59 protein-coding genes (2 of these 59 cut by a window edge) are annotated in these 57,671 nt (G+C 45.1%); all 59 read left to right on the top strand.

Annotated features, from left to right (window positions below):
- On the top strand, positions 1-981 hold the final stretch of the coding sequence (gene smc, locus ABHN01_RS15655) for a chromosome segregation protein SMC (protein ID WP_429876299.1). It extends 2,589 nt beyond the left edge of the window; only the last 981 of its 3,570 coding nucleotides appear in the window; the start codon falls outside the window, past its left edge; it ends in the stop codon at positions 979-981.
- A 36-nt stretch (positions 982-1,017) separates the two neighbouring features.
- Positions 1,018-2,004, top strand: coding sequence for a signal recognition particle-docking protein FtsY (gene ftsY, locus ABHN01_RS15650; RefSeq protein WP_429876298.1), 987 nt, complete (start codon positions 1,018-1,020; stop codon positions 2,002-2,004).
- 148 nt (positions 2,005-2,152) lie between these two features.
- On the top strand, positions 2,153-2,476 hold the full coding sequence (locus ABHN01_RS15645; RefSeq protein WP_290399589.1) for a putative DNA-binding protein: 324 nt from the start codon (positions 2,153-2,155) through the stop codon (positions 2,474-2,476).
- A gap of 14 nt (positions 2,477-2,490) precedes the next feature.
- Positions 2,491-3,834: a signal recognition particle protein gene (gene ffh / locus ABHN01_RS15640; RefSeq protein ID WP_429876297.1), complete on the top strand. Its 1,344-nt coding sequence runs from the start codon at positions 2,491-2,493 to the stop codon at positions 3,832-3,834.
- 88 nt (positions 3,835-3,922) lie between these two features.
- Entirely contained in the window at positions 3,923-4,195 is a 273-nt protein-coding gene (gene rpsP / locus ABHN01_RS15635; RefSeq protein WP_061969385.1) for a 30S ribosomal protein S16, read from the top strand.
- Between the two features lie 14 nt (positions 4,196-4,209).
- Entirely contained in the window at positions 4,210-4,437 is a 228-nt protein-coding gene (locus tag ABHN01_RS15630) for a KH domain-containing protein (protein WP_290400419.1), read from the top strand.
- 162 nt (positions 4,438-4,599) lie between these two features.
- The gene (gene rimM / locus ABHN01_RS15625) at positions 4,600-5,118 is read left to right on the top strand and encodes a ribosome maturation factor RimM (protein WP_429876296.1); all 519 of its coding nucleotides are present in this window, start codon (positions 4,600-4,602) and stop codon (positions 5,116-5,118) included.
- A 1-nt stretch (position 5,119) separates the two neighbouring features.
- Positions 5,120-5,854, top strand: coding sequence for a tRNA (guanosine(37)-N1)-methyltransferase TrmD (gene trmD / locus ABHN01_RS15620; RefSeq protein WP_429876295.1), 735 nt, complete (start codon positions 5,120-5,122; stop codon positions 5,852-5,854).
- A 128-nt stretch (positions 5,855-5,982) separates the two neighbouring features.
- On the top strand, positions 5,983-6,327 hold the full coding sequence (rplS, locus tag ABHN01_RS15615; protein WP_290399584.1) for a 50S ribosomal protein L19: 345 nt from the start codon (positions 5,983-5,985) through the stop codon (positions 6,325-6,327).
- 94 nt (positions 6,328-6,421) lie between these two features.
- On the top strand, positions 6,422-6,961 hold the full coding sequence (gene lepB, locus ABHN01_RS15610) for a signal peptidase I (RefSeq protein WP_290399583.1): 540 nt from the start codon (positions 6,422-6,424) through the stop codon (positions 6,959-6,961).
- An 8-nt stretch (positions 6,962-6,969) separates the two neighbouring features.
- A complete protein-coding gene (gene ylqF / locus ABHN01_RS15605; protein WP_290399582.1) occupies positions 6,970-7,830 on the top strand; it encodes a ribosome biogenesis GTPase YlqF in 861 nt (286 codons plus the stop codon).
- A gap of 97 nt (positions 7,831-7,927) precedes the next feature.
- On the top strand, positions 7,928-8,707 hold the full coding sequence (locus tag ABHN01_RS15600) for a ribonuclease HII (RefSeq protein WP_429876294.1): 780 nt from the start codon (positions 7,928-7,930) through the stop codon (positions 8,705-8,707).
- 21 nt (positions 8,708-8,728) lie between these two features.
- A complete protein-coding gene (locus ABHN01_RS15595) occupies positions 8,729-9,892 on the top strand; it encodes a hypothetical protein (protein ID WP_429876293.1) in 1,164 nt (387 codons plus the stop codon).
- 150 nt (positions 9,893-10,042) lie between these two features.
- Entirely contained in the window at positions 10,043-10,279 is a 237-nt protein-coding gene (locus tag ABHN01_RS15590; protein WP_429876292.1) for a hypothetical protein, read from the top strand.
- Entirely contained in the window at positions 10,186-10,491 is a 306-nt protein-coding gene (locus tag ABHN01_RS15585) for an EscU/YscU/HrcU family type III secretion system export apparatus switch protein (protein WP_429876347.1), read from the top strand. Before ABHN01_RS15590 ends, ABHN01_RS15585 begins: the two co-directional genes overlap by 94 nt.
- Before the next feature lie 118 nt (positions 10,492-10,609).
- The gene (locus ABHN01_RS15580) at positions 10,610-10,792 is read left to right on the top strand and encodes a hypothetical protein (protein ID WP_290399576.1); all 183 of its coding nucleotides are present in this window, start codon (positions 10,610-10,612) and stop codon (positions 10,790-10,792) included.
- Between the two features lie 200 nt (positions 10,793-10,992).
- The gene (gene sucC, locus ABHN01_RS15575; protein ID WP_290399575.1) at positions 10,993-12,153 is read left to right on the top strand and encodes an ADP-forming succinate--CoA ligase subunit beta; all 1,161 of its coding nucleotides are present in this window, start codon (positions 10,993-10,995) and stop codon (positions 12,151-12,153) included.
- Between the two features lie 37 nt (positions 12,154-12,190).
- The gene (gene sucD / locus ABHN01_RS15570) at positions 12,191-13,105 is read left to right on the top strand and encodes a succinate--CoA ligase subunit alpha (protein WP_429876291.1); all 915 of its coding nucleotides are present in this window, start codon (positions 12,191-12,193) and stop codon (positions 13,103-13,105) included.
- A 63-nt stretch (positions 13,106-13,168) separates the two neighbouring features.
- On the top strand, positions 13,169-14,044 hold the full coding sequence (gene dprA / locus ABHN01_RS15565; RefSeq protein ID WP_429876290.1) for a DNA-processing protein DprA: 876 nt from the start codon (positions 13,169-13,171) through the stop codon (positions 14,042-14,044).
- Between the two features lie 135 nt (positions 14,045-14,179).
- On the top strand, positions 14,180-16,255 hold the full coding sequence (gene topA, locus ABHN01_RS15560) for a type I DNA topoisomerase (RefSeq protein WP_290399572.1): 2,076 nt from the start codon (positions 14,180-14,182) through the stop codon (positions 16,253-16,255).
- A gap of 18 nt (positions 16,256-16,273) precedes the next feature.
- Entirely contained in the window at positions 16,274-17,578 is a 1,305-nt protein-coding gene (trmFO, locus tag ABHN01_RS15555) for an FADH(2)-oxidizing methylenetetrahydrofolate--tRNA-(uracil(54)-C(5))-methyltransferase TrmFO (protein ID WP_429876289.1), read from the top strand.
- Between the two features lie 60 nt (positions 17,579-17,638).
- Positions 17,639-18,541, top strand: a complete 903-nt coding sequence (xerC, locus tag ABHN01_RS15550) for a tyrosine recombinase XerC (RefSeq protein WP_290399570.1) — start codon at positions 17,639-17,641, stop codon at positions 18,539-18,541.
- Between the two features lie 24 nt (positions 18,542-18,565).
- Positions 18,566-19,108 (top strand): ATP-dependent protease subunit HslV, encoded by a 543-nt coding sequence (gene hslV, locus ABHN01_RS15545; RefSeq protein ID WP_062231737.1) that lies wholly within the window; start codon positions 18,566-18,568, stop codon positions 19,106-19,108.
- Between the two features lie 17 nt (positions 19,109-19,125).
- Positions 19,126-20,523 (top strand): HslU--HslV peptidase ATPase subunit, encoded by a 1,398-nt coding sequence (gene hslU / locus ABHN01_RS15540; protein WP_429876288.1) that lies wholly within the window; start codon positions 19,126-19,128, stop codon positions 20,521-20,523.
- A gap of 13 nt (positions 20,524-20,536) precedes the next feature.
- Positions 20,537-21,316 (top strand): GTP-sensing pleiotropic transcriptional regulator CodY, encoded by a 780-nt coding sequence (codY, locus tag ABHN01_RS15535; RefSeq protein WP_290399568.1) that lies wholly within the window; start codon positions 20,537-20,539, stop codon positions 21,314-21,316.
- Between the two features lie 296 nt (positions 21,317-21,612).
- Positions 21,613-21,996 carry a flagellar basal body rod protein FlgB gene (gene flgB / locus ABHN01_RS15530; RefSeq protein ID WP_429876346.1) on the top strand — a complete coding sequence of 128 codons (384 nt, stop codon included), beginning with the start codon at positions 21,613-21,615 and terminating at the stop codon, positions 21,994-21,996.
- A gap of 51 nt (positions 21,997-22,047) precedes the next feature.
- Positions 22,048-22,287 carry a DUF6115 domain-containing protein gene (locus ABHN01_RS15525; protein ID WP_429876345.1) on the top strand — a complete coding sequence of 80 codons (240 nt, stop codon included), beginning with the start codon at positions 22,048-22,050 and terminating at the stop codon, positions 22,285-22,287.
- Positions 22,288-22,461: 174 nt separating this feature from the next.
- Positions 22,462-23,187 (top strand): 30S ribosomal protein S2, encoded by a 726-nt coding sequence (rpsB, locus tag ABHN01_RS15520; protein ID WP_429876344.1) that lies wholly within the window; start codon positions 22,462-22,464, stop codon positions 23,185-23,187.
- A 102-nt stretch (positions 23,188-23,289) separates the two neighbouring features.
- Complete coding sequence (gene tsf, locus ABHN01_RS15515; protein WP_429876287.1) at positions 23,290-24,174, top strand: translation elongation factor Ts; 885 nt, start codon at positions 23,290-23,292, stop codon at positions 24,172-24,174.
- Between the two features lie 96 nt (positions 24,175-24,270).
- On the top strand, positions 24,271-24,996 hold the full coding sequence (pyrH, locus tag ABHN01_RS15510) for a UMP kinase (RefSeq protein ID WP_290399536.1): 726 nt from the start codon (positions 24,271-24,273) through the stop codon (positions 24,994-24,996).
- Positions 24,996-25,553 (top strand): ribosome recycling factor, encoded by a 558-nt coding sequence (gene frr, locus ABHN01_RS15505; protein WP_429876286.1) that lies wholly within the window; start codon positions 24,996-24,998, stop codon positions 25,551-25,553. The genes pyrH and frr overlap by 1 nt, the downstream gene beginning before the upstream one ends.
- An 86-nt stretch (positions 25,554-25,639) precedes the next feature.
- Positions 25,640-26,398, top strand: a complete 759-nt coding sequence (locus ABHN01_RS15500; RefSeq protein ID WP_429876285.1) for an isoprenyl transferase — start codon at positions 25,640-25,642, stop codon at positions 26,396-26,398.
- Between the two features lie 15 nt (positions 26,399-26,413).
- Positions 26,414-27,208 carry a phosphatidate cytidylyltransferase gene (locus tag ABHN01_RS15495; RefSeq protein WP_429876284.1) on the top strand — a complete coding sequence of 265 codons (795 nt, stop codon included), beginning with the start codon at positions 26,414-26,416 and terminating at the stop codon, positions 27,206-27,208.
- A 23-nt stretch (positions 27,209-27,231) separates the two neighbouring features.
- Positions 27,232-28,380, top strand: coding sequence for a 1-deoxy-D-xylulose-5-phosphate reductoisomerase (locus ABHN01_RS15490; protein WP_429876283.1), 1,149 nt, complete (start codon positions 27,232-27,234; stop codon positions 28,378-28,380).
- Between the two features lie 16 nt (positions 28,381-28,396).
- Positions 28,397-29,674, top strand: coding sequence for an RIP metalloprotease RseP (gene rseP, locus ABHN01_RS15485; protein WP_290399531.1), 1,278 nt, complete (start codon positions 28,397-28,399; stop codon positions 29,672-29,674).
- 21 nt (positions 29,675-29,695) lie between these two features.
- Complete coding sequence (locus ABHN01_RS15480) at positions 29,696-31,408, top strand: proline--tRNA ligase (RefSeq protein WP_429876282.1); 1,713 nt, start codon at positions 29,696-29,698, stop codon at positions 31,406-31,408.
- 101 nt (positions 31,409-31,509) lie between these two features.
- The gene (locus ABHN01_RS15475; RefSeq protein ID WP_429876281.1) at positions 31,510-35,805 is read left to right on the top strand and encodes a PolC-type DNA polymerase III; all 4,296 of its coding nucleotides are present in this window, start codon (positions 31,510-31,512) and stop codon (positions 35,803-35,805) included.
- Between the two features lie 162 nt (positions 35,806-35,967).
- Positions 35,968-36,441 (top strand): ribosome maturation factor RimP, encoded by a 474-nt coding sequence (rimP, locus tag ABHN01_RS15470; protein WP_429876280.1) that lies wholly within the window; start codon positions 35,968-35,970, stop codon positions 36,439-36,441.
- 17 nt (positions 36,442-36,458) lie between these two features.
- Positions 36,459-37,556, top strand: a complete 1,098-nt coding sequence (gene nusA / locus ABHN01_RS15465; RefSeq protein ID WP_429876279.1) for a transcription termination factor NusA — start codon at positions 36,459-36,461, stop codon at positions 37,554-37,556.
- A 20-nt stretch (positions 37,557-37,576) separates the two neighbouring features.
- Positions 37,577-37,837 carry an RNase P modulator RnpM gene (rnpM, locus tag ABHN01_RS15460; protein ID WP_290399526.1) on the top strand — a complete coding sequence of 87 codons (261 nt, stop codon included), beginning with the start codon at positions 37,577-37,579 and terminating at the stop codon, positions 37,835-37,837.
- The gene (locus tag ABHN01_RS15455) at positions 37,838-38,140 is read left to right on the top strand and encodes a YlxQ family RNA-binding protein (protein WP_290399525.1); all 303 of its coding nucleotides are present in this window, start codon (positions 37,838-37,840) and stop codon (positions 38,138-38,140) included.
- A 19-nt stretch (positions 38,141-38,159) separates the two neighbouring features.
- The gene (infB, locus tag ABHN01_RS15450) at positions 38,160-40,409 is read left to right on the top strand and encodes a translation initiation factor IF-2 (protein ID WP_290399524.1); all 2,250 of its coding nucleotides are present in this window, start codon (positions 38,160-38,162) and stop codon (positions 40,407-40,409) included.
- Positions 40,406-40,684, top strand: a complete 279-nt coding sequence (locus tag ABHN01_RS15445; RefSeq protein ID WP_290399523.1) for a DUF503 domain-containing protein — start codon at positions 40,406-40,408, stop codon at positions 40,682-40,684. Before infB ends, ABHN01_RS15445 begins: the two co-directional genes overlap by 4 nt.
- A 26-nt stretch (positions 40,685-40,710) precedes the next feature.
- Positions 40,711-41,082 (top strand): 30S ribosome-binding factor RbfA, encoded by a 372-nt coding sequence (rbfA, locus tag ABHN01_RS15440; protein ID WP_290399522.1) that lies wholly within the window; start codon positions 40,711-40,713, stop codon positions 41,080-41,082.
- A 71-nt stretch (positions 41,083-41,153) separates the two neighbouring features.
- Positions 41,154-42,077, top strand: a complete 924-nt coding sequence (gene truB / locus ABHN01_RS15435) for a tRNA pseudouridine(55) synthase TruB (RefSeq protein ID WP_429876278.1) — start codon at positions 41,154-41,156, stop codon at positions 42,075-42,077.
- Positions 42,078-42,101: 24 nt separating this feature from the next.
- Positions 42,102-43,040 carry a bifunctional riboflavin kinase/FAD synthetase gene (gene ribF / locus ABHN01_RS15430; RefSeq protein WP_429876277.1) on the top strand — a complete coding sequence of 313 codons (939 nt, stop codon included), beginning with the start codon at positions 42,102-42,104 and terminating at the stop codon, positions 43,038-43,040.
- Positions 43,041-43,178: 138 nt separating this feature from the next.
- Positions 43,179-43,448 carry a 30S ribosomal protein S15 gene (gene rpsO / locus ABHN01_RS15425; RefSeq protein WP_290399519.1) on the top strand — a complete coding sequence of 90 codons (270 nt, stop codon included), beginning with the start codon at positions 43,179-43,181 and terminating at the stop codon, positions 43,446-43,448.
- Positions 43,449-43,615: 167 nt separating this feature from the next.
- Positions 43,616-45,736 (top strand): polyribonucleotide nucleotidyltransferase, encoded by a 2,121-nt coding sequence (gene pnp / locus ABHN01_RS15420; RefSeq protein WP_429876276.1) that lies wholly within the window; start codon positions 43,616-43,618, stop codon positions 45,734-45,736.
- Between the two features lie 99 nt (positions 45,737-45,835).
- Entirely contained in the window at positions 45,836-46,819 is a 984-nt protein-coding gene (locus ABHN01_RS15415) for a polysaccharide deacetylase family protein (protein ID WP_429876275.1), read from the top strand.
- 86 nt (positions 46,820-46,905) lie between these two features.
- Complete coding sequence (locus tag ABHN01_RS15410; RefSeq protein WP_429876274.1) at positions 46,906-48,144, top strand: M16 family metallopeptidase; 1,239 nt, start codon at positions 46,906-46,908, stop codon at positions 48,142-48,144.
- A 286-nt stretch (positions 48,145-48,430) separates the two neighbouring features.
- A complete protein-coding gene (gene dpaA / locus ABHN01_RS15405; protein WP_429876273.1) occupies positions 48,431-49,330 on the top strand; it encodes a dipicolinic acid synthetase subunit A in 900 nt (299 codons plus the stop codon).
- Positions 49,330-49,917, top strand: a complete 588-nt coding sequence (gene dpaB / locus ABHN01_RS15400; protein ID WP_429876272.1) for a dipicolinate synthase subunit B — start codon at positions 49,330-49,332, stop codon at positions 49,915-49,917. The genes dpaA and dpaB overlap by 1 nt, the downstream gene beginning before the upstream one ends.
- A 194-nt stretch (positions 49,918-50,111) precedes the next feature.
- Positions 50,112-51,158 carry an aspartate-semialdehyde dehydrogenase gene (gene asd, locus ABHN01_RS15395; RefSeq protein ID WP_290399513.1) on the top strand — a complete coding sequence of 349 codons (1,047 nt, stop codon included), beginning with the start codon at positions 50,112-50,114 and terminating at the stop codon, positions 51,156-51,158.
- Between the two features lie 20 nt (positions 51,159-51,178).
- Complete coding sequence (dapG, locus tag ABHN01_RS15390) at positions 51,179-52,426, top strand: aspartate kinase (RefSeq protein WP_429876271.1); 1,248 nt, start codon at positions 51,179-51,181, stop codon at positions 52,424-52,426.
- A 53-nt stretch (positions 52,427-52,479) separates the two neighbouring features.
- Positions 52,480-53,352, top strand: coding sequence for a 4-hydroxy-tetrahydrodipicolinate synthase (gene dapA, locus ABHN01_RS15385; RefSeq protein WP_290399511.1), 873 nt, complete (start codon positions 52,480-52,482; stop codon positions 53,350-53,352).
- Between the two features lie 168 nt (positions 53,353-53,520).
- Positions 53,521-55,194 (top strand): ribonuclease J, encoded by a 1,674-nt coding sequence (locus ABHN01_RS15380; RefSeq protein WP_429876270.1) that lies wholly within the window; start codon positions 53,521-53,523, stop codon positions 55,192-55,194.
- A 195-nt stretch (positions 55,195-55,389) separates the two neighbouring features.
- Positions 55,390-56,136 carry a ClpP family protease gene (locus ABHN01_RS15375; protein ID WP_429876269.1) on the top strand — a complete coding sequence of 249 codons (747 nt, stop codon included), beginning with the start codon at positions 55,390-55,392 and terminating at the stop codon, positions 56,134-56,136.
- Positions 56,133-56,363 carry a YlzJ-like family protein gene (locus ABHN01_RS15370; RefSeq protein ID WP_429876268.1) on the top strand — a complete coding sequence of 77 codons (231 nt, stop codon included), beginning with the start codon at positions 56,133-56,135 and terminating at the stop codon, positions 56,361-56,363. Before ABHN01_RS15375 ends, ABHN01_RS15370 begins: the two co-directional genes overlap by 4 nt.
- Positions 56,364-56,458: 95 nt before the next feature.
- Positions 56,459-57,671 carry the 5' portion of a DNA translocase FtsK gene (locus tag ABHN01_RS15365; RefSeq protein WP_429876267.1) on the top strand. Its footprint extends 1,130 nt past the window's final position, so the window shows 1,213 of its 2,343 coding nt (coding positions 1-1,213); the start codon lies at positions 56,459-56,461; its stop codon lies beyond the right edge, outside the window.

Here is a 57,671-nt window from a genome sequence, read left to right as displayed (position 1 = left end):
AGCAATTCCTCCGGTGAAGAAGTACTTGACGGACATATTTCCAAACAACGAGAGGATAAGAATGCTGTTCTTCACCTGATCTCGCAGCGCAGACAGGATCGTCTGGCGGATTACCAGCAAGTGGAAGACCGGGACAGGGAACTGAAAGAGTCAAAACGCATTCTTAAACAGCTGAACGATGCCCTCCGTACGGAAGAGGTCAGCATCAACAGGCTCGATGTGGAGCTCGACAACCGGCTCACCCATCTGCGGGAGGAATATGAGCTTTCCTTTGAAGGGGCGAAGGAACAGTTCCAGCTGACGATGGACGCTGCTGATGCGAGGAAAAAGGTCAAGCTGATCAAACTTGCGATCGAAGAACTCGGATTGGTGAACCTTGGTGCCATCGAGGAGTATGAACGTGTATCCCAGCGTTTTGACTTCCTGACCGAACAAAGAGGAGACCTTGTTGAAGCAAAACAGACCCTGCACGGTGTCATCGATGAGATGGACGAAGAGATGAAGAGGAGGTTCGATGAAACGTTCGCGAACATCCGCTCCCATTTCGGCCAGATTTTCAAGGAACTGTTTGGCGGAGGAAGGGCCGATCTATCCTTGACTAACCCGGACGATCTTCTAACGACCGGTGTGGATATCCTCGCTCAGCCACCGGGGAAAAAGCTGCAGCATCTTGCGCTTTTGTCCGGAGGAGAACGGGCTCTAACCGCGATCGCCTTGTTGTTTGCCATCTTAAAGGTCCGTCCAGTTCCGTTCTGTATCCTTGATGAAGTAGAGGCAGCACTCGATGATGCGAATGTGAGCCGCTACGCCAGCTATTTGCGGACGTTCAGCAAAGAGACCCAGTTTATTGTGGTTACCCACCGGAAAGGAACGATGGAGGAAGCGGACGTGCTGTATGGTGTGACGATGCAGGAATCCGGCGTCTCCAAGCTGGTTTCCGTAAAGCTGGAGGAATCAAAGGAACTCGTCGGGGCAAAGTAATATTTATTTATCGCACACGATTTGAAGGAGGAACCTATGAGCTTCTTAAAACGATTAAAAGACAAATTTACTTCACAAACCGATTCTGTATCTGAAAAATTCAAGAGCGGCTTGGAAAAAACGAGATCCTCCTTTTCCACAAAGGTAAATGATCTCGTCAAACGCTACAGAAAAGTGGATGAAGAATTCTTTGAGGAACTTGAAGAAATCTTAATCAGTGCTGATGTCGGCGTGCATACCGTCATGGATCTGATCGACACGTTGAAGGATGTTGCGCGAACAAGGAATATCCAGGAGACAGAAGAATTAAAATCAGCGATCTCTGAAACTCTGGCTGGAATGCTCCATAAAGGAGAACAGGATGGAAGCCTCAACCTTCAATCAGAAGGGATGACCGTGATATTGTTCGTAGGGGTAAACGGAGTAGGGAAGACGACGACGATCGGAAAGCTCGCCCACCAGCTCAAACGGGAAGGGAAGTCGGTCATGCTCGCGGCAGGGGATACGTTTCGTGCAGGAGCGATCGAGCAGCTCGAAGTCTGGGGGCAGCGTGCAGGTGTGGATGTGATAAAACATCAGGAAGGCTCAGATCCAGCGGCTGTTATTTTTGACAGTGTAAAAGCAGCAAAGTCCAGAAACGTGGATGTCCTGATGTGTGATACAGCTGGAAGGCTGCAGAACAAAGTTAACTTAATGAATGAGCTGGAAAAAGTGAAGCGTGTCATCGAACGTGAAATACCCGGAGCACCTCATGAGGTATTGCTTGTAGTAGATGCAACAACTGGACAGAACGCGATGAGCCAGGCGAAGATCTTCAGCCAGTCCACGAACGTTACAGGTCTTGTCCTTACTAAACTGGATGGGACAGCAAAGGGGGGGATCGTTCTCGGTATTCGAAACGAGCTAGATATCCCAGTAAAATATGTCGGCCTTGGCGAAAAGATCGACGACTTGCAGGCATTTGATCCAGATCAGTTTGTCTACGGACTGTTTTCTGGATTAGAGGAAGAAAAAGCGGAGTAAATTCCGCTTTTTCTTTTTTATGATGCCGGATGGATGAAGAACGTTTTGATGCCGCCGATGGTTTGACAAGAAAAAATCTTGACATTGTTTTCAGGACAGTGTACTATAATTTAACGTAAAGGCTTTTCACTTAACAAGGGGTGTTGGGATGCTGGATAAAACGACGAGAATCAATTATCTGTTTGACTTTTATCAATCATTGCTGACACCGAAGCAAAAGAATTACATGGCTTTTTATTATCTGGATGACTTTTCCCTTGGAGAAATCGCTGAACAATATAATGTGAGCCGCCAGGCCGTTTATGATAACATTAAGCGGACAGAGGCGATGCTAGAAGAGTATGAGGAAAAGCTCGGTTTATTTGCGAAATTTCAAGAACGCGATCAGTTACTTTCCAGATTAAAAGAACTGCTCGGAAATTCGTCTGATAAAGTTCTTGAGATCATTGATCGCCTTGAAAACATGGAATAGGAGGCGACAATACAATGGCATTTGAAGGATTAGCCGACCGGCTTCAGAATACCCTGCAGAAAATAAGGGGGAAGGGCAAGGTTACGGAAACAGACGTTAAAGAAATGATGCGTGAAGTCCGTCTTGCACTTTTGGAAGCCGACGTTAACTTCCGGGTAGTAAAAGATTTTATCAAACGAGTGACAGAACGTGCTGTAGGCCAGGAAGTGCTGAAGAGCCTGACCCCGGGCCAGCAGGTGGTAAAAGTTGTCCACGAAGAACTTACTTCCTTATTGGGCGGGGAGCAGAGCAAAATCGCTGTCAACAACCGTCCGCCAACCGTCATCATGATGGTCGGTCTTCAGGGAGCGGGTAAAACAACGACGACCGGGAAGCTTGCGAATCATCTTCGCAAAAAGCATAACCGCAAACCTCTTTTAGTCGCTGCCGATATTTATCGTCCTGCAGCGATTCAGCAGATTGAAACTTTGGGAAAACAGCTCAGTCTGCCTGTTTTTTCAATGGGTGACAAAGTAAGCCCGGTTGAGATCACGAAACAAGCGCTGGCTAAGGCAAAAGAGGAGCATCATGATTATGTCCTCATCGATACGGCTGGACGTCTTCATATCGATGAAGAACTTATGGATGAGCTCCAGAAGGTCAAGGAGCTGGCCAATCCAAATGAGATTTTCCTTGTGGTTGACGCCATGACCGGGCAGGACGCCGTGAACGTCGCCGAGAGTTTTAACGAACAGCTCGGATTAACGGGTGTCGTGCTGACCAAGCTTGACGGAGACACACGAGGCGGTGCCGCACTATCGATTAAAGCGGTGACCGATCTGCCGATAAAATTTGTCGGTATGGGAGAAAAGATGGATGCGCTCGAGCCGTTCCATCCTGACAGGATGTCCTCCAGAATTCTTGGAATGGGAGATGTGCTTACTCTAATCGAGAAAGCGCAGACGACCGTTGATGAAGAAAAGGCCAAAGAGCTGCAGAAGAAAATGCGGGATATGTCCTTTACCTTCGACGACTTCCTTGAACAGATGGGGCAGGTCAGAAACCTGGGCCCTCTTGATGAACTGCTCAGCATGATGCCGGGCGCGAACAAGATGAAGGGCTTGAAGAATGTTTCCATTGATGAGAAACAGATCGGCCATGTCGAGGCCATTATAAAGTCGATGACCAAACTCGAAAGAGAACAGCCGGAGATCATTAACGCTTCAAGAAGAAAAAGGATTGCCAAGGGCAGCGGTCGCACCGTACAGGAGGTCAACCGTCTGATCAAGCAGTTCGATGAAATGAAAAAGATGATGAAGCAGATGTCCGGCATGATGAAAGGCAAGAAGAAAGGCGGAATGAAATTTCCGTTTATGTAAGATTGGATGAATTTTCTGGTTTACAAAGCTGGAAGTTTATTATATTATATTGATTTGTGTGAACAATTTTCGGAGGTGTATTTTTACAATGGCAGTAAAAATTCGTTTAAAACGCATGGGGCAAAAGAAAGCTCCATTTTATCGTGTAGTAGTAGCAGATTCCCGCGCACCGCGTGATGGCCGCTTTATTGAAGAGATTGGTACTTACAATCCAGTCGCAAACCCTGCAGAAGTTAAAATCAACGAAGAGCAGGCACTTAAATGGATGCTTGATGGCGCGAAGCCTTCAGACACTGTACGCAACCTTTTCTCTAACGCTGGACTAATGGAAAAGTATCACAACGCTAAACTACAAAAATAATGGGTGATGATATGATGACAGAGTTAATCGAGACGATTGTTAAGGCTCTTGTTGATCATCCAGAAGAAGTCAGCGTGAAAGAAATAGCTGACGGCGAAAAGCTTGTTTATCAATTGACCGTCCACAGCTCAGATATGGGCAAGGTGATCGGCAAACAAGGACGGGTGGCAAAAGCCATTCGTACCGTTGTCAATGCTGCGGGAACAAGCCAGAATAGACGCATTTCACTTGAGATCGTATAGGACGGGTTGGAAATGCGGCGCAAAGTTATTTCTGTAAGCTTGAAAAAGGGATGGGGGCAGCCTCAGCCCTTTTTTGTACTTTCAACTTTTTTATTTTATTATAGAATTTGATCATTCAGCCCACACTGTAATATAAGAATCGGGCAGCAAGGGTGGATACATATGTCGAAATGGTTAAATGTAGGGAAGATCGTGAATACGCACGGTATACGGGGAGAAGTCCGGGTGATCTCGCGGACTGACTTTCCTGAAGAACGCTACAAAAAAGGAAACACGCTTTATGTGGATTTCGGTGACGGAAGCAGCCTAGTGCCCGTTGTCATAGCTGCACACCGGGTCCATAAACAATTTGACCTTTTGCAGTTTGAAGAACATCCTAACATTAACGATGTTGAAAAGTATAAAGGTCATCTGCTCAAAACACCTGCTAATGCAGCGGTCGATCTTGATGAAGGCGAATTCTTTTATCATGATATTATTGGCTGTACGGTGATGACTGAGGAAGGAGAAGAGCTCGGGAAGATAAAAGAGATTCTTTCTCCGGGAGCGAATGATGTTTGGGTTGTGAAACGAAAGAATTTCGGTCCGGATATTTTAATTCCTTACATTCCTCCAGTTGTGAAAAAGGTGGATATCGAAAACAAGCAGGTCACGATTCATCTTATGGATGGCTTGATCTAAAATGATAATCGATGTCTTATCTCTGTTTCCTGAAATGTTTACCGGTGTATTTGGATCATCTATCCTTAAAAAGTCACAGGAGAAGGGTCTTGTGCAGTTTCATGTTACCGATTTTAGAGAGTATACAGAAAACAAGCATCGGCGTGTTGATGATTATCCCTACGGCGGGGGAGCAGGAATGGTGCTGACACCCCAGCCCCTGTTTGACGCTGTAGAAGCCCTGACACCGAGGAGCGGAACACCGCCGAGGGTGATCCTGCTCTGCCCGCAGGGAGAGCGCTACAGCCAGCAGAAGGCTGAGGAGCTTTCAAAAGAATCGCACCTGATTTTTCTCTGTGGGCATTATGAAGGTTATGACGAAAGAATCCGGGAAAGTCTTGTGACCGATGAGATCTCCATCGGTGATTTTGTGCTCACTGGCGGAGAACTCGGTGCGATGGTTATCATCGACAGTGTAACGAGGCTTTTACCTGGTGCTCTGGGCAACGAAGAGTCCCCCGTTAAGGACTCTTTCAGCAGCGGGCTGCTTGAACATCCTCAGTATACGAGGCCTGCGGATTTCAGGGGCATGAAGGTGCCAGAGGTCCTACTGTCTGGAAATCACAAATACATTGAGGAATGGCGCACCAAAGAGTCGCTGAAGCGCACATGGAAAAGAAGGCCGGATCTGTTGGAAAGAGTAGACCTGACCGCTCAAGAGAAAAAGTGGCTGGAAGAGGTTAAAAAAGAGGACTAATTTTGTTGGAACTACTTGCCTCGGTCCATTACCTATGGTAAGATATTACTCGTGGCTTAGGCCAGTATTAAGGTGTTCCGCTGCTGATAAACGCGAGCAAGAACATCTGTCGGAAGGAGGCAATAACTATGCAACAGATTATTGCAGAGCTTACTAAAGAGCAATTAAAATCGGATCTTCCTAAGTTCCGTTCTGGTGATACTGTTCGTGTACACGTAAAGGTTGTCGAGGGAACTCGTGAACGTATCCAGCTTTTCGAAGGCGTTGTAATCAAAAAGCGCGGAACTGGAATCAGCGAAACATTTACTGTTCGTAAGATTTCTTACGGTGTTGGTGTAGAGCGTGTATTCCCTTTACATTCACCTAAAATCGCGAACCTTGAAGTCGTTCGACGCGGTAAAGTTCGTCGTGCTAAGCTTTACTACTTGCGTGCACTTCGCGGTAAAGCAGCTCGTATTAAAGAGATTCGCTAATTACACACAAAAGGAGCTTGACTCATCTCAAGCTCCTTTTTACATATTTAAAAAATGTTGTAGTGAAAATTTAAGTTGAATGTGAGGATGAAGTATGGCACGTCAGAAAAAAGAATCTTGGGAATGGTTGAAAGCATTGGCAGTGGCCTTGATTCTCGCCGGAGCAATCCGTTACTTTTTATTTGCTCCGATCGTGGTTGACGGCGAGTCCATGATGCCAACCTTGCATAACAGGGACCGGCTTGTTGTCAATAAGATGGATAAACCTGAACGATTTGATATTGTAGTGTTCAAAGCGACAGAAACAAAGGATTACATCAAGCGTGTCATCGGTCTTCCGGGCGACCAGATCGAGTACAAGAATGATACTTTGTATGTAAACGGTAAACCACTTAAGGAAAAATATTTGGATCCGTATAAGAAACAGACGAAAGATGGAAACTTAACGTATGATTTCACTCTTTACGAGGTAACAGGCAAACAGACTGTTCCGAAGGGTAAAGTTTTCGTGCTCGGGGATAACCGGCGCCACAGCAGTGACAGCCGGAATATCGGCACAGTGGACATGGATGATATCGTCGGCAAAGCCAGCATAAGATTCTGGCCGATTAATGATATAGGTGTAGTAAAGTAGGTGAAGGAATGACCATTCAATGGTTTCCTGGCCATATGGCAAAAGCCAGGCGTGAAATTACAGAAAAACTAAAACTGATTGATGTCGTGTTCGAATTGGTAGATGCGAGAGTTCCTTTGGCCTCCCGGAATCCGATGATTGATGAAATAACGGCAGGAAAACCGAGGCTTGTGCTGCTGAACAAAGCGGATATGGCTGATCCTGAGGTTACAAAGTTATGGTCCGAATATTTCGAGCAAAAAGGCCTCGCTGTACTTGTGATCAATTCCAAAACCGGGCAGGGCATCAATCGGATCGAAGCCAAGGCAAAAGAACTGGTTAAAGAAAAATTCGACAAGATGAGAGCGAAGGGCATCGTTAAGCCAAGAGCTGTAAGAGCGCTTATCCTCGGCATCCCCAACGTTGGCAAATCGACGCTGATTAACCGGATGGCAGGAAAAAACATTGCGGTTACAGGAGATAAACCGGGCGTAACTAAGAAACAGCAATGGATTAAAGTGGGTTCATCTCTTGAATTGCTTGATACACCGGGGATTCTCTGGCCAAAGTTTGAGGATCAGTCCATTGGTCTTAAGCTGGCTGTAACAGGGGCCATCAAAGAAACTCTTCTGGATTTTACAGAGATTGTCCTGTTCGCGTTAAAATACTTTAAGGACCACTATCCTGCGAGGCTGCAGGAACGCTATAATCTTGAGACGATCCCTGAAGAACCGATCGCCCTCTTTGATGAGATCGGAAAAAAACGAGGCTGTTTGATGAGCGGCGGCCATATTGATTATGAGAAGACTGCAGAAATCGTGCTTCGTGACATCCGCTCTGAAAAATTAGGCAGATTATCGTATGAAAGACCGGAAGATTTTATCCAATAGGCACGCAAATGCGTGCCTTTTTTCTTTATAATTAAACCATGCGGGTCTAAATGACTGAGGAAAATCGCCGATATACATAGAAAGCGAAGGTTGAAGAATGAAACTTACGATAAAAGAAATTGAGAACAAAATTCATACGCTTAGAGAAGAAGAAAATAAGCTTAGGGCGTTTATGCATGAACTTCAAAATGATGAGCGGACCGGGGTAAAAAAAATCCTGATGAAACATGAAAGAGCACTTGAAGCAGCCCGGCTGCTTCGGGACCGTTTTGATCAGATGATGGTCTATGAAAAGGAGTGGACCAGTCTAGGCAAAAGGATGATCGCCGGTCTTGATGAAGCCGGAAGGGGGCCACTTGCCGGCCCGGTGATCGCAGCGGCAGCCATTTTGAAACCGGGTACGTACATAGCGGGATTGAACGATTCCAAAATGCTAAGTGAATCCAGGCGTGAGGATTTATTTGAGGAGATCATGAAAAACACCGTTTCAGTGGGAATCGGCCTTGTTACCGCACAGGAGATCGATGAGATCAATATCTACCAAGCCTCAAGGAAAGCGATGGTAAAGGCCGTCAAAGCCCTGAAGGTACAACCGGACCATCTGCTCATTGATGCGATGGAACTGCCGCTCGCTGTTACCCAGTCCAAAATCATCAAAGGAGATGCGAAAAGTGTTTCCATTGCAGCTGCGTCTATCGTTGCAAAAGTAACCCGGGACCGGTACATGAAGCAGCTTCATAGGAGCCATCCGCACTATCATTTTAATACGAACATGGGCTATGGAACAAAAGAGCACCTTGAAGCGCTGGAAAAGTTCGGTCCGGTGGAGGAACACCGCCGTTCCTTTTCTCCTGTACAGCAGGGTTCTCTTCTTTAAGCTTAAAAGGAGGGGCAGCTGATGAAAGTTCAGAACGGAGAGCTCCTGCCCCTTAGTGGGGCAAACAAGGGCAAACCGGCTTTGGTTCAGGGCCAGTTGACAACAGGCAAAGTTCTGGAAGCATTGCCTGGGAACGTAGCGAAATTAGCTCTAGGGGGAGAAATTAGGACAGCTCTTCTGGAAACCGTCCTGCAAGCGGGTGAGAGCTATTGGTTTGAAGTGCGTCAAACTGAGCCGCTGGCTTTAAAGAAACTGGAACCCATAACCAACAAAGAAAAAGATGCTGCTGCTTTTGTGGCGGCTCGGTTAGGATCAACAAAAGAACCGGCCGCAAGAATGGCAGCTCAGTTTTTGTTCACCTCCAATCTCCCGGCAACAAAAGACCAGTTAAACAGTATCGCTGAACGGTTTCGGATTTCACAGCACAATGAAGCAGAAACCGGGGAGATCATCACCAAGATGATGAAGCACGATATCCCCCTCACTGAAGGGCCCTTCAGAGTGGTGGAATCAGTTAATGGTACAGGGACTCTGCGGAATGAACTGGTGAAGCTGAGGGATGAAATCGGTCATCAGCAGCCTACACGGCTGTTAAACGAGCTGAAGCAAGCCATTAATGCAGTTTTACAAGGTTCTATGGAAGAATCTACGGAAAAGCCGATCACAGACATTTTGAATGCTTTAGTAAAAAATAAGCAGCAAAAAACGCAGGAGCTAGAATCCATCTTAAAAAAAGCCGGTTGGCTGAATGAGAGTAAGCCCCTGGGAGAAACAAAATCCGGCATAACACCAAAAAGTGAAGGGACGGATGGAAACGCTTGGAACCCGAAATTGGTTCTAAATCAGGGAATAAGCAAGGAACAAACAATGACCGGGCTACTGAAGATTCTTTCAGATCTGCCGGAAGAGGAGGAGCGTCATCTTGTTTACTCGCTGTTCCAAAGTGAAAAAAGGAACACCCGGCCCCCGCTCTCTTTGATGAAGCAGATAGAGCAAATCGGTTTGCTTCATGAAGCGCGGCTGCTGTCAACGAAACTTGATGAGAAAGCTGAAAACCAAAACGTAAAGTCGCTTCTTCTTCAGCTCTTGCATAGTGATGAGCCGATAACAGCAACGGCAAAGACCCAGGCGGAGACCGTATTGAATAAAATTACCGGGCTCCAGCTGACCATGCTTCAAAGCTAAGAGAATGTTCAGCAAGTCCAGCTTCAGCTGCCGGTCATTTTTGGAACGCAGGCCGCTGACCTTTCTATAAGATGGGAAGGAAAACAAACAGGCTCGGGCGAAATTGACAGTGATTACTGCCGTATTCTATTTATTTTACAACTGGAAAACATGAAAGAGACAACCGTTGCAGTTACTATTCAGAACCATATCCTATCTCTGCAGATCTGGAGCGGAGCGGACGGCGCCAAGATGATACCGCGGGACGATATCGAGACACTCCGTCTTTCGCTTCAGCAAATGGATTACCGCTTATCAGGGGTAGCATTGATGGACAGCGGCGAGCAAGGGCCAGCCGCGAAAAGGAACACATCGGAGGCGAGGAATGGAGTCGATCTGAGAGTATAAATAAAGAGAGTAAACTGCCTCGTGCTGCTGCACTTTCCTATCGGAAAAACATGGCAGCCCCAAAGCTAACCGCAAAAGGGACAGGAAAAACTGCAGAGAAAATTTTATCGGTGGCACAGCAAAACAATATTCCGATCCAAAGAGATCCTTCCCTTGTCGCCCTTCTTTCGCAGCTGGAAATCAACGAAAAGATTCCCCAGGAGCTTTATTAGGTGGTCGCCGAAATATTTGCGTTCATCTATCACGTTGACCAGGAGAAGCGTTGATATAAAACGAGCGATAATTTATGTGTGATTGGGCATCCTATAAAAAAAAAGGGAGGCTTCCGTCATGCCAAGAAGAAAACTGTATGTACCTGGTGTCGACTCTATGCTTGACCAATACAGGGAAGAAATCGGCGAGGAATTCGGGATCTACCGTCCAGCTGCCGAACGGGATTTCACAGAAAAAAAAACGGACCGAAACAATAAAAAATCAAACGGCAAAAAAGAAACAAAAAGCAGGAAAGAATAATCCTGCTTTTTTTGTTGGTAAAAATCCGTGAATCGTGTTTTCCTCCCGATTTATTCCATATTATGAAGCAATTAATAGGAAAAAATGTCGAAAATAAGTGAATGCGTTTGCAATTATTCAGTTGAATGGTAGACAGTTCGTGTTCTATTATATAAAATGGTATCGGTAGTTTAGTTTTGAACATGATAGGAGGATGGAGAATGAATATCCACGAGTATCAAGGCAAAGAGGTACTAAGAAAGTACGGTGTGGCTGTTCCTAACGGTAAAGTGGCGTATTCCGTAGAAGAAGCAGTAGAAGCTGCAAAAGAATTAGGAAGCGCTGTAACTGTTGTTAAAGCTCAAATCCACGCTGGCGGACGAGGAAAAGCCGGCGGTGTTAAAGTGGCAAAAAACCTTGATGAAGTTCGTACATATGCGGATGAAATTTTGGGGAAAGTGCTTGTCACTCATCAAACAGGCCCTGAGGGCAAAGAAGTTAAGCGCTTGCTTATTGAAGAGGGCTGCGACATCAAGAAAGAATATTACATCGGCCTTGTCCTTGACCGCGCTACTTCAAGCGTTGTCATGATGGGATCTGAAGAAGGCGGAACTGAAATTGAAGAGGTGGCTGAAAAGACACCTGAAAAAATCTTCAAAGAAGTGATCGACCCTGCGATCGGGCTTCAAGCTTTCCAAGCTCGCCGCTTAGCATTCAACATCAACATCCCGAAAGAGCTTGTGAACAAAGCTGCAAAGTTCATGATGGGGCTTTATACAGCATTTGTTGAAAAAGACTGCTCAATCGCAGAAATTAACCCGCTTGTAGTTACTGGCGACGGCAACGTTATGGCACTTGATGCGAAATTAAACTTCGATTCAAATGCGCTTTACCGCCAAAAAGACATTCTTGAGTACCGTGATCTTGAAGAAGAAGATCCAAAAGAAATCGAAGCTTCCAAATATGACTTGAGCTATATCTCCCTTGATGGGAACATCGGATGCATGGTTAACGGCGCAGGTCTTGCGATGGCAACGATGGATATCATCAAACACTACAGCGGAGATCCTGCCAACTTCCTTGATGTAGGCGGCGGTGCTACAGCTGAAAAAGTTACGGAAGCGTTTAAAATTATCCTTTCTGATGAAAAAGTTAAAGGGATCTTCGTTAACATTTTCGGCGGAATCATGAAATGTGACGTTATCGCTAACGGTGTAGTTGAAGCTACTAAACAAGTAGGATTGAACTTGCCGCTTGTTGTTCGTTTGGAAGGTACAAACGTAGAGCTTGGGAAGAAAATCCTTAATGAGTCAGGCTTGAACATTACTTCTGCAGATTCCATGGCAGACGGTGCTGAGAAGATCGTTTCTTTAGTAAAATAAATTCCCCGAAATAAGGTAGAAGGGTGGAGAAAAATAGATGAGTATTTTTATCAATCAAGACACAAAAGTCATCGTGCAAGGGATTACAGGGTCTGTCGGTTTATTCCATACACAGCAGATGCTTGAATATGGAACAAAAATTGTCGGCGGTGTTACACCAGGTAAAGGCGGAACTGAAGTTGAAGGCCTGCCTGTTTTCAATACAGTAGAAGAAGCGGTGAAAGCAACAGGTGCTACGGCTTCTGTCATTTATGTTCCCCCTGCGTTTGCAGCTGATTCTATCGTTGAAGCAGTCGACGCAGAACTTGACCTTGCAATCTGTATTACAGAAGGCATTCCAGTAATGGACATGGTGAAAGTCAAGCGTTACATGCAAGGCAAGAAAACTCGTCTAGTAGGACCTAACTGCCCAGGTGTAATTACTCCTGAAGAGTGCAAGATCGGTATCATGCCAGGATACATTCATACAAAAGGTCATGTAGGCGTTGTATCACGCTCCGGGACATTGACTTATGAAGCAGTACACCAGCTTACACAGCGCGGGATCGGCCAATCTACAGCAGTAGGGATCGGTGGGGACCCGGTAAACGGTACTGACTTCATTGATGTGCTAAAAGCTTTCAATGAAGACGAAGATACTTATGCTGTGATCATGATCGGTGAAATCGGCGGAACAGCAGAAGAAGAAGCTGCTGAGTGGGTCAAAGCGAACATGAAAAAACCAGTTGTCGGATTCATCGGCGGACAGACAGCACCTCCAGGAAAACGTATGGGCCATGCGGGTGCGATTATTTCCGGCGGTAAAGGTACAGCTGCAGAAAAGATCAAAACTATGCAGGAATGCGGTATTAAAGTCGCTGAAACACCTTCCGTTATGGGAGAAACACTCGTTTCTGTCCTTAAGGAAAAAGGGATTCTCGACCGCTGCACAACACACAAAGCGAATGTATAAGCAGAAAGCTCCCGTTTTTGGGAGCTTTTTTTAAAAAATGATTCTAATTAATGGAGGAGACCTATGGACAGAGAACGGTTAATTCTTCTTCATCATTGCCGCGGAGCAGGATGGAAAGCCATCCAGTCATTTTTAGCATTTGACCCTGAGTTAACAGCAGTTTTTCAAATGAGTAAAAAAGAGCTTTCAGAACGGTTCCGTATGAGTCATCAGAACAACAATGATTTTGTAGAAGATATCCGGAAGCTGTCCTACCGCTCCATTGAACAAACATACCGAAAGCATAATATTAAAATCCATACATATTTTGATAATCATTACCCCGTTCCTCTCCGCCACATTTTTGATCCGCCCTGGGTTTTATACAGTAAAGGGAATACAGAGGTGCTGTCGGCTCCTCTCGCTATTAGTGTAGTGGGAACAAGGAATCCCACCGAGGGGGGATTAAAAAGTCTGAACAAAGTTCTTAATCCGCTGCTACAGGAAGGCTGGATAACGGTCAGCGGACTGGCCGCGGGAATCGACACCCATGCCCATGAATTGACTTTACAGGAGTCAGGAAGTACGATTGCAGTACTCGGATCAGGAATCGGCCATATCTATCCGAGGGCCAATACCGCTTTGGCCCAACGGATCACCGGAAAAGGGCTGCTCGTTTCTGAGTATCCGTTTAACCGTCCACCGAAAAAATGGCAGTTTCCGCAAAGGAACAGAATCATTAGCGGACTCACGCGGGGAACCTTGGTTGTAGAAGCCCGAGAAAAGAGCGGTTCCCTTATTACAGCAGATCAAGCGATGGAACAGGGGAGGGAAGTCTTTGCCGTTCCAGGTTCCATTTTAGATGAGTGTGCGGCAGGAACGAACCGCCTGATCCAGCAGGGAGCCAAGCTAGTAATGGACGCTGAGGACATTTTAAGTGAATTAAGTTTGATCGATTAGGTCAGAATGAAGTATTAGTCCCTATTATTTCTCCTGAATGGAATGGCAATAATTGAAAACCGTTTGACAAATGATGAGAGTCTATTTAATAATAGGGAAGATTTGATTAAACCCTTAAAGGGGGATGCACTGAAAATGGAAGAGTATTTAGTAATCGTTGAATCTCCCGCAAAAGCAAAAACGATAAAGAAATATTTGGGAAGCAAATATATCGTTAAGGCGTCGATGGGCCATGTCAGGGACCTGCCTCGAAGCCAAATGGGAGTAGAAATTAGTGACAATTATAATCCAAAATATATAACGATCAGGGGAAAAGGACCTGTTTTAAAAGAATTGAAGACAGCGGCCAAAAAAGTGAAAAAGATCTTTCTCGCATCTGACCCCGACAGAGAAGGAGAAGCGATCGCCTGGCATCTTGCACACAGCCTGGATATTGATTTGGATTCTGAATGCCGGGTTGTTTTTAACGAGATTACAAAGAATGCCATAAAAGACTCGTTCAAACGTCCGAGGAAAATAAATATGGATCTTGTAGATGCACAGCAGGCGCGTCGGATCCTTGACCGGCTTGTAGGCTATAAGATCAGCCCTTTATTATGGAAGAAAGTGAAAAAGGGGCTCAGTGCCGGACGTGTACAGACGGTTGCTCTAAGATTGATCGTCGAGAGGGAAAACGAGATCAAAGCGTTTGTTCCGGAGGAATACTGGAAGATCAAAGCCGCCTTCTCCTACGGCAAAGATGAATTCGAGGCGGGCTTTTACGGCATCAACGGCAAAAAGAAGGAACTGGCGAATGAAGAGGAAGTCAAGGAAGTCTTAAGCAAGCTAAAAGGAGACACATTTTCTATCGCTTCCGTACAGAAGAAGGAAAGAAAACGCAATCCTGCGCCGCCATTCATCACCTCTTCCCTTCAGCAGGAGGCAGCGAGAAAGCTGAACTTCAGAGCAAAGAAAACAATGATGCTTGCACAGCAGCTATATGAAGGAATCGATCTTGGAAAAGAAGGCACCGTCGGTCTGATTACGTATATGAGAACGGATTCGACCCGAATCTCTGATCTGGCAAAAGAAGAAGCAAGATCGTTTATTCAGGAAGAATTTGGTGAGGAATATGTGAACAAGGCCGATCGTGCGGAGAAGAAGCAAGGTAAAAATGCGCAGGATGCCCATGAGGCGATCCGGCCGTCTTCGGCTTCAAAACATCCAAAAGAATTAAAAGAATATTTGAGCCGTGACCAGCTCCGGCTATACCGGTTAATTTGGGAGCGTTTTATTGCGAGCCAGATGTCATCGGCTGTTTTGGATACGATGACTGTGGATCTCGAGAACCAGGGAGTGATTTTCCGTGCGAACGGTTCTAAGGTGAAATTCCCTGGATTCATGAAGGTATATATTGAAGGTAACGATGACGGCAAAAAAGATGAAGACCGTTTGCTTCCGGATTTGAAAGAGGGTAAGACAGCCGAAAAGCAAGAGATCGAACCGACTCAGCATTTTACACAACCCCCTCCAAGATACAGTGAGGCCAGGCTCGTCAGAACGATGGAAGAGCTCGGGATCGGACGTCCGTCGACCTATGCACCGACCCTTGATACGATCCAGAAGCGCGGCTATGTTATGCTTGATGACAAGAAGTTTCAGCCGACAGAGCTGGGAGAAGTGGTTCTGGAACTGACACTTGAATTCTTTTCAGAAGTATTCAACGTAAAATTTACAGCCCAGATGGAAACGGATCTTGATGAAATTGAAGACGGTGACAAGCATTGGAACGAGGTCATCGACGAATTTTACAAGAGTTTTGAAAAGCAGCTGGTTGTCGCAGAAGAGGAAATGAAGGAAGTAGAGATTAAAGATGAGCCTGCCGGTGAGAACTGTGAGTTGTGCGGGCATGAGATGGTCTTTAAGATGGGGCGCTATGGCAAGTTTATGGCGTGTTCCAATTTCCCGGATTGCCGAAACACGAAACCGATTGTAAAAGACACTGGTGTAGAGTGCCCGGAATGCCATAAAGGAACCATAGTGGAACGAAAGAGCAAAAAGCGCAGAATTTTTTATGGCTGCAGCAGGTATCCAGAGTGTGAATTTGTTTCATGGGATAAACCGGTCGGCCGAACGTGTCCGAAATGCGGTAAAATACTTGTTGAAAAGAAAACGAAAAAAGGAAAAGTCGTACAGTGTATTTCTTGTGATTACGCTGAGGAGCAAGCTTAAAGGGGAGTTTTTCGAAGAATGAACGATTTTGTTAATGTTATCGGCGCCGGGCTGGCGGGAAGTGAAGCAGCCTGGCAGATCGCCAAAAGAGGTATTAAAGTCCATCTATATGAGATGCGGCCAAAAAAACAGACGCCTGCTCACCATACAGATAAGTTTGCAGAGCTTGTATGCTCAAATTCTCTTCGTTCAAACACCTTAACGAATGCCGTTGGTGTTCTGAAGGAAGAGATGAGAAAACTGGATTCGGTCATCATTGCGTCAGCTGATGATTGCTCAGTGCCAGCAGGAGGAGCGCTCGCTGTTGACCGCCATGAATTTGCGGCACTCGTCACAGAACGGGTAAAGAATCATCCGAACGTCACGGTTTTTGAAGAAGAAGTAACAGAAATACCAGAGGGGCCGACAGTAATCGCTACAGGCCCGCTCACTTCTAAAGAACTGTCGGATGCTTTAAGAGCGCTGACGTCGGAGGATTATTTGTACTTTTATGATGCGGCTGCTCCGATTATTGATGCCGAGAGCATCGATATGAATAAAGTGTACCTTAAATCCCGTTATGATAAAGGAGAGGCAGCTTATTTAAACTGTCCGATGACGGAAGAAGAGTTTGACCGGTTTTATGAAGCGCTCATTTCTGCTGAAACTGTACCTTTAAAAGAGTTTGAAAAGGAGATCTTCTTTGAGGGGTGCATGCCGATTGAAGTCATGGGGTCCAGAGGCAAGAAGACGATGCTGTTCGGACCGCTCAAACCTGTTGGTCTTGAGGATCCGAAGACAGGTAAACAGCCGTTTGCTGTAGTCCAGCTAAGACAGGATAACAGTGCAGGAACCCTTTATAATATAGTAGGTTTTCAAACGCATCTGAAGTGGGGGCCTCAGAAAGAAGTCATCCAGCTGATTCCGGGGCTTGAGAACGCGGAAATCATCCGGTATGGTGTGATGCACAGAAACACCTTCATCAACTCTCCTAAGCTTTTAGAAAAGACGTATCAGTTTAAAGACAGAAAAGACCTTTTCTTTGCTGGCCAGATGACAGGTGTTGAAGGCTATGTGGAAAGCGCTGCATCCGGACTCATCGCGGGGATCAATGCTGCCCGACTGATGCAGGATAAAGAACTGCTTGAATTTCCTCAAGAGACTGCGATCGGGAGCATGGCCCATTACATTACGAACGCCAATGCGAAGAACTTCCAGCCGATGAACGCAAACTTCGGGCTTCTGCCTGCTCTTGAAACCCGCATCAGAAACAAGAAAGATCGCTATGCAGCACTCGCTGAACGAGCGCTGGAAACAATTCAGAATTTTATAACAAAATTGTGAACTTGCTTGTCTTTGCCCCTGATCTGTGATAAGATTTAGGGGCTTTGTGAGGTGTGATAAGTGGATTTAAATGACCGCTATTTGAAGATGTTTATCGAGTATTTGCAAATAGAAAAAAATAGTTCACATCATACAACGGAAAACTACGAAAAAGCGATCTTACATTTTACGTCGTTTATGAAACAGCAAGCAATCGAAGGATTCGCTGCTGTTTCTTATCTTTTGGTGAGACATTATTTGACATGGCTCCACGAGCAGTCCTATTCCAGAAGGACGGTCGCCAAAAAAATTTCGTCTCTCCGCAGCTTTTATCGTTTTCTTAACCGGGAAAAGATGGTGGACCATAATCCGTTTGCTGCAGCGTCTCTGCCGAAAGCCGGCCAGAACATTCCGCATTTTATCTATGAGGAAGAACTGGCACAGCTTTTTAATGTCAATGACCTCTCTGACCCGCTTGGACAGAGAAACCAGGCGATCTTGGAGCTGCTGTACGGGACGGGGATCAGGGTGAGTGAATGCTGCCAGATCCAGCTCGATGACATCGATTTTTACATAGAAACAGTGCTTATTAAAGGAAAAGGCAAAAAAGAGAGGTATGTGCCCCTGGGAAGCTATTGCGTTGAAGCATTGACCCGTTATATCGAGGAGGGCAGAAAGCAGCTGGCAGAAAAGGCGGGCCAGCCTGTAAAAACGCTGTTTCTTAATTATAAAGGCGGTCCTCTTTCTGCGCGTTCCGTCAGAAATGTATTAAACAGCATGATTCAGAAGACGACATTAACCGTACATATCAGCCCCCACGTACTGCGTCATACGTTTGCGACCCATTTGTTGAACGAAGGCGCAGATTTAAGGGCCGTGCAGGAGTTGCTCGGACACTCTCATCTGTCATCTACACAGATCTATACTCATGTCACAAAAGAACATTTGAAAAAAATTTATAATAACACTCATCCTCGTGCATAAATGAGAGTAAGGAGGGATTTTTTAATGACCCATACATTCCATGCAACGACTATTTTTGCCGTTCATCATAACGGACAGTTTGCGATGTCGGGCGATGGCCAGGTTACTTTTGGGAACGCCGTTGTCATGAAGCATTCTGCCAAGAAGGTTAGAAGACTCTTCGGAGGAAAAGTACTCGCTGGATTTGCAGGTTCAGTGGCGGATGCTTTTACGCTGTACGAAAAATTCGAAGCCAAGCTGGAGGAGTACAGCGGGAATCTCGCACGTGCAAGTGTCGAGCTGGCAAAAGAATGGCGTACCGACCAGGTGCTGAGAAAACTTGAAGCCATGCTCATCGTCATGAATAAAGAAAGTCTCCTGCTCATTTCAGGAACCGGGGAAGTCATTGAACCGGACGATGGCATTCTATCCATCGGATCCGGCGGCAATTATGCGCTCGCTGCAGGAAGGGCCCTGAAAAGAAATGCTCCTCATCTATCAGCTGCCGAGATTGCAAGAGCAGCTCTGGAAATTGCCGGTGAAATCTGTGTTTATACGAATGACCAAATTATTTTAGAAGAGCTGTAGAGGGAGCGTGGGTAGAGATGAACACACATTTAACTCCAAGGCAGATCGTTGAAAAGCTGGATCAATATATCATCGGCCAAAAGGATGCAAAAAAAGCGGTTGCTGTAGCTTTAAGAAACAGGTATCGGCGCGGATTGCTCGATGAAAAGCTAAGAGACGAGATTTCTCCAAAAAATATTTTGATGATCGGGCCTACCGGCGTAGGAAAAACCGAGATTGCAAGAAGGCTGGCGAAGCTTGTAAACGCACCTTTTATTAAAGTAGAAGCGACAAAGTTTACAGAAGTGGGTTATGTCGGCCGTGACGTTGAATCCATGGTACGGGATCTCGTGGAAACGTCGATTCGTTTAGTAAAAGAACAAAAAATGCACGAAGTGAAAGATAAGGCGGAGGAGAACGCCAATAAACGGCTTGTTGAACTCCTGGTGCCTGGCAAGCAAAAAGAGAGTTCATATAAAAATCCGCTCGAAATGTTTTTTGGTTCAAACAACAGCAATGCCGCACAATCCCCTGGCGATAAAGAGGATGATGCTTCGATCACCCAGCAGCGAAGGCAGATGGCGCATAAACTTGCTTTGGGAGAGCTTGAAAACCATCTCGTAACCGTTGAAGTGGAAGAGCAGAACCATTCCATGATGGATATGTTCCAAGGCTCAGGACTTGACCAGCTCGGTATTAACATGCAAGATATGCTAGGAGGCATCGTCCCCAAGAAAAAGAAAAAACGTAAACTGACTGTCTCTGAGGCCAGAAAAGTGCTCACCCAGGATGAAGCTGCCAAGCTGATCGACATGGACGAAGTGACAAGTGATGCGGTTTACAAAACCGAACAAACAGGTATTATATTTATTGATGAGATTGATAAGATCGCAGGAAAGAATCAAAACAGCGCGGATGTTTCAAGAGAAGGTGTCCAGCGTGATATCCTGCCGATCGTTGAAGGTTCTACCGTTATGACCAAATACGGATCCATCAAGACCGATCATATTCTTTTCATCTCAGCAGGTGCGTTTCATATGGCGAAGCCCTCTGATCTCATCCCTGAGCTTCAGGGACGTTTTCCGATCAGAGTCGAGCTTGAAAAGCTGTCTGTCGAGGATTTTACCCGGATTTTAGTAGAGCCGGATAATGCCCTTTTAAAACAATATACAGCATTGCTCGCAACAGAAGGTATAAATCTTGAATTTTCTGACGAAGCTATTTCTAAGATTGCGAGTATAGCTTTCCAAGTGAATCAGGAAACCGATAATATTGGTGCAAGGAGGCTTCATACCATTCTGGAACGACTGCTGGAAGATCTGTCCTTTGAAGCACCGGATGTTACAATGAACGCCATAAAGATCACACCAGAGTATGTAGAAGAAAAACTTGCGTCAATCGCAAAGAATAAGGATTTAAGCCAGTATATCCTGTAGGAGGAAATGTAAAATGAATTTATTAGAAAAAACAAGAAAGCTGAATGCGATGCTGCAACAATCCGGAGGGAAGCCCGTTAATTTTAAAGAAATGGCGGAAACCCTCAGAGATGTTATTGAAGCCAATATTTTCGTTGTCAGCAGAAGAGGAAAGCTTCTTGGTATTTCTTTGAAACAAGAGATTGAAAATGAAAGAATGAAAAAAATGCTCGAGGAGCGCCAATTTCCATCCGAGTATACAAAAGGGCTGTTTAATGTTACAGAAACTTCATCCAACTTGGATATAGCCAGTGAGTACACAGCATTTCCTGTAGAAAACAAAGAACTCTTTTCTTCAGGTCTTACGACTATCGTACCGATCATCGGAGGGGGAGAGCGTCTTGGTACACTGATTCTTTCCCGTCTTTCCAATTCGTTTAATGATGATGATCTGTTGCTTGCTGAATATGGAGCTACCGTTGTTGGAATGGAAATTCTTCGTGAAAAAGCGGAGGAGATTGAAGAAGAGGCCAGAAACAAAGCTGTCGTACAAATGGCGATCAGCTCACTTTCCTACAGCGAGCTAGAAGCGATTGAGCATATTTTTGAAGAGCTTGAAGGAAACGAAGGCCTGCTTGTAGCCAGCAAGATCGCAGACCGTGTGGGGATTACCCGTTCTGTTATCGTTAACGCCCTCCGCAAACTGGAGAGCGCTGGTGTCATTGAATCCCGTTCACTTGGTATGAAAGGCACGTATATTAAAGTGCTGAATGATAAATTTTTACTAGAATTATCAAAACTTAAAACCAGCTGATCGTGCAAAACATATAAAATACCACCCGCTATTTGGCAGGGTGGTATTTTTTGATTGAAAATGTCGAAACGTGCGGAGATTCCTGAGATCGGAAAAACCCCAATAATCCCTGTATATCAAGGCTCTAGTAAAAACATATCGGGACCAAAATCCTGAATACAAAGTAGTTCTTTTTATCGAAAAAAGTCACTTTGGTAAAAAATGCATAGACACTTTTTGGTTTTATGACTTAAAATATGGAATATCGGTAACTTTTGGTACTCTTTTTAAATTTAGTTGTAAAAAAGAGGGGATAAATAATGTTTACAAGTCCTATTTTTCAAATGCTGGAACGAGGCTTAGATGCTGCAGCATTAAGACAAGAAACGATCAGTGACAATCTGGCAAACATCAACACGCCAAACTACAAAGCAAAAAAAGTTCAGTTTCAAACCGAACTGGATGGGTGCTTAAGTGCTTACCGGACGAGCAGCAGGCATATCCCTTTCAATCAATCCAGCGGCCAAAGCATGACTGTAGCCAGAGACAACAGCACCATGATGAACAACAACGGTAACAATGTGGATTTAGATAAAGAAATGACCGATCTGGCAAAAAATGAGATCTTGAACCAGGCCCTCGTTCAACGGCTCAATGGAAAATTCAATTCACTTCAAATGGTGATTAAAGGGGGCAAGTAGCAGGATGAGTATGTTCGGTGCATTAAATAGCGAACGATGTTCTAGACATTCCTGCAGGGGAGATCGAGCCGTGCAGGCCCTGTAAAAGCAGAGCCCGCAGCTGAAAATCATACACAGGAAAAAGAGAGTGGCGATCGCACTTCCGACACAGAAGAAACACAGAATGCCATTTTTCATCAGGATGTTTTAAAATATGCCGAAAGTGGCTATAATGCAGAAGAGATTGCAAAGAAACTGGACAGAGGAAAAGGTGAGATTGAACTGATCCTGAAGTTTAACAGGGAAAAATAAGGAATGTTTGACAGCAAAAATATTTCTTCTTGCTACTCTATGCCGAAGTATGGTATAGTTACTTTCGGTGTTAATCACACACGTCTGCGGATTTATCCATTGGTGCTGCAAACTTTGCAGTTTTGGCTAAAGGCGAAGCAGGCGGAGGAAAACAAACCATCAGGAGGTGCCATCATGGCAGTCATTTCAATGAAACAACTATTGGAAGCCGGCGTACACTTTGGACATCAAACTCGACGCTGGAATCCAAAAATGTCTCGTTACATCTTCACTGAACGTAACGGCATTTACATCATCGATCTTCAAAAAACAGTGAAAAAAGTTGAAGAGTGCTACAACGTAATGAGAGACATCGCAGCTAACGGCGGTAAAATTCTTTTCGTTGGTACTAAAAAACAAGCTCAAGATTCTGTTAAAGAAGAAGCAGCTCGTTCTGGCATGTACTTCATCAACCAACGCTGGTTAGGTGGAACTTTAACGAACTTCGGTACGATCCGTAAACGTATCAACCGTTTGAAAGAGCTTGAAAGAATGCAAGAAGACGGAACTTTTGATGTTCTCCCTAAGAAAGAAGTTATCCTTCTTAAAAAGGAAATGGAGCGTCTTGAAAAGTTCTTGGGCGGAATTAAAGAAATGAACAGCCTTCCAGATGCGCTATTCATCGTAGATCCGCGCAAAGAGCGTATTGCTGTGGCAGAAGCTCGCAAACTGAACATTCCTATTATCGCTATCGTGGATACGAACTGTGATCCTGACGAAGTAGATCACGTAATTCCTGGTAACGATGATGCGATTCGTGCAGTAAAACTTCTTACTGGAAAAATGGCTGATGCTATTATCGAAGCCAACCAAGGCGGAGAAGAGCAAGAAGCTCAAAACGACGAAGAAACATCTGCATAAGCAATATAAAGAGAAGGGTGATGGAGGGGATATACCCTTTCTCGCCCTTTTTTAATGCTAAAGTCAACCATGTTTTACATAAACCAAAGGAGGAATTACATTATGGCAGTAACAGCTCAAATGGTAAAAGAACTGCGTGAAAAAACAGGCGCAGGTATGATGGATTGCAAAAAAGCTCTAACAGAAACAAATGGTGACATGGAAAAAGCGATTGACTTCCTACGTGAAAAAGGAATCGCGAAAGCAGCTAAAAAAGCTGACCGCATCGCTGCAGAAGGCTTGACTTCTGTTGTTGTAGACGGTAACAAAGCGGTAATTCTTGAAGTTAACTCTGAAACTGACTTTGTTGCAAAAAACGAAAACTTTACTGCTCTAATCAATGTTCTTGCTAAACATCTCCTAGAAGCCAACGTTTCTACTGTGGAAGAGGCCCTCTCTTCTGAGATCAAGAGCGAAGGCATCTCTGTTAATGACTATCTTAACAACGCAATCGCTAAAATCGGAGAAAAAATCTCCCTTCGCCGTTTCCAGATCATTGAAAAAGGCGACAATGCAGCGTTTGGTGCATACCTTCACATGGGCGGCCGCATTGGTGTTCTTTCTGTAGTGGAAGGAACAACTGACGAAGCTGTGGCGAAAGACGTGGCAATGCACGTTGCAGCAGTCAACCCTCGCTACATCTCACGTGATGCAGTAAGTGAAGAAGAAGTAGCACGCGAGCGTGAAGTTCTCACCCAACAAGCGTTAAACGAAGGCAAACCTGAGAACATCGTTGCTAAAATGGTTGAAGGACGCCTTGGTAAATTCTTCGAAGAGATCTGCTTGAACGACCAATCTTTTGTTAAAGACCCGGATCAAAAAGTTGGTAAATATGTAGCTTCTAAAGGCGGAACTGTAAAAGCGTTCGTTCGTTACGAAGTTGGAGAAGGTATGGAAAAACGCGAAGATAACTTTGCTGAAGAAGTAATGTCTCAAGTTAAAAAGTAAGGCAGTAAAAAAGCAGAATGAGGGAGCACAATGTGTTCCCTTTTTTTCAGAATAGAAGAAGCAAGACATTATAAGGTGATGGTTACGGAGGGAATTATGAGTACTTCAAAATACAAACGAGTAGTCCTAAAACTAAGCGGAGAAGCACTTGCCGGCGGAAAAGGCAGCGGAATTGATCCGGCTGTTATTCAATCCATAGCCCATCAAGTCAAAGACATTGTGGAGCTTGGCGTCGAAGTGGCTGTAGTCGTTGGCGGCGGAAATCTGTGGAGAGGCAAAGCCGGAAGCGAGATGGGTATGGACCGTGCTTCCGCCGATTACATGGGAATGCTTGCGACCGTCATGAACTCCCTGGCGTTGCAGGACAGTCTGGAGAACATCGGCGTTCAGACGAGAGTACAGACATCAATTGAAATGCGTCAGGTCGCTGAACCGTATATTCGCAGAAAAGCTATTCGTCACCTTGAAAAGAAACGTGTTGTCATTTTTGCAGCAGGAACTGGGAATCCTTATTTTTCAACGGATACGACAGCTGCCTTGCGCGCTGCGGAAATTGAAGCTGAGGTCATCCTCATGGCTAAGAACAATGTGGATGGCGTATATTCAGCAGACCCGACGATCGACGAAACAGCTGTAAAATACAATACTTTATCCTATCTTGATCTTCTAAAAGAAGGACTTGCTGTAATGGATACTACAGCTTCATCTCTTTGCATGGACAATGATATACCGCTTATCGTGTTTTCCATCATGGAGGAGGGCAACATTAAGCGTGTAGTAATAGGTGAAGAAATCGGAACAACGATTAGGGGGAATAATTGATGGCAAAGGAAATTTTGACAAACGCAGAAGAACGAATGAAAAAAGGTATTTCATCTTTTCAGCGTGAACTTTCAACCATACGTGCCGGCCGTGCTAACCCTGCGCTATTGGACCGCATCCAAGTTGACTATTACGGAGCACAGACTCCGATTAACCAGTTAGCGGGAATTTCTGTGCCCGAGGCTCGTTTATTGGTCATTCAGCCTTATGACAAGTCCGCGTTGAACGATGTTGAAAAAGCGATTCAAAAATCTGATCTTGGCCTTACGACTTCCAATGACGGCCAAGTCATCAGGATTGCCATTCCGCCTTTGACGGAAGAACGACGAAAAGAGCTTGTTAAGCTTGTTAAAAAATACGGCGAGGAAGCAAAAGTAGCTCTTCGAAACGTCCGCCGTGATGCCAACGACGATCTGAAAAAATCAGAAAAAGACGGTGAGATCACAGAAGATGAACTTCGCCGCTATAGTGAGGACGTACAGAAGCTTACAGACAAATACATTAGCGAAGTAGATTCTGTCGCTGTAAATAAAGAGAAAGAAATCATGGAAGTATAATTGATTTCCATGTAAAATAAAATAAGAAAAGCCCTCTTTATACAGGGGGTTTTTTTGTTAAGTCTGGATTAAATGGGGGCTCTGCCATGCTTGACAGAATTACATTCTGGAAAAAAGAAGAAAAATCAGCGTTGACGATAAAAGAAGATTCCATTCCCGCTCATGTCGCAATCATAATGGACGGCAACGGACGCTGGGCAAAAAGGCGCGGTCTCCCAAGGATTGCCGGACATCATGAAGGAATGAAGGTTGTAAAAAGAGTGGTCAAGCAAGCCAATGCGCTTGGAGTTAAGGTGCTTACACTTTACGCTTTTTCTACTGAGAACTGGAAGCGTCCGAGGGATGAAGTGGACTTTCTGATGAAGCTTCCCGGAGAGTTCTTGAACAGCTTTTTACCTGAACTGATTGAACAGAATGTCCGTGTTGCAATAATGGGTCAAAAAGAAGTATTGCCGATACATACCATTCAGGCTGTGGACGAGGCGATAGAAGCAACGAAGCAAAATACGGGTCTTGTTTTGAATTTTGCCTTGAACTACGGAAGCAGGAACGAAATTACAACCGCACTTGCTCAGATTATTGATGACATCGGCAAAGGGGCTGTAAAGAAAGAGGATATTAGCGAAGAGCTGATCGGCCAGTACTTGATGAGTGCTAACCTGCCCGATCCTGACTTGTTGATCAGAACAAGCGGTGAGGTGCGCCTCAGTAATTTTATGCTCTGGCAGCTCGCTTACAGTGAGTTTTGGTTTACCGACATCAACTGGCCGGATTTTACGGAAGAACATTTAAAAAAAGCCATTTTCGACTATCAAAATCGCGGTCGGCGGTATGGCGGTGTATAATAAGAAGGAGGATTTATGAAGCAACGTATCATCACGGGTGTGATTGCCGCACTTCTATTTATAGGAGTAACTGTCTATGGCAATTGGCCCTTTACTCTCGTTATCATCGCCTTGGCAGTGATTGGTCTGTACGAATTGCTTAGAATGAAAAAGATAACGATCTTGTCCGCTGAAGGGATGATCGGCTTGCTGCTGACACTAACGACCGTTATCCCGGGTAATTGGAAAGACACGTATCTTTCAAATTTCTCAGGTGCAGAACCGATTGTTCTCGGCTTGCTGCTGATCCTCGTGGTGACGGTAATAACGAAGAACAGATTTACGTTTGATGATGCTGGATTCGTCATTCTTTCTTCTTTATATGTCGGATATGGATTCCACTATATCCTTGAGACAAGGCTGTTGGATCACGGCTTGCATATTTTGTTCTTCATTTTATTCATGATCTGGGGAGCTGATTCAGGAGCATATTTTACTGGTAAATCCATCGGAAAAACAAAGCTATGGCCTGTGATCAGCCCAAATAAGACCGTTGAGGGGGCTGTCGGCGGAATTATCACCAGTATTGCTGTGGGCTTGTTGTGCTATGTGTTTAACTTTATTCCGTTTACGCTCTCCGTCGTCGTGCTAATGGCAGTAATTGCAGGTATTTTCGGTCAAATCGGGGATCTGGCACAGTCTGCATTTAAACGGCATTATGGGGTGAAGGACTCCGGCAATCTGCTTCCGGGGCATGGCGGAATTTTAGACCGAACGGACAGCTGGCTGTTCGTTCTTCCCCTCCTGCATATTCTGCACTTGCTTGCTTAAGAGAAAAGGACAAGGAGTACTCTATGAAAAAAATTAGTTTGTTGGGTGCCACAGGGTCGATCGGCGTACAGACTCTTGACGTGATCGAACAGCACCCTGAACAGTTCCGATTAACAGCTATTTCCTTTGGAAAGAATATGGAAAAAGGGCTCGAAATCATCCATAAGTTTAAACCCGAAGTGATCGCTGTCCAAAATAAGGAGGATGCAGACCGCCTTCGTGTACAGCTTGGAGGCGGATTCCGTGTCGTTTTCGGAGAAGAAGGACTGATCCAGGCGGCTGCCGATCATGAATCCGACATCGTCGTCAGTGCCGTGATGGGGAGTGTGGGGCTTCTTCCTACCATTCATGCCATCAAAGCGGGTAAAGACATTGCGATTGCAAATAAAGAAACGCTCGTAACAGCAGGACATATCGTGATGGATCTCGCTGAAAAGTCTGGGGTTCGGCTTCTTCCGGTAGACAGTGAACATTCAGCGATCTTTCAATGCCTGAATGGAGAAGATCCTAACCGGATCGACCGCCTGATTTTGACGGCTTCCGGCGGAAGTTTCCGTGACTATACGAGAAGCCAGCTGGCGGACGTAACAGTGGATCAGGCCCTGAAACATCCCAACTGGTCGATGGGTTCGAAGATAACCATCGATTCGGCTACGATGATGAATAAAGGGCTCGAAGTCATAGAAGCACATTGGCTGTTTAATATGCCATATTCCAAAATAGACGTCATCTTGCATAAAGAAAGCATCATACACTCTATGGTAGAGTACAAGGACGGCAGCACACTGGCTCACCTTGGAAGACCTGACATGAGGGTTCCGATCCAATATGCGCTTACGTATCCCGAGAGACTTGAACTGCCGTCATCCAAAAGGTTAAACTTATGGGAACTCGGCAAACTTCATTTTGAAAAGATGGATGAGGGGAGGTTCCGCTGCCTCAAGCTTGCGTACATAGCTGGAGAGAAGGGCGGAACGATGCCTGCAGCCATGAACGCTGCGAATGAAGAAGCCGTCCAGCTTTTCCTTGAACGGAAGATTTCATTCTTAACGATTGAGGAATATATCGAAAAGGCAATGGAACAGCATGAATTCATTGAACGGCCAACTCTGGAAGAGATACAGGCGATCGATCGATCAACAAGGCAGTTTGTTCAGTCACTACTAAATTAAAGGTGGGTAAAAGGTTATGAATACAGTCATTGCCATCGTTATTATATTGGGTGCACTTGTGTTCTTTCATGAGCTCGGCCATTTGCTTCTCGCCAAAAGAGCTGGCATTCTTTGCAGAGAGTTTGCCATTGGGTTCGGCCCTAAAATATTTGCGTTTAAAAAGAATGAAACAACCTATACGGTACGCCTGCTTCCCCTTGGGGGATTTGTAAGGATGGCTGGTGAAGACCCGGAAGGGATTGAGCTGAAGCCCGGCTACAGGGTAGGTTTGATTTTTAACCGTGAAGGCAATGTTCAGAAAATTATCGTTAACCATAAAGAGAAATATGAGATCCAAAAAGTGATCACCGTTGAGAGTGCTGATCTGGAACGGCAGCTGTTGATCCGCGGATTTGAAAATGAGGAAGGCGAACGCCACAGCTATAAAGTCGATCCCAAGGCGTTGTATGTCGCCGACCACCAGGAGATTCAGATCGCGCCAATCGACAGACAGTTTGGTTCTAAAACGCTCATTCAGCGTACATTAGCGATCTTTGCCGGTCCGTTTATGAACGTGCTTCTTGCCTTCATCGTACTGATGAGCTTTTCATTGTTTCAGGGTATCCCAACAAAAGAGGCGAGACTTGGAAATCTCGCTCCGGATGGGGCGGCGGTTAAGTCCGGTCTCCAGAAAGGCGACAAAATCCTTTCTGTAAACGGTGATAAAGTGAGCAACTGGGAAGAACTGGTGTCCTTCATCCAGCAGAACCCTGGTGAAGAGATGACCTTTGAAATTGACAGAAACGGACAGATTCTTAAAAAGTCAGTGACCCCAGGAGAAAGGGACATGGATAACAAAGGGAATAAAGAAGGGTTTATCGGAGCTTATCCGTCGACCGAGTTTTCTCTGCAGGGTTCCGTTTCTTATGGTGCAAAACAAACGTGGTTCATGACGAAGATGATATTTATCGGCCTTGGTGACTTGATCACAGGAAAACACGGGTTCGATCAGCTTTCCGGCCCGGTAGGAATTTACGAATATACGAATAAAGCAACTGAGGGCGGCATTCCTATGCTGCTGCAATGGGCGGCTGTCTTGAGCATCAACCTGGCCATTTTTAACCTCTTGCCACTTCCGGCACTTGACGGAGGAAGACTGCTGTTCTTAGCAATTGAAGCCTTGAGAGGAAAACCGATCGACCCTCAGAAAGAAGGGATCGTCCATTTTATTGGATTCGCGTTTTTGATGCTCCTGATGCTTGTCGTCACATGGAATGATATCCATAAGTTTTTTTTAGATAAAATTGATCAATAAGTTTTTAGTTGAGGTGGAGAGATGAAGCAAAGCAGGTTGTTCGCACCAACATTAAGGGAAGTCCCGGCTGACGCCGATGTAGTGAGCCATCAGCTGCTGCTCCGGGCTGGATTCATCCGGCAGAATGCGGCAGGTATCTATTCGTTTTTGCCATTAGGCAAAAAGGTATTGCATAAAGTGGAAACCATCATTCGCGAGGAAATGGAAAACGCAGGTTCCAATGAACTGGGCATGCCGGCGCTCCAGCTTGCTGAATTGTGGCAGGAGTCAGGAAGATGGTATTCTTACGGACCGGAGCTCATGCGCTTAAAAGACCGGCACGGGCGTGAATTTGCCCTGGGCCCGACACATGAAGAAGTCATCACGAGCCTGATTCGGGATGAAGTGAAATCTTATAAAAAGCTCCCTCTTAATCTTTTTCAGATCCAAACAAAATACAGAGACGAGAAACGCCCTCGTTTCGGGCTGTTAAGAGGCCGTGAATTCATCATGAAGGATGCTTATTCCTTCCATGCCGACAAAGAAAGCCTTGATGTCACGTATGAAGGAATGAAAGAGGCATATAAAGCGATCTTCAGCCGATGCGGTTTAAATTTCAGAGCCGTACTTGCGGATTCAGGAGCGATTGGCGGAAAAGATAACCATGAATTTATGGTTCTTTCTGATATCGGTGAAGACCTGATTGCTTACTCTACCGAATCCGATTTTGCAGCTAACATTGAAATGGCTCCGGTCAACACGGTGTATGAAGCATCTGGTGAAGAAAAGAAAGAACTGGAAAAAGTTAAAACGGATGACGCGAAAACGATCGAAGAAGTGGCAGCCTATTTAAATATAGAAACCTCACAGATCATCAAATCCATTCTGTTTATCGCAGACGGAGAACCGGTACTTGTCCTTGTTCGCGGGGATCATGAAGTGAACGATATCAAGGTGAAGAACATACTGGGTGCAGACCAGGTGGAGCTTGCATCTGCTGAGCAGACACATTCAACCATGGGATGCAAACCAGGCAATATCGGCCCGGTTGCAGTATCAGAAAATGTGAAGGTCATTGCGGACACAGCTGTAGAATACATGGTGAACGCAGTGATCGGCGCAAATCAACAGAACTATCATTACAAAAATGCGAATCATGGCAAAGATTTTAGCGTTTCTCAGTTCGGTGACCTTCGCTTCATTCAGGAAGGGGATCCTTCACCTGACGGAAGAGGAAGCATACAGTTCGCGAAAGGCATTGAAGTGGGGCATGTTTTCAAGCTTGGACAAGTCTACAGTGAACCGTTAAATGCAGCGTTTCTTGATGAGAACGGAAAGAATCAAGTGATGACGATGGGCTGCTATGGAATTGGTGTTTCGCGTACTCTTGCGGCTGTAGCTGAAGAGAACAACGATGAAAGAGGTTTGATCTGGCCTGTAGCACTTTCACCGTTTGATGTACATCTGATCGCGGCCAACAGCAAAGACGAAGTCCAGGCCAATCTTGGTGAAAAGCTTTACCTTGAGTTAAAGGCTGCCGGTTATGATTGCCTGTATGACGACCGAAAAGAGCGTGCAGGTGTGAAATTTGCTGATGCGGACCTTATCGGAATTCCTCTTCGTGTAACAGCAGGGAAAAAAGCAGCTGAAGGAATTGTCGAACTGAAAATCAGAAAAACGGGTGAAGTCACTGAGATCCATGTTTCTGAACTCGTGGAGGCAGTTAAACGCCACCGCGAAATATTAGCACGCTAGCATCCAGGGGATGACTTATGTGCCTGACACCTGAAGGAACACTTTGGGGAATTGGGCTTTTCAACCTAAGTCATCCCCCTTATTTATGGAAGGAGGGCATCATGAACAGTGACGATCAGGTAAGAAAAGAACGCTTCTCCCTGTTGCTGGACCAGATTGGTATTCCGGAAGAACTGCGGAAGCATCTTGGCGACGGTAGCGTTCAAAAACTTGCCATCGACAAAAACGACAGAAGCTGGCATTTTTATTTTTTATTGCCTAAGCCAATGCCTGCGAATGTATACACATTTTTTACCGCAAAACTAACCCAGGCGTTTGAACATATTGCAAAAGTTTCTTTTTCTGTCCGCTGTGAGACGAAGGAATGTGAAGAAACATTATTAAGCCAATATTGGGAAATATGCTGTGATCAGCTTAGGTCAACAGCCAGCTCCCTCGTTCCTGCCCTATTGGGACAGACGCCTGAAGTAACGGGTAATAAGATAAAAGTCACCGTGAGAAACGAAGCGGAAGGGCTGCTCATCAAACGAAAACTTTCTTCAGCGATGACAGAAGTATACCGTTCGTTTGGTATGGAATCTGTCTCTCTCGAGATTGAAGTCAGGCATAGTGAAGAAGAGTTTCAGAAGTTCGAAGATCAAAAAAAGCAGGAAGATGCTGATAAAGTGCTTGCTGCATTGATCGAGAAGGAGAAAGCGGACAAGCGGGAATCTTCTTCTGCACCGGCGGAGATTATGATAGGTTACAAGATTCCTGATGAGCCCGTATCGATTGAAACGATACAAGACGAAGAACGCAGAGTTACTCTTCAAGGCTACGTATTTGATGCGGAGACACGAGAGCTTCGAAGCGGACGGACGCTGCTGACGTTTAAGATTACAGATTACACCGATTCGATCATGGTCAAGATCTTCTCGAGGGATAAAGAGGATATTCCCATTTTACAAGCTGTGAAAAAAGGGATATGGGTTAAGGTTCGGGGCGGAATCCAGAACGATACATTCGTTCGTGATCTTGTGATGATCGCGAATGATATTAATGAGATTTCTCCCGAAACGAGGAAGGATCTCGCTGAGGAAGGGAAGAAGAGGGTAGAACTCCATCTTCATACACCGATGAGCCAAATGGACGCTGTCACGTCTGCATCAAGACTGATCGGGCAGGCGAGCAAGTGGGGTCATGAAGCAATAGCAATCACTGATCATGCTGGTGTTCAATCTTTTCCGGAAGCCTACTCGGCCGGGAAGAAGAATGGAATAAAAGTGCTTTATGGTGTGGAAGTGAACCTCGTGGATGACGGGGTACCGATCGCGTACAATGAGCAGCACCGCGTTCTCGCTGATGAGACATACATTGTTTTTGACGTTGAGACGACAGGTTTATCCGCCGTCTATAACAAGATTATTGAACTCGCGGCCGTAAAGGTGCACAACGGTGAGATCATTGATCGTTTTGAGTCGTTTGCGAATCCGCATGAGGCACTCTCAGACACCACAATCAATCTGACGGGTATCACCGATGATATGGTTAGGAACGCCCCGGAGATTGAGGAAGTCTTAAGGCGTTTTGAGACATTTATCGGCAATGATATCCTCGTAGCCCATAATGCAAGCTTTGATATGGGATTCTTAAACGAGGGGTTCCGTAAGATCGGGATATCAGAGGCGAGCAATCCGGTCATTGATACCCTGGAACTTGCGCGTTTCCTTCTTCCGGAATTAAAGAACCACAGACTGAACACTCTTTGTAAAAAGTTTGATATCGAGCTGACCCAGCATCATAGGGCCATCTATGATGCAGAAGCTACAGGCTACCTTTTATGGAAACTGTTAAAAGAGTCCTTCCAAAAAGGAATAGAGTTCCATGACCAGCTGAACGAAAACATGGGTCAGGGCGGCTATATGAGGAGCCGGCCTTCTCACTGCATCCTGTTGGCCCAAACACAGCTGGGCTTGAAAAATTTATACAAAATCGTGTCTGAATCCCACTTAAACTATTTTTACAGAACACCGAGGGTTCCGCGTTCCAGGCTTGCAAAATACCGGGAAGGGCTGCTGATTGGGTCAGGCTGTGACAAAGGTGAAGTATTTGAGGGCATGATGCAGAAAGCGCCAGCGGAAGTTGAAGAGATTGCTAAGTTTTATGATTACCTTGAAGTTCAGCCGCCTTCGAACTACTATCATTTAATTGAGAGAGAACTGATACAGGATGAAATGGCTTTAAGGGAGATTATCGGCAACATCGTCAAACTGGGTGAAAAACTCGGAAAACCCGTCGTGGCAACAGGGAATGTCCACTATCTCGAGCAAAACGATGCCATCTATCGGAAAATCCTGATTTCAAGCCAGGGAGGGGCAAATCCGCTGAACAGGCAGAGCCTTCCAGAAGTGCATTTCAGGACGACCGACGAGATGCTGGAATGTTTCTCGTTCTTGGGAGAAGAAAAAGCGTTTGAAGTCGTGGTAGAGAATACTCAAAAAGTGGCCGCTCTAATTGAAGAGATCAAGCCGATTCCTGATGACTTGTACACGCCCAAAATTCCTGGTGCTGAAGAAGACATAAGGAACATGAGCTATTCGATGGCCCGCAGCATCTATGGCGATGACCTCCCTGAGATTGTAGAGAAACGCTTGGAAAAAGAACTGAACAGCATCATCGGTCACGGGTTTGCCGTTATCTATCTGATATCCCACAAGCTCGTTAAGAAATCACTGATTGACGGATACCTCGTAGGTTCGAGGGGATCAGTCGGATCGTCGTTTGTAGCAACGATGACTGAAATTACTGAAGTAAACCCTCTTCCTCCTCACTATGTTTGTCCGGATTGCAAGGAATCTATCTTTTTTGATGATGGTTCAGTTGGATCAGGCTTTGACCTTCCTGACAAGGAATGCCCGAACTGCAGAGTGCTCTACAGAAAAGACGGGCAGGACATACCTTTTGAAACGTTCCTCGGCTTTAAAGGTGATAAAGTACCGGATATTGATTTGAACTTTTCCGGTGAATATCAGCCAAGGGCCCATAACTACACAAAGGAACTTTTCGGAGAAGACTATGTGTACAGAGCGGGAACCATTGGCACTGTTGCTGAAAAAACGGCATACGGTTATGTAAAAGGTTATGCTTCTGATCACAATATCACGTTCCGCTCTGCAGAAGTGGACAGGCTGGTTTCTGGCTGTACCGGCGTAAAGCGGACAACAGGCCAGCATCCCGGCGGAATTATCGTTGTGCCGGATTACATGGATATTTATGACTTCTGCCCGATCCAGTTTCCGGCGGATGATAAAAATTCAGAATGGAAAACGACGCATTTTGACTTCCATTCCATCCATGATAACCTGCTGAAACTTGATATACTGGGACACGATGACCCGACCGTCATCCGTATGCTCCAGGATTTAAGCGGTATTGATCCGAAGTCGATTCCAGCTTCTGATCAGGAAGTTATGAAAATATTTTCAGGGCCGGAAGTACTCGGTGTAACAGAAGATCAGATCCTTTGTAAGACAGGAACACTGGGCATCCCGGAATTTGGTACAAAGTTTGTCCGTCAGATGCTTGAAGAAACGAAGCCGAGCACGTTCTCAGAACTTGTACAGATCTCAGGACTCTCTCATGGTACTGATGTTTGGCTTAACAATGCGAATGAATTGATCGCGGATGGAACATGCGAACTAAAAGACGTGATCGGCTGCCGTGACGATATCATGGTGTATCTGATCTATAAAGGACTGGATCCGTCACTTGCCTTTAAAATCATGGAGAGTGTCCGTAAAGGAAAAGGCCTTATCCCTGAATGGGTAGAAGAGATGAAAAAGAACGGTGTACCGGACTGGTATATCGGGTCCTGCTTGAAGATCAAGTACATGTTCCCGAAAGCCCATGCCGCAGCCTATGTTTTGATGGCTGTACGCATTGCGTACTTTAAAGTTCATTATCCAATTCTTTTCTATGCTGCTTATTTTACGGTCCGTGCAGACGATTTTGATATTACCGCCATGGTCAGAGGCTCAAGCGCTATCAAAGCTAAAATAGAAGAGATCACCTCTAAAGGGCTCGATGCCTCTACAAAGGAAAAGAATCTGCAGACGGTTCTTGAACTCGCACTTGAAATGTGCGAACGTGGCTTCTCATTCGGAAAAGTCGATCTTTACCGTTCCAGCGCCACTGAGTTTTTAGTGGAAGGAGATCAGCTCATTCCGCCGTTCAACTCTATTGCAGGACTTGGAACCAATGCGGCGCTCAATATTGTGAAGGCACGGGAAGACGGGGAGTTCCTTTCTAAAGAGGATCTTCAGCAAAGGGCCCGCCTGTCTAAAACGATCATTGACTATCTCGATGAACAGGGCTGTCTTGCAGGCATGCCTGAAGCCAACCAGCTCTCTCTTTTCTGATGCAGGAAAAAGGCTGATGGCAAGCGCAAGTTGCACAAACCCTTAGGTTATGATATAGTAAATTTGGAAATACTTATGAATACCTTTCGGGAAAAGAGTGGGGAAACCCACTCTTTCGTTTCGTTTTGGAAAAGGATTTTTTTGGTAGAAGGGAGGATTCCAATGAGTAAGAAAATCACTGAAACTGCCGAAGAGCTCGTCACGCCGATTCTTGAAGAGCTAAACCTTGAGCTGGTAGATATTGAGTTTGTAAAAGAAGGAAAAAACTGGTTCCTTCGCGTATTTATTGATAATGAAACTGGTGTAGACATTGAGGACTGCGGTACGGTAAGTGAACGGCTCAGCGAAAAGCTGGACGCTTCGGATCCGATTGAACAGGCATACTTTCTGGAAGTATCATCGCCTGGTGTTGAACGGCCTTTGAAAAAACCGGAAGACATTACAAAAGCGATTGGGAAAAATGTACACATTAAAATGTATGAACAAGTGGATGGTGCAAAGGAGTTTGAAGGCAAGCTGCTGGGATTTGACGGAGAAACTGTAAAACTGCAGGTTAAAGTTAAAACCCGCAATACCGAGGTAGAACTGCCATATAACAAGATAGCAAGTGCCAGACTTGCGGTTGTGTTCAATTAATAAAGGGGAGAAGATGGATGAGTAGCGAGCTGTTAGATGCACTGACGTTTTTGGAGAAAGAAAAAGGAATCAGCAAGGATATATTAATTGAAGCGATCGAAGCTGCATTGATCTCTGCTTATAAAAGAAACTTTCACCAGGCACAGAATGTACGAGTGGACTTCAACACAACGACAGGAAGCATTCGGGTTTTCGCCCGAAAAAACGTGGTTGAAGAAGTAACCGATTCAAGACAGGAACTTTCTTTGGAGGAGGCACAGAAGATTAATCCGCAATATGAGCTGGAAGATATTGTGGAGCTGGAGGTCACTCCGCGTGATTTTGGAAGAATTGCTGCACAGACGGCGAAGCAGGTCGTCACCCAAAGAGTCCGAGAAGCTGAACGAGGAATTATTTTCTCTGAGTTCATTGACCGTGAAGAAGATATTATCACTGGGGTTGTCCAAAGACAGGATCACCGTTATATTTATGTGAACCTTGGCCGTGTTGAGGCATTGCTTCCTGCAACAGAACAGATGCCCGGTGAAAAATACACGACGAACGACAGAATTAAAGTTTTCATTACAAAAGTTGAAAAAACAACAAAAGGACCGCAAATTCTTGTTTCAAGAACACACCCAGGATTGCTGAAACGTCTTTTCGAACTAGAGGTTCCTGAAATCTATGACGGAACGGTAGAAGTTAAATCCATTGCCAGAGAAGCTGGAGACCGCTCCAAGATTGCTGTACATGCAGCTGATCCTGAAGTCGACCCGGTTGGTTCTTGTGTCGGCCAAAAAGGCGGCCGGGTACAGACGATCGTTAACGAGCTGAATGGCGAGAAGATCGACATCGTCCGCTGGTCGGAAGATCCGGTGGTTTATGTTGCAAACGCACTAAGCCCGGCAAAAGTGCTTGAAGTGCTTGTCAATGAAGAAGAAAAGATGACAACAGTGATCGTGCCTGATTATCAGCTGTCACTTGCGATTGGAAAGCGCGGGCAAAATGCGAGGCTTGCAGCTAAACTGACAGGCTGGAAGATTGATATTAAAAGCCAGTCTGATGCTGAAGAGTCAGGACTTTATAACAGTGAAGAAGCCGAGGAGAATTTCGGACTTTCCGAAGAAGAGTTTTAAGAAGATGGGGGTGGAGCCGGATGAAAACCCGTAAAATTCCTATGCGTAAATGTGTGGCTTGCCAGGAAATGAAACCAAAAAAAGAATTAGTGCGTGTGGTCCGTTCTCCCGAAGGTGAAGTTTTCGTTGACCGAACGGGGAAAAAATCGGGCAGAGGTGCTTATTTGTGCAACCAGGCATCCTGTTTTGCTCTCGCAAAGAAAAAAGGAAGCTTGAGCAATCAGCTGAAAGCACCTGTTACAGATGAAGTGTTCTCAGAACTTGAAAAAGGAGTCCTCTAATTGGCAGCATCTCAATGGGCTTCACTGCTGGGGTTGGCAAACCGCGCAGGAAAGTGTATTTCCGGAGAGGAGCTCGTTGTTAAAGCTGTACAGCGGCAGAACGCAAAGCTTGTTATTCTCTCTCAGGATGCATCGGCTAACACCAGAAAAAAAATTACTGATAAATGCTCCTACTATAAAGTGGAAGTGAAATGGGTAGATGACCGCTACAGTCTCGGCAGTGCCATCGGCAAAGACCAGCGGGTTGTTGTTGCCGTGACAGATGATGGTTTTACAAAAAAGTTAGCTGCTTTACTTGATTAAACCAATCGGGGGTGAACATATGAGTAAGATGCGTGTGTATGAATATGCAAAAAAACAAAATGTTCAAAGCAAGGATATCATCGATAAATTAAAGACGATGAACGTAGATGTATCCAATCATATGTCAATGATTGATGAAGACGCGATCCGTAGATTAAACGATGCATATCAGCCCAAAAATAAGATGACAGAGGAGAAACATAAAATAGAACAGAAAAAGAATTCATCCAACGTGAACAAGGTAGAAAATAAAAAAGAAAGTAAAAAAGAGAACACCATGAAAATCAAAAAAGACGACACACCTAAAAAACCGAACAACAGCCAGAACAGCAAACCAACTCCTAAAGCCGGAAACAACAGCCAGAACGCCAGACCTGGACAAAAAGGCGGCAACTTTAAGCCTGGCAATAAAAATAACAACAGCAATCATAATAACAAGAACAGAAACAATAGGAACAACAATAATAACCGTGGCAAATCTGCACCGGCACCACAGCCTAAGCCGGTACCAGTTACTCCAGAGAAGATAACATTCTCAGGTTCTTTGACGGTAAGTGAACTGGCTAAAAAGCTGGCAAAAGAGCCATCTGAAATTATTAAAAAATTAATGTTCCTTGGTGTTATGGCTACGATCAACCAGGAACTGGACAAAGAAACCATCGAGTTGATCGCGGGTGACTATAACGTAGAGGTAGAAGAAGAGATCATCATCGATGAAACCGAGTTTGAAAACTACGAGAACGTCGATAAAGAAGAGGATCTTCAGGTTCGTCCACCGGTTGTAACGATCATGGGGCACGTCGACCACGGGAAAACAACCCTATTGGACTCGATCCGTGATACAAAAGTAACAGCTAGTGAAGCTGGCGGAATTACACAGCACATCGGGGCTTACCAGATTGAAGATAAAGGAAAGAAAATTACGTTCCTTGACACTCCAGGCCATGCTGCATTTACAACGATGCGTGCAAGAGGAGCACAAGTTACAGATATTACGATCCTTGTCGTGGCAGCCGATGACGGTGTTATGCCTCAGACGATAGAAGCGATCAACCATGCGAAAGCAGCTCAGGTGCCGATCATCGTTGCGGTTAACAAGATGGATAAAGAAGCGGCAAATCCGGACCGTGTCATGCAGGAATTAACGGAACACGGACTCGTTCCTGAAGACTGGGGCGGCGATACAATCTTCGTGAATGTATCAGCCCTTAAAGGTGAAGGAATCGATGACCTGATTGAAATGATTCAGCTTGTTGCAGAAGTAGAAGAGCTGAAAGCCAATCCGAAACGTGCAGCACAAGGCACTGTTATTGAAGCACAGCTTGATAAAGGGCGAGGATCAGTGGCTACTCTCCTCGTTCAGAACGGAACATTGAATGTAGGAGATCCGATCGTTGTCGGAAATACGTTCGGACGTGTCCGCGCGATGGTCAACGACATCGGACGCCGTGTTAAAGTCGCGGGACCTTCAACTCCGGTTGAGATTACGGGACTGAACGAAGTGCCTCAAGCAGGCGATCAGTTTATGGTATTTGTTGATGAGAAAAAAGCACGCCAGATCGGTGAAGCCCGTTCCAAAAAGCAAGTAGAAGCTCAGCGCAAAGAATCATCAAAGCTGAACCTCGAAGATCTATTCAACCAGATCAAAGAAGGCGATATTAAAGAAATCAATGTTATCATTAAAGCAGATGTTCAAGGATCTGCAGAAGCCCTCGCCGGTTCCCTTCAGAAGATCGATGTGGAAGGCGTTAAGGTTAAGATTATCCACACTGGAGTCGGTGCGATCACTGAATCAGATATCATTTTAGCTTCTGCTTCCAATGCGATAATAATCGGTTTCAATGTCCGTCCTGATAATAACGCTAAACGTACCGCTGAAACCGAGAAAGTCGATGTTCGCCTGCACCGCATCATCTATAACGTGATCGAAGAGATCGAGTCTGCGATGAAGGGGATGCTTGATCCAGAGTTCGCAGAAAAGGTCATCGGCCAGGTTGAGATCCGAACAACCTTTAAAGTTTCAAAAGTCGGAACGATTGCCGGCTGTTACGTCACCGACGGAAAAGTAACACGCGATTCAACCGTTCGATTGATCCGTGACGGTGTCGTTATCTATGAAGGTAAGATTGATGCCCTTAAACGATTTAAAGATGACGCAAAAGAAGTTAGTGCTGGGTATGAATGTGGTATAACTTTAGAAAAGTTCAATGACATTAAAGAAGGAGACGTCATCGAAGCCTACATCATGGAAGAGATCAAACGGGCATGATTGGTTTCCTGACGGTCGAATGTTTCATCTATGAATCACATTCACTGAAGGAAAAACGCTCGGTAGTTAAAAAGGCCGTGACTCGGTTAAGACAGCAATTTAATCTTGCTGTCTCCGAGACCGACTTTCATGATTTATGGCAGAGAGCTGAACTTGGAATTGTAACCATTTCAAAGGACAAACTAATTGTAGAACAGGAACTTCAGAAAGCGATCAAGCTGATCAGCAGCATTCCTGAGCTGGAAGTGACAACAACTACAATTGAGTGGTTATAATGGACAGATAGAAACGGGGTGGAACAATGAGCAAAATCCGATCCAATCGCATTGGAGAGCAGATGAAGAAAGAACTTGGCGATATTATTGGCCGGAAGCTAAAAGATCCCCGCATTGGCTTTGTAACTGTAACAGGTGTTGAAGTTACGGGAGATTTACAGCAGGCAACTGTTTATATTTCCGTGTTTGGAGATGATGCACAAAAAGAACAGACACTTCGCGGTCTGGCAAAAGCATCAGGTTTTATCCGAACAGAGATCGGCAGACGAATCCGTTTGCGCAAGACGCCGGAAATTTCATTTAAATTCGATGAATCCATTGAGTATGGAAGCCGAATAGAAACGTTGCTGACCGATATTAAAGATTCTGATGAAGAAAACGATCACAATAAGAGATAGGCAGGCATTTGTTTGTCTGCCTCTTTTTTTGATGCACATAAATTGCAAGGGCTCGCAAAGGTGGTAGGATGATGGCATTAAAACAGCCAGAGGGCGTTTTGCCTTTATTAAAGCCGGCAGGAATGACATCGCATGACTGTGTGGCCAAGTTAAGAAAAATTTTAAAAACTAAAAAGGTCGGGCATACCGGTACACTGGATCCGGAAGTGACTGGTGTTTTGCCGGTGTGTGTCGGAAGAGGCACGAAAATTGCCCAATATATGACCGATTATCCAAAAGCATATGAAGCTGAAGCAACGATTGGCCGTTCAACAACGACGGAAGATGCCCACGGGGACACCGTTGAAACAGAAGAGGTCCCAGGAGGGTTCGCCGCTGATCAGGTGGAGAAAGTCTTCGATTCGTTCAGAGGAGTGATCCAGCAGGTTCCTCCTATGTTTTCTGCTGTAAAAGTAAACGGTAAAAAGCTGTACCAATATGCCCGTGAAGGAGTCGAAGTGGAAAGACCGGTCCGCGAAGCGGTCATTTACGACCTTAAACTTCTTTCTAAAGAAAAAAATTTTCCGGGGCCATTTCCTTCCTTCTCATTTTCTGTTAAGTGCAGCAAGGGAACTTATATACGTACACTCGCGGTAGATATGGGCAAAAAGCTGGGCTATCCCGCCCACATGTCTAAATTAGTCAGAGTCGGTTCAGGACCTTTTGAACTGAAGGACTGTTTTACGTTTGAAGAAATAGAATCAGCCGCAGAAAACGGGACGATGGATGAGCTGTTCCTGCCCATTGAAAAAGCGATCGGACACTTTGAATCCATCATCGCTGATGAAGATATGGAACGGAAAATCAAGCACGGAGCCGTTCTGCCTATGGCAAAAGGTGTGCAAAATAACCCGTTTGCCGTTTATAATAAGAAAGGACAATGCCTTGCCATCTATAAAAAACATCCTGAAAAACCGCATTTAATGAAACCAGAAAAAATTTTAGCCGTAGAGTAAGGCAAAGAGTTAGAAGGTGGATTCTTGAAAACAATTACACTGTCACATCCTCACCAGCTGAAAAAAAATGAACTCCCCCCTACAGTCTTGGCTCTAGGGTATTTCGACGGCATACACAAAGGACATCAAAAAGTGATAGGGACGGCAGCAAAAATTGCACGTGAACAAAAAGCGGTTTCAGCAGTCATGTCGTTTCATCCCCATCCTTCTGTTGTGTTAGGGAAAAAAGAAGCGCATGTTTCCTATTTAACCCCATTGGAGAAAAAAGAAGTTCTGCTTCGAGAAATGGGGATTGATATTTTTTATCTAGTGGAGTTCAATGAAGAATTTGCATCACTCGCACCACTGACGTTTATTCAGGAATATTTGACCGGACTGAACGTCAGACATGTGGTCGCTGGCTTCGATTATACGTATGGCAAGTTTGGAAAAGGAAATATGGCCAAGATGAATGAGTATGCTAAAGGAGAATTTTCCCAGACCGTCATTGAAAAAATGGAGATTCATGGCCAAAAGATAAGCTCTACCTTGATACGTAATCTTCTCAAGGAAGGCGACGTCGATCAGATTCCTGAATACCTGGGCAGGCCTTATTCCATAACGGGGGAGGTCATCCATGGTGAAAGCAGGGGGACATCCATCGGTTTTCCAACGGCCAACATCAGCAGCAATGACGACTATCTGATACCTGCCAACGGGGTGTATATCGTTCAGGTGGAGATCGGTGATACGGTATATAACGGAGTCGCGAACATCGGCAAGAAACCGACCTTCCATGAAGACCGGGAGGCGTCAATTGAAGTACACCTTTTTGATTTTTCTTCAAACATATATGGGAAAACGGTTGAAGTATACTGGCTGTCCCGGATCCGCGATGAAAAAAAATTCGATTCGGTTGACAGTCTTGTCAAGCAGATATCAGCTGACAAACAGGCAGCTCTAGATTTTTTTTATGAAAAGTAGGCTGGCTCTTGCATTATTCTTTAAAAAGAGGTAATCTATTATTTGTACTTCAATGTACAAAGTAACCGCTGCTTGGCATCGCGATTTCACCGACGCATGCTAGGTTGCCGGGGCTATCGAACAAAGGAGGTGAACAGGATGGCAATTTCTCAAGAACGTAAAAATGAACTGATCAGCGAGTACAAAACGCATGATCTTGATACTGGATCTCCAGAAGTTCAGATCGCTATCCTTACAGAGCAGATTAACACTCTTAATGACCATTTACGTACTCACAAGAAGGATCACCACTCACGCCGTGGTCTTTTGAAAATGGTAGGTAAGCGCCGTAACTTGCTAACGTATCTACGTAATAAAGATATCACACGTTATCGTGAGCTTATCAACAAGCTTGGATTACGTCGTTAATCGGAAAAGCGGGAATATTTCCCGCTTTTTTTCTGTAAAAAAACCCATACATAATCAAACAGCTATATTTTGAAAGAACAAGCCTAGTTTTTCTTTTTAGGAAAGATCAGTTTAGGATATAATATAGACATAATATTGTTTTATTGTCGAGAGGAGTACCAGAAGAAATGGAACAAGAGAAACGTATTTTTTCTATGGACTGGGCAGGCAGAGAACTGTCTTTTGAAATCGGAAATCTTGCAAAACAGGCAAACGGAGCCGTATTCGTCCGTTATGGCGACACAGCTGTGCTTTCAACAGCCGTTGCATCGAAAGAACCTAAGAATTTAAGCTTTTTTCCTTTAACAGTCAACTATGAAGAACGCCTTTACGCTGTCGGGAAAATCCCGGGCGGTTTTATTAAACGTGAAGGACGTCCGAGTGAGAAAGCGATTCTCGCAAGCCGTCTGATCGACCGCCCGATCCGCCCGCTGTTCGCCGATGGATTCCGTAATGAAGTACAGGTTGTCAGCACGGTAATGAGTGTGGATCAGAACTGTTCTTCAGAAATGGCCGCAATGATCGGCTCATCTCTTGCGCTTTCCATCTCAAACATTCCGTTTGAAGGGCCGATTGCCGGTGTAACAGTAGGCCGGGTGGATGATAAGTTTGTAGTGAATCCTACGGTTGAAGAGAACGAGAAAAGTGATATTAGCCTCGTTGTTGCAGGAACGAAGGAAGCAATCAACATGGTAGAAGCAGGAGCGAAAGAAGTTCCCGAAGAAGTAATGCTTGAAGCGATCATGTTTGCTCATGAAGAAATCAAAAAGCTGATTGCATTCCAGGAAAAGATTGTGGAAGAGGTCGGAAAAGAAAAAATGGAAGTTCAGCTTCATCAAGTCGACCAAGAACTGGTTGAAGAGATTCGCAGCTTTATTGGGGCTGATCTAACCGCGGCTGTCAGTGTTTTTGATAAACAGGAACGTCAGGCCGCTCTTGATGAATTGAAAAATAGAGTAGTTGCGCATTACGAAGAAACAGACGAAGAAAAAGTGGACGAAGCGAAGGAAGTTCTTCAGCTTCTCATAAAAGGAGAAGTACGCCGCTTGATTCTTAAAGAAAAAATCCGTCCTGATGGAAGAAAGAGCAATGAGATCCGTCCTCTGTCTTCAGATGTCAGCCTGCTGGCACGTACTCACGGTTCCGGTCTGTTCACACGTGGACAAACGCAAGCATTAAGTGTATGTACACTCGGAGCCCTTGGGGATGTTCAGGTGCTTGACGGATTGGGAGTAGAAGAGTCAAAACGCTTTATGCACCAATATAACTTCCCTCCTTTCAGTGTAGGTGAGACAGGTTTCATGAGAGGTCCGGGACGAAGGGAAATCGGACACGGAGCCCTTGGAGAACGTGCCCTAGAGGCTGTTATTCCTTCTGAGGAATCCTTCCCGTATACAATCCGTCTTGTTTCAGAAGTTCTTGAATCCAACGGATCAACGTCACAGGCGAGCATCTGTGCGAGTACCCTTGCTATGATGGATGCTGGTGTTCCGATAAAAGCACCAGTTGCTGGGATCGCGATGGGTTTGGTCAGTGACGGAGAAGATGTGACTGTTCTAACAGACATTCAAGGAATGGAAGATCACCTGGGGGATATGGACTTCAAAGTAGCGGGTACTGCAAAAGGTGTAACCGCCCTGCAAATGGATATAAAGATTTCCGGTATTAACCGTGAAATTTTGGAACAGGCGTTAACTCAAGCGAAAGATGGCCGCCTGCACATTCTCTCTTCCATGCTGAAAACTTTGGATCAGCCTCGAAAACAGCTATCAGCTTATGCGCCTAAGATCATTACCATGAAAATCAATCCTGACAAGATCAGAGATGTAATCGGGCCGAGCGGAAAAGTCATCAATAAGATTATTGAAGAAACAGGCGTTAAGATTGATATCGAACAAGATGGTACGGTATTCATCGCTTCTGCTGATCAGGCAATGAACGAGAAAGCTCAAAAAATTATTGCTGATCTCGTCCGTGAGGTCCAAGTCGGGGAGTATTACGACGGCAAAGTAAAACGAATTGAAAAGTTCGGTGCTTTCGTTGAATTGTTCGCTGGAAAAGACGGACTGGTTCATATTTCTGAGCTTGCAGAAGAGCGAATCGGAAAAGTGGAAGACGTTGTGAAATTGGGCGATGTGATCCGCGTCAAAGTTACAGAGATCGATAATCAAGGACGGGTAAACCTTTCCCGCAAAACGGTTTTAAAAGAGCAGAAGAAAGAACAGGAACAAAAGAATAGTGAACAATAAAAAACCGGTTACACCGGTTTTTTTTTATGCCTTTAAACAGTCGGACAATGTTCTAACAAGCCTGTGATGGACATACCCTTTCTACAGGAGGGGAGTTCAATGAAAAGAAATCTGCTGTATGTGGGTATGGTGATTCTAATAGTTGGTGTAACCGTCGGGACGGTGCAAAACCCGTTCACCTCCACTTATCTGCAAAGCATGAAAGCACAAACGGCCGCTGTTTCTAAAATGCAGGGCAACAGTTTATATGATCAGCTTCAGAAAAAAGCTGGTGAGGTAAACAAAGCGCCGGTGAATGCAGCGGTTGACCGGGTGTGGAAAGCGGTACCGGGTTACAATGGCGTTGAACTGGACGTCGACGCTTCTTATAAAAAGATGAGAGGTTCTAAAACCATTGATGATAAAAAACTTGTATACAAGCAAATTCCTCCGAAGGTAAAACTGAATGACCTGCCGCCTTCACCGATCTATAAGGGAAATCCTGAAAAACCGATGGTAAGCCTGCTGGTCAATGTCGCGTGGGGCAACGAATATCTGCCGAAACTGCTTAAAACGATGAAGGAAGCACATGTTCATTCAACGTTTTTTCTTGATGGATCATGGGTGAAGAAAAACCCGAGCCTGGCAAAAATGATATTGGATGAGGGCCATGAGATCGGAAATCATGCGTATACACACCCCGATCTTAAGAGAATGACCAACGAGCGGATCAGAGAAGAGCTATCGAGCACAAATCGAGTGATTGAAGCGACACTGGGCAAGAAAAACATTCCTAAGTGGTTTGCTCCGCCAAGCGGAAGCTACCGGGATGATGTTGTCAAAATTGCTGCAGAACAGAAGATGAAGACGATCCTCTGGAGTGTGGACACCGTGGATTGGAGAAAGCCGGAGCCCGGCAGGATGGCAGAATCTGTGATAAGGAAAGTCCATCCAGGTGCGATGGTCCTGATGCATCCAACCTCATCCACTGCTGATGGCCTTAAACGGATGATCGAAGGCATTAAAGCCAAGGGCTATGCGATCGGAACCGTGTCCGGCCTGTTGGACGAGACACGCTTGATCACGAAAACTCCAGTGAAATAACATTGTTGTATGATAGGTATGTTAATGGTATATTGTTCCTATGAAAACAGTTGATCGAGATGGATTACAGCTAGGAGGAAACAAGTTTGATTATTAGACATTCGTGTCCAAACGGCGTAAGAGTCGTCTTGGAAAAGATTCCAACCGTACGTTCAGTTGCCATCGGTGTTTGGATTGGTACTGGATCACGGTTTGAAGTTCCCGAAAACAATGGAGTATCCCACTTTTTGGAGCACATGTTCTTCAAGGGGACAACATCCCGAAGCGCCAGGGAAATCGCAGAATCATTTGACAGCATTGGCGGTCAGGTCAATGCGTTTACTTCAAAAGAATATACATGCTACTACGCAAAGGTTCTTGATACCCATGCTCCCAGAGCCCTGAATGTCCTTTCCGATATGTTCTTCAACTCTACATTCGATGAACAGGAGCTTTTGAAAGAGAAAAACGTCGTTCTTGAAGAGATAAAAATGTATGAAGATACACCTGATGACATTGTGCATGATCTATTAAGCAGAGCTAGCTTTCATCAGCATTCTCTTGGATACCCGATCCTTGGAACAGAAAATACGCTGAATACGTTTAACGGCAAGACGCTCCGCGATTATATGGCAGATTACTATACACCAGAGAACGTTGTTGTCTCTGTAGCCGGGAACGTAGATGAAGGTTTTATAAAAGAGGTAGAGAACCTGTTCGGAGGCTATAGCGGCACGCCAGCTGATTCAAGCCTCCAGGCTCCCGTGTTTCATAGTGAGAAGCTGGCAAGGAAAAAAGAAACAGAACAAGCCCATCTGTGTCTTGGCTTCCCTGGACTGTCATTGAAAGATCCCGATACGTTCTCCCTGATCGTTTTAAATAATATTTTTGGTTCAAGTATGAGCAGCAGGCTGTTTCAGGAAGTCCGTGAGCAGAGAGGCCTCGCTTATTCTGTTTTTTCTTACCACTCTGCGTACCGGGACAACGGGCTGTTTACCATATATGGAGGAACCGCTCCAGGTCAGCTCGATGAACTGTATAATACGGTTGGTATGATCGTAGATGAACTTAAAGATAAAGGTATTTCGGACAAAGAGCTAATGAATTCAAAAGAACAGATCAAAGGAAGCCTCATGCTCAGCCTTGAGAGTACGAACAGCAGAATGAGCAGAAACGGTAAAAATGAATTGATTCTTAACTATCACCGTTCTCTTGATGAAATGGTGCAGCTCATCGATGCTGTATCAAAAGAAAGCGTAGATACATTGATTCATCGAATTTTTGACAATGAATGTTCCGCATCCTTGGTCAGCCCGACAGGTGATCTGCCTAAAGGATTGCAATAAGACGCCTGCAGCATATGCTGCAGGTTCTTTTATGTCTTTTTCAAAGGAAACTGTTAAATTCGGGCTTGTCATTAGGTTGTCTAACCAATCCCCGTTTGTAATTTTGAATATACTGTTGAGGTAAATGAGATGAATCGCAAAGGAAGAATGAAAATAAAGGGTTTGAATACTGTTGCTGCCGAGTAATGAGAGTCACCATCTAGGCAAAGGAATCATATGATGGTGTTGCGAACATGAACAAGGATTTCCCCTGTTTTTGCGGAGCAACAGAGAAAGGGGAGGAAGCATGTTAACTGACTTGCAAATTGCCATATTTGGCGGTGATGCCAGACAGCTGGAAGTGATCCGCAAGCTTACTGAACAAGGCGCCAACCTTGTGCTGGTTGGGTTTGATCAGCTGGATCACGGGTTTACCGGAGCTTCGAAAATGGATATGGGAGAAGTTGATTTTGCCAAATTAGATTTTATTGTGCTGCCGGTGAATGGCACGGGTCCGAATGGCGAGATTGATACCATTTTCTCAAATAAAAGCATTGTAATTACTTCTTCGCATTTAAAGCAGACCCCTGAGCATTGCCATGTATATTCAGGTATAACGAATAAGTACCTGAACGGCATCCTAGCTGAAAGCGGACGGGGGCACACCCAGCTCTTCGAAAGGGATGATGTAGCCATCTACAACAGTATTCCGACTGTGGAAGGCACCCTGATGATGGTGATTCAAAACACCGATACAACCATCCATAAGTCAAACACGGTTGTTTTAGGATTCGGCCGTGTGGGCATGAGTGTGGCAAGAGCTTTTGCAGCACTTGGAGCAAGAGTGAAAGTTGGCGCAAGAAAACCGGAACATTTAGCACGGATCAGTGAGATGGGTTTTATTCCTTTTCATCTCGATGATTTGAAAAAAGAAGTGATTGATACGGATGTTTGCATTAATACCATTCCATTTCAAATTGTGACGTCAGACATTATCTCCAAAATGCCAACTCATACACTGATCATTGATCTGGCTTCTAAGCCTGGCGGAACTGATTTTAAGTATGCTGAAAAAAGGGGCATTAAAGCACTCCTTGCACCAGGATTGCCGGGCATTGTGGCACCGAAAACGGCTGGACAGATTCTCGGCAATGTCCTTTCCCAATTAATAAAGGAAGAAATGGTTAATCGAAAGGGGAAACCTTGATGAAAGTCAATGGAAAACACATTGGTTTTGGCTTAACTGGTTCTCATTGTACGTATGACGCCGTTTATCCTGAGATTAAAAAGTTGATTGATGAAGGGGCGAAAGTTACACCCTTTGTGACTCACACCGTACAAAACACGGATACACGGTTTGGCGAGGGTGAAGACTGGCTAAGGAAAATTTCAGAGCTTACGGGGATTGAACCCGTAAATTCTATCGTTAAAGCTGAGCCATTTGGCCCGAAGACACCATTGGATTGTATGATCATCGCCCCTTTGACAGGCAATTCCATCAGTAAGTTCGCCAATGCGATGACTGATTCTCCTGTTCTGATGGCAGCGAAAGCTACGATGCGGAATCAATCGCCTGTCGTACTCGGGATCTCAACAAATGACGGACTTGGGTTAAATGGTGTGAATATTATGAGGCTGATGGCGGCCAAGAGCATTTATTTTGTGCCGTTTGGCCAGGATGACCCTGTAAACAAGCAAAATTCACTCGTCGCACATATGGAATATCTGCTTGAAACAGTAGAAGCTGCACTCGAAGGAAAACAGCTGCAGCCTGTACTCAGGATGAACGGCTGAGCAATTCATTAAAAATAGCTTTCTATTAGCGGGAAGTATGTTAAAATGTGAAATAAAATGTGTATTCCAAAAAGATTCTCTCGTATGAGCAGCTGGAGAGAAACAAAGATGTTTCACTAGAAGGAGAAACATTCGTGTTTCTCCTTCTGTCATGACAAGGTTTATGGACTAAACAAAAAAGGAGACACAGTCTAATGACTCAGAATGGATTTCATGTAGCGGTAGTCGGTGCGACGGGTGCCGTTGGACAACAAATGTTAAGAACACTGGAAGAAAGAAACTTCCCGATTGCTAAATTATCTCTGCTTGCAAGCAGCAGATCTGCCGGCAAAACAGCCGTTTATAAAGGCGAAGAAGTGGTGATTCAAGAAGCGCTGCCTGAAGCCTTTGAAGGAGTGGACATTGCTTTGTTTTCAGCAGGAGGCTCTATCTCCAAAGAATTGGCTCCTGAAGCGGTAAAACGCGGTGCGGTTGTGATCGATAACACGAGTGCGTACCGAATGGATGAGAATGTTCCCTTGGTCGTACCAGAAGTCAATGAAGAAGATATCCGCCAGCATAAGGGCATCATCGCCAATCCGAACTGCTCGACGATTCAGATGGTGGTTGCTTTAAAGCCGCTACAAGAAAAGTATGGCTTAAACAAAGTCATCGTCTCAACTTACCAGGCGGTATCAGGTGCAGGCGCAAAAGCGATTGAAGAATTAAAGTCCCAATCACAGGCCATCCTGGAAGGTAAAGAGTTCACCCCAGAAATCCTGCCGTGTGCGGGTGATGAAAAACACTATCAGATCGCATTTAATGCAGTACCTCAGATTGATAAGTTTCAGGAGAACGGATATACCTTTGAAGAGATGAAGATGATCAATGAAACGAAAAAGATCATGCATATGCCTCAACTGCAGGTAGCTGCCACTTGCGTCAGGCTTCCGGTTGAGACGGGCCACTCCGAATCTGTCTATGTTGAATTAGGAGAAGATGTAGAATCCATCGAAGAATTCAAACAGCTTCTGGCTTCATCTGAAGGTATTATTCTGCAGGATGATCCTCAGAATCAAATCTATCCTATGCCAGCTCATTCTGTTGGCAAAAATGACGTATTTGTCGGCCGTATCAGAAGAGACCTGGACCGCAATGATGCGTTCCATCTATGGATTGTATCTGACAACTTATTAAAAGGGGCAGCCTGGAACTCGGTGCAGATTGCAGAAAGCCTGATTAAACTTGAATTGCTGAACTAATCAAAGAAGGTGCTGACTTCATGAAGATAATCATACAAAAATTTGGGGGCACATCCTTAAAAGATGAAAACGGCAGGGAACTTGCAGCCGAGCATGTTAAAAGAGCGGTGGCTGAAGGCTATAAGGTCGTCTGTGTTGTCTCGGCAATGGGACGTAAAGGTGATCCTTACGCGACAGATACACTTCTAAGCCTGATTGGAGCTACTGATCATCAAGTGCAAAGCAGAGAATATGATCTGCTTCTTTCTTGTGGAGAAATTATTTCTTCTGTTGTGTTTTCCAACCTGCTAAAAAGTAAAGAAATATCTTCTACAGCCTTGACAGGCTCCCAAGCCGGCTTCAGGACGAACGACGAACATACGAACGCAAGAATTACAGATATGCAATGTGACAGGCTCCGTTCCATGCTTGAAACACATGACACGGTAGTTGTTGCCGGATTTCAGGGTGAATCTCCTGAGGGGGATGTAACAACGCTCGGCCGGGGAGGCAGTGATACGTCCGCGTCAGCCCTTGGAGCAGCCCTTGGAGCTGAATACATTGATATTTTTACAGATGTGGAAGGCGTGATGACCGCGGACCCGAGGATCGTGAAAGAAGCAGTGCCTCTATCTGTTGTTACTTACAATGAAATCTGCAATATGGCTTACCAGGGAGCGAAAGTGATTCACCCCCGTGCAGTCGAGATTGCGATGCATGCAAAAGTGCCATTAAGAATCCGTTCAACCTATTCTGAGCTTCCTGGAACCCTTGTGACCTCAGCCATATCCAAAGGAGCAGGGCGGGATGTGCAGGATCATGTCATTACAGGCATCGCACATGTCCCGGGTGTCACCCAGATCAAAGTATTTGCGAAGGATGCTCAATATGACCTTCATACCAAGGTCTTTAAAGCAATGGCAAAAGAACAGATTTCTGTAGACTTTTTCAACATCAGCCCTAAAGGTGTCGTATATACAGTCATGGAAAGTATGGCACAACATGCCGAGCACGTCCTTAACGACCTCGGATATTCGCCCGAGATTACGCGAAGCTGTGCAAAAGTATCCGCAGTCGGAGCAGGAATGTCAGGTGTACCAGGGGTGACGGCTACGATTGTAGAGGCATTAGTCGATGAAAATATACAAATTCTGCAGTCCGCTGACTCCCACACCACCATTTGGGTGCTCGTAAGACAGGATGACATGGTAAAGGCAGTGAATGCCTTGCATAAAGCATTTGAGTTAGATAAAGTCCATTCCACTGGATTAGAGTCTCCTGACCAATAAAAAAAGAAGTATCTATTTAGTGGATATTGCAAGATTTTAAGGAGCTGATCGAAATGCATTTGGGAAATATAAGCACAGCTATGGTAACTCCCTTTGACAGCAAGGGAAATATTGATTTTATCAAAACGACAAAGCTGGTGAATTACTTAATACAAAACGGTACAGACAGTCTGGTGGTTGCAGGGACAACAGGTGAGTCACCAACATTATCAACAGAGGAAAAGATTGCGCTTTTCAGGCATGTTGTAAAAGTTGTTGATAAAAGGGTTCCTGTTGTCGCAGGAACTGGAAGCAATAACACCAAAGCATCCATCGACCTGACCAAGAAGGCAGAACAAGCCGGTGTTGATGCGATTATGATCGTGGCGCCTTACTACAGTAAACCGAGCCAGGAAGGAATCATTGCCCATTTTAAAGCCATAGCAGCTGAAACCAGCCTCCCGATCATGGCTTACAATGTTCCGGGGCGGACCATGGTCAGCATTTCCGCTGAAACCGTTATTGAGCTTTCCAAAATCCCTAACGTTATTGCCATCAAAGATGCCGGTGGTGATTTGGGAGAGATGAGCCAAATCATAGAGCAAACGTCTGAGGATTTTCTTCTGTACAGCGGTGATGACGGTATCACACTGCCGGTATTATCCATCGGAGGAGCAGGGATCGTATCTGTCGCATCCCATGTGATAGGAAATCAAATGCAGGAAATGATTTCGCAATTTAAACAAGGAAGGGTACAGGAAGCGGCAAAACTTCACAGGAAGCTTCTGCCGGTTATGGATGAGATGTTTAAAGCACCAAGCCCGGCCCCTGTTAAAACAGCTTTGCAGTTTAAGGGGCTTGATGTCGGAAGCGTACGTCTTCCTTTATTGCCATTGAACCAGCAGCAGCGGGAATCGTTATCCAAAATCATGCGATCTTCATTGTAAAATGAAAACAAGCGGCCATTGTGCCGCTTTTTTTATTTCAGCCATAAGCGCAGGGATAGAAAAGAAAACGTTGCTTCTTCTTGTATTCGCTTTCGAACATAAGCTATAATGAATTCAAGTGACGTGAACGGAGAGTACATAAACACAACAACTGGGAGGATTATTACATTGACAACGAAACAACAAAATAGTGAAAAGATTAAAGTTTTTGCCCTGGGCGGTATTGGCGAAATTGGCAAAAACATGTATGTGGTCGAAGCGGGGGAGGATATCTTTGTCCTGGATGCAGGCTTAATGTTTCCTCAGGAGGAAATGCTTGGCATCGATATCGTGATTCCGGACATAACCTATCTTGTCCAGAACAAGGACAGAGTCAAGGGGATTTTTCTGACCCATGCACACGAAGACCACATCGGCGGACTTCCTTTTATTTTAAAGCAGCTGCCAGTTCCTGTTTACGGAACGAAGCTTACCCTAGGGCTTGTAGAAGCAAAGCTGAAAGAAGCTGGACTTCATAAGAGCACGAAAATGCACTTAGTGAGTTCAGAATCCGTCCTCGACTTTGGAGAGTATAAAGTTACTTTCTTTGGCACGAATCACAGTATTCCAGATTCCGTCGGCATTGCCGTTCACACGCCGCAGGGAGTCATCGTGAATACAGGTGACTTTAAGATTGACCAGTCTCCGATCGATGGAAAGCATACGGATTTTGGCAAGATTGCTGAGCTGAACAGCAAAGGGGTACTATGCCTGCTTTCGGACAGCACCAATGCGGAAAGGCCTGGCATGACAGGTTCCGAAAAGTCAGTGGGGCATGAGATCGATAATGTGTTTGCTGAAGCGAAAGGCCGGATTATCATCGCATCTTTCGCATCCAATGTTCACCGCATCCAGCAGATTTTCACCGCTGCTGCCAAAACCAACAGGAAAATTGTCATTACCGGAAGAAGCATGGTAAAAGTTGTGGACATCGCTTCTGATTTAGGATATCTGAACATCGAGAAAGACAGTATGATCTCCATTGATCAGATGAATAACTTTTCGGAAGACCGTATTGTTATTTTAACAACCGGCAGTCAGGGCGAACAAATGGCGGCTTTGTCGCGCATGGCGCATAAAGCACATAAACAGATCGCGATCCGGCATACGGATACAGTGGTCATTGCAGCTACGCCAATCCCTGGAAACGAGCGTTCTGTAGCCCGCATCGTCGATTTATTGATGAGGACAGGTGCTGAAGTTATTTTCGGACAGCGCAAAGTGCACGTTTCAGGGCACGGCTGCCAGGAAGAATTGAAGTTGATGCTGAGCCTTATGAAGCCTAAATATTTTATCCCTGTCCACGGGGAATATAAAATGCAAAAAGCGCACCAAAATCTTGCGGTTCAGGTAGGCGTTGATGCTGAAAATATTTTTATTCTTGAAAAAGGAGAAGTCGTTGAGTTTGCTGACGGTTTGGCTAAACGGACCGGAAAAGTTCCAGCAGGAAACGTTCTCGTTGACGGCTTAGGTGTAGGGGATATCGGAAACATCGTGCTGCGCGACCGAAAGCTTCTGTCCCAGGACGGAATACTGGTTGTCGTCGTTACGATAAGCAGAGCGTCCAATCAAATCATATCCGGCCCTGAAATAATATCCCGGGGATTTGTTTACGTCCGTGAGAGTGAAGAGCTCCTTCAGGAAGCGAACAAACTTGTGACAGAAGTGCTCGATAAATGCATGCAGGAAAAAGTGAAGGACTGGTCCTCATTAAAATCGAACATGCGCGATTCACTCAGCCATTATTTATTTGATAAAACACGCCGTCGGCCAATGATTATGCCGATCATTATGGAAATTTAATGCCTGCTTCTGCAGGCATTTTTTAAATTTGTCAGCTGGAATAAAAGTAATGTCCAACACAAAAAGCGTGTTGCCATGTTAGAGTTCCAGCGCTTGTCGGACCTGCAGGAGCTTCCGCTTGTCTTTGCAGAATGAAAATAACCCCAGCGTTCATACTATAAGAAAATGCTGAACAAGCATAAGGGGGTTACTAGTATGAATCAGGATCAAGAACCGAAACAGCCGAATGTGCCCGAAGGCAATTCGGAACAGAGCAGTCTCGTCAACAAACTGCAGTCACTCGGGCAGACAAATGTTCCGCAGATGGAAGGATCCAGTATCCACTGCTTGACGATTGTCGGCCAGATTGAGGGACATGTGCAGCTTCCGCCGAATAATAAAACCACAAAGTATGAGCATTTAATCCCTCAATTGGTGGCGATCGAACAGAACCCGAAGATCGAAGGGCTGCTGATCATCTTGAATACAGTAGGCGGGGACGTTGAAGCCGGTCTTGCCATTTCAGAAATGATTGCTTCTCTCTCCAAGCCATCGGTTTCACTCGTCCTCGGAGGAGGACATTCGATAGGAGTGCCCATAGCGGTGTCAGCCAATTATTCATTCATCGCTGAAACAGCGACGATGACCATACATCCTGTAAGGCTAACCGGGCTTGTTATCGGTGTGCCTCAGACGTTTGAATACCTAGATAAAATGCAGGAAAGAGTCATCAATTTTGTAACTTCACATTCAGGCATAACCGAAGAAAAATTTAAAGAACTCATGTTTTCAAAAGGAAACTTAACAAGGGATATCGGAACGAACGTGATCGGCAAAGATGCTGTCAGCGATGGGCTGATCAATGAAGTAGGCGGAGTCGGGCAGGCAATTGCCAAGCTGAACGAAATGATGGAGCAGAACCGTCTTAAGAAAACGAATGACGGCCTTGAGGTGATCCAATGACCTGGTATACCCTTATGCCTCATGAGCTCATGTTTCCTGATGGACAAGACGGACAATCGGCGCAAAACAGCGTTCAAACCCAAATGCTTTATAAAAATATACCAGTGCTGGTTGAGCAAATCTCCCCATTGGAATATAAAGTGGTCCGGGTGATGAGTACAGATCCGGCCCATTTTATGAACGACGACTGCTGTCCGGGGCAAATTCTGAGGGCAGACCATTCCTAAAGCGATAGATAAGCAGGCTGGTCCTGTGATATAATGAAGAACAAAAGCAGCCCTCCACCGGCTGCTTTACTTGGTTTTGCTAAAGAGGTGAAAGAATGGCGAAAAGGAATAAAAAAGCTTCAAAAAAAACGACAGCCTGGAAAGAGCAATTAAGCTATGAGCTTGCCGGCCTTCTTTTGCTTGCTTTGACGATGCTTGCACTAGCCCGGATGGGTAAAGTGGGACTGGCTTTTGTTCAGTTTTTGCGATTTTTCAGCGGTGAATGGTACGGAGTGCTTCTCATCGGCACACTGGCTGTTTCAGTCTATTTAATTTGGAAACGCAAGACTCCTCCCGTTTTCGGAAAAAGGCTTGCAGGATTTTATTTGTTCTACCTATCCATGCTCATTCTTAGCCATCTGAAATTATTTTCTCTTCTCTCAAAACAGGGAAGATGGGCAGATACTTCTGTCATCAGGAATACATGGGAGATCTATTGGTCCCAGCTGTCTGGCAATTCACCAGCTGCTGATCTTGGAGGCGGGATGATTGGCTCCGTCGGTTTTGCGATGTTTCACTTTTTGTTCGGTGTACAGGGGTCTGCCGTGGTTCTTGTCTTCGTCATGATCATTTCTCTGATTCTCATCACAGGTAAATCTTTGTCCGGGGTTATTTCTAAAATCGCAGAGGCAGCAGGCCGCTTTATTTCTCATACATACGAATCTCTGCAAACGAAGGCAAAGGAATTAAAAAACAGCAGGAAACCAGCCGAAAAAAGAGCAGCGAAAAAAGAGATGCCTCATCAGGATGCGCAAGAGGTACACAAAGCTTCTGACGAAGAGTATGAGCCGATTATTGAGGACTTTACGAGGAACCTTGACCGTGATGAGAGCTCTGCCGTACAGCTTAAATTCGGATCAAAAGATTTTCATGAAGAAGAACCGGACAGGCATGAACCCGAAGAAGCTGATCCTGCTGGATTGGCGGCAAGCTTCGTACAAACAGAAGAACATAATGAAAACTATGCTCTTCCTTCCATGGACCTTTTGGTCAGGCCTTCTTCTACTGGGCAACATAAAGACAGGCAATATGCGGCTAGTAAAAGCAATGCCAAAAAGCTGGAGAAAACGTTTGAGAGCTTCGGCGTAAAAGCCCGAGTACTGAAAGTCCATCTTGGTCCGGCGGTCACAAAATACGAAGTGTATCCAGACGTGGGTGTGAAAGTAAGCAAGATCGTCAATTTAGCAGATGATATTGCACTGGCTCTTGCTGCCAAAGACATTAGGATCGAAGCCCCGATCCCGGGTAAATCTGCGGTCGGTATCGAGG

This window comes from Fictibacillus sp. NRS-1165, assembly GCF_050468105.1.
Lineage (GTDB): Bacteria > Bacillota > Bacilli > Bacillales > Fictibacillaceae > Fictibacillus_C > Fictibacillus_C terrinigri.
This window is presented reverse-complemented; position numbering and strand designations above follow the sequence as displayed.

What these genes read in the sequence shown, in the direction of transcription:
- tsf (WP_429876287.1), top strand. Translation starts at nt 23,290, where the DNA reads ATGGCAGTAACAGCTCAAATGGTAAAAGAACTGCGTGAAAAAACAGGC.
- ABHN01_RS15590 (WP_429876292.1), top strand. Translation starts at nt 10,043, where the DNA reads ATGAAAGAGACAACCGTTGCAGTTACTATTCAGAACCATATCCTATCT.
- hslV (WP_062231737.1), top strand. Translation starts at nt 18,566, where the DNA reads ATGACCCATACATTCCATGCAACGACTATTTTTGCCGTTCATCATAAC.
- ABHN01_RS15475 (WP_429876281.1), top strand. Translation starts at nt 31,510, where the DNA reads ATGAACAGTGACGATCAGGTAAGAAAAGAACGCTTCTCCCTGTTGCTG.
- pnp (WP_429876276.1), top strand. Translation starts at nt 43,616, where the DNA reads ATGGAACAAGAGAAACGTATTTTTTCTATGGACTGGGCAGGCAGAGAA.
- lepB (WP_290399583.1), top strand. Translation starts at nt 6,422, where the DNA reads ATGGCACGTCAGAAAAAAGAATCTTGGGAATGGTTGAAAGCATTGGCA.
- rimM (WP_429876296.1), top strand. Translation starts at nt 4,600, where the DNA reads ATGTCGAAATGGTTAAATGTAGGGAAGATCGTGAATACGCACGGTATA.
- ftsY (WP_429876298.1), top strand. Translation starts at nt 1,018, where the DNA reads ATGAGCTTCTTAAAACGATTAAAAGACAAATTTACTTCACAAACCGAT.
- sucD (WP_429876291.1), top strand. Translation starts at nt 12,191, where the DNA reads ATGAGTATTTTTATCAATCAAGACACAAAAGTCATCGTGCAAGGGATT.
- rseP (WP_290399531.1), top strand. Translation starts at nt 28,397, where the DNA reads ATGAATACAGTCATTGCCATCGTTATTATATTGGGTGCACTTGTGTTC.
- ABHN01_RS15595 (WP_429876293.1), top strand. Translation starts at nt 8,729, where the DNA reads ATGAAAGTTCAGAACGGAGAGCTCCTGCCCCTTAGTGGGGCAAACAAG.
- dapA (WP_290399511.1), top strand. Translation starts at nt 52,480, where the DNA reads ATGCATTTGGGAAATATAAGCACAGCTATGGTAACTCCCTTTGACAGC.
- dpaA (WP_429876273.1), top strand. Translation starts at nt 48,431, where the DNA reads ATGTTAACTGACTTGCAAATTGCCATATTTGGCGGTGATGCCAGACAG.
- ABHN01_RS15480 (WP_429876282.1), top strand. Translation starts at nt 29,696, where the DNA reads ATGAAGCAAAGCAGGTTGTTCGCACCAACATTAAGGGAAGTCCCGGCT.
- infB (WP_290399524.1), top strand. Translation starts at nt 38,160, where the DNA reads ATGAGTAAGATGCGTGTGTATGAATATGCAAAAAAACAAAATGTTCAA.
- ylqF (WP_290399582.1), top strand. Translation starts at nt 6,970, where the DNA reads ATGACCATTCAATGGTTTCCTGGCCATATGGCAAAAGCCAGGCGTGAA.
- ffh (WP_429876297.1), top strand. Translation starts at nt 2,491, where the DNA reads ATGGCATTTGAAGGATTAGCCGACCGGCTTCAGAATACCCTGCAGAAA.
- dpaB (WP_429876272.1), top strand. Translation starts at nt 49,330, where the DNA reads ATGAAAGTCAATGGAAAACACATTGGTTTTGGCTTAACTGGTTCTCAT.
- rbfA (WP_290399522.1), top strand. Translation starts at nt 40,711, where the DNA reads ATGAGCAAAATCCGATCCAATCGCATTGGAGAGCAGATGAAGAAAGAA.
- truB (WP_429876278.1), top strand. Translation starts at nt 41,154, where the DNA reads ATGGCATTAAAACAGCCAGAGGGCGTTTTGCCTTTATTAAAGCCGGCA.
- rpsP (WP_061969385.1), top strand. Translation starts at nt 3,923, where the DNA reads ATGGCAGTAAAAATTCGTTTAAAACGCATGGGGCAAAAGAAAGCTCCA.
- ABHN01_RS15500 (WP_429876285.1), top strand. Translation starts at nt 25,640, where the DNA reads ATGCTTGACAGAATTACATTCTGGAAAAAAGAAGAAAAATCAGCGTTG.
- asd (WP_290399513.1), top strand. Translation starts at nt 50,112, where the DNA reads ATGACTCAGAATGGATTTCATGTAGCGGTAGTCGGTGCGACGGGTGCC.
- ABHN01_RS15490 (WP_429876283.1), top strand. Translation starts at nt 27,232, where the DNA reads ATGAAAAAAATTAGTTTGTTGGGTGCCACAGGGTCGATCGGCGTACAG.
- frr (WP_429876286.1), top strand. Translation starts at nt 24,996, where the DNA reads ATGGCAAAGGAAATTTTGACAAACGCAGAAGAACGAATGAAAAAAGGT.
- sucC (WP_290399575.1), top strand. Translation starts at nt 10,993, where the DNA reads ATGAATATCCACGAGTATCAAGGCAAAGAGGTACTAAGAAAGTACGGT.
- rpsO (WP_290399519.1), top strand. Translation starts at nt 43,179, where the DNA reads ATGGCAATTTCTCAAGAACGTAAAAATGAACTGATCAGCGAGTACAAA.
- rpsB (WP_429876344.1), top strand. Translation starts at nt 22,462, where the DNA reads ATGGCAGTCATTTCAATGAAACAACTATTGGAAGCCGGCGTACACTTT.
- ABHN01_RS15495 (WP_429876284.1), top strand. Translation starts at nt 26,414, where the DNA reads ATGAAGCAACGTATCATCACGGGTGTGATTGCCGCACTTCTATTTATA.
- ABHN01_RS15645 (WP_290399589.1), top strand. Translation starts at nt 2,153, where the DNA reads ATGCTGGATAAAACGACGAGAATCAATTATCTGTTTGACTTTTATCAA.
- rplS (WP_290399584.1), top strand. Translation starts at nt 5,983, where the DNA reads ATGCAACAGATTATTGCAGAGCTTACTAAAGAGCAATTAAAATCGGAT.
- ABHN01_RS15445 (WP_290399523.1), top strand. Translation starts at nt 40,406, where the DNA reads ATGATTGGTTTCCTGACGGTCGAATGTTTCATCTATGAATCACATTCA.
- nusA (WP_429876279.1), top strand. Translation starts at nt 36,459, where the DNA reads ATGAGTAGCGAGCTGTTAGATGCACTGACGTTTTTGGAGAAAGAAAAA.
- topA (WP_290399572.1), top strand. Translation starts at nt 14,180, where the DNA reads ATGGAAGAGTATTTAGTAATCGTTGAATCTCCCGCAAAAGCAAAAACG.
- ABHN01_RS15370 (WP_429876268.1), top strand. Translation starts at nt 56,133, where the DNA reads ATGACCTGGTATACCCTTATGCCTCATGAGCTCATGTTTCCTGATGGA.
- ABHN01_RS15630 (WP_290400419.1), top strand. Translation starts at nt 4,210, where the DNA reads ATGACAGAGTTAATCGAGACGATTGTTAAGGCTCTTGTTGATCATCCA.
- pyrH (WP_290399536.1), top strand. Translation starts at nt 24,271, where the DNA reads ATGAGTACTTCAAAATACAAACGAGTAGTCCTAAAACTAAGCGGAGAA.
- ABHN01_RS15375 (WP_429876269.1), top strand. Translation starts at nt 55,390, where the DNA reads ATGAATCAGGATCAAGAACCGAAACAGCCGAATGTGCCCGAAGGCAAT.
- ABHN01_RS15415 (WP_429876275.1), top strand. Translation starts at nt 45,836, where the DNA reads ATGAAAAGAAATCTGCTGTATGTGGGTATGGTGATTCTAATAGTTGGT.
- trmFO (WP_429876289.1), top strand. Translation starts at nt 16,274, where the DNA reads ATGAACGATTTTGTTAATGTTATCGGCGCCGGGCTGGCGGGAAGTGAA.
- ABHN01_RS15580 (WP_290399576.1), top strand. Translation starts at nt 10,610, where the DNA reads ATGCCAAGAAGAAAACTGTATGTACCTGGTGTCGACTCTATGCTTGAC.
- rnpM (WP_290399526.1), top strand. Translation starts at nt 37,577, where the DNA reads ATGAAAACCCGTAAAATTCCTATGCGTAAATGTGTGGCTTGCCAGGAA.
- trmD (WP_429876295.1), top strand. Translation starts at nt 5,120, where the DNA reads ATGATAATCGATGTCTTATCTCTGTTTCCTGAAATGTTTACCGGTGTA.
- codY (WP_290399568.1), top strand. Translation starts at nt 20,537, where the DNA reads ATGAATTTATTAGAAAAAACAAGAAAGCTGAATGCGATGCTGCAACAA.
- hslU (WP_429876288.1), top strand. Translation starts at nt 19,126, where the DNA reads ATGAACACACATTTAACTCCAAGGCAGATCGTTGAAAAGCTGGATCAA.
- ABHN01_RS15600 (WP_429876294.1), top strand. Translation starts at nt 7,928, where the DNA reads ATGAAACTTACGATAAAAGAAATTGAGAACAAAATTCATACGCTTAGA.
- dapG (WP_429876271.1), top strand. Translation starts at nt 51,179, where the DNA reads ATGAAGATAATCATACAAAAATTTGGGGGCACATCCTTAAAAGATGAA.
- rimP (WP_429876280.1), top strand. Translation starts at nt 35,968, where the DNA reads ATGAGTAAGAAAATCACTGAAACTGCCGAAGAGCTCGTCACGCCGATT.
- dprA (WP_429876290.1), top strand. Translation starts at nt 13,169, where the DNA reads ATGGACAGAGAACGGTTAATTCTTCTTCATCATTGCCGCGGAGCAGGA.